General features: G+C 71.9%; 45 protein-coding genes. 28 read left to right on the top strand and 17 right to left on the bottom strand.

From position 1 onward, the window contains the following. Positions 1–132 precede the first annotated feature (132 nt). Both ACWDX9_RS21885 and ACWDX9_RS21890 read left to right on the top strand, forming a co-directional pair. Positions 133–822 carry an alpha-ketoglutarate-dependent dioxygenase AlkB gene (locus tag ACWDX9_RS21885; protein WP_449956754.1) on the top strand — a complete coding sequence of 230 codons (690 nt, stop codon included), beginning with the start codon at positions 133–135 and terminating at the stop codon, positions 820–822. A gap of 14 nt (positions 823–836) precedes the next feature. Beyond that, positions 837–2,225, top strand: a complete 1,389-nt coding sequence (locus ACWDX9_RS21890; RefSeq protein ID WP_449956757.1) for an AlkA N-terminal domain-containing protein — start codon at positions 837–839, stop codon at positions 2,223–2,225. A gap of 23 nt (positions 2,226–2,248) precedes the next feature. Here ACWDX9_RS21890 and ACWDX9_RS21895 read toward each other — a convergent pair whose 3' ends face one another. Continuing rightward, on the bottom strand, positions 2,249–3,244 hold the full coding sequence (locus tag ACWDX9_RS21895) for a helix-turn-helix transcriptional regulator (RefSeq protein ID WP_449956760.1): 996 nt from the start codon (positions 3,242–3,244) through the stop codon (positions 2,249–2,251). Between the two features lie 119 nt (positions 3,245–3,363). On the opposite strand from ACWDX9_RS21895, the gene ACWDX9_RS21900 reads away from it, so the two are divergent. The 6 genes from ACWDX9_RS21900 to ACWDX9_RS21925 all read left to right on the top strand — a co-directional run bounded on the left by ACWDX9_RS21900 (position 3,364) and on the right by ACWDX9_RS21925 (position 9,073). Further along, positions 3,364–4,476, top strand: coding sequence for a WD40/YVTN/BNR-like repeat-containing protein (locus ACWDX9_RS21900; protein WP_449956763.1), 1,113 nt, complete (start codon positions 3,364–3,366; stop codon positions 4,474–4,476). 215 nt (positions 4,477–4,691) lie between these two features. Beyond that, positions 4,692–6,338, top strand: a complete 1,647-nt coding sequence (locus ACWDX9_RS21905; RefSeq protein WP_449956766.1) for a sensor histidine kinase — start codon at positions 4,692–4,694, stop codon at positions 6,336–6,338. A gap of 96 nt (positions 6,339–6,434) precedes the next feature. After that, on the top strand, positions 6,435–6,869 hold the full coding sequence (locus ACWDX9_RS21910; protein WP_449956769.1) for a roadblock/LC7 domain-containing protein: 435 nt from the start codon (positions 6,435–6,437) through the stop codon (positions 6,867–6,869). Next, the gene (locus tag ACWDX9_RS21915) at positions 6,866–7,222 is read left to right on the top strand and encodes a DUF742 domain-containing protein (RefSeq protein ID WP_350723421.1); all 357 of its coding nucleotides are present in this window, start codon (positions 6,866–6,868) and stop codon (positions 7,220–7,222) included. Before ACWDX9_RS21910 ends, ACWDX9_RS21915 begins: the two co-directional genes overlap by 4 nt. Next, a complete protein-coding gene (locus tag ACWDX9_RS21920; RefSeq protein WP_449956772.1) occupies positions 7,203–7,811 on the top strand; it encodes a GTP-binding protein in 609 nt (202 codons plus the stop codon). Before ACWDX9_RS21915 ends, ACWDX9_RS21920 begins: the two co-directional genes overlap by 20 nt. Beyond that, positions 7,808–9,073 carry a cytochrome P450 gene (locus ACWDX9_RS21925; protein WP_449956775.1) on the top strand — a complete coding sequence of 422 codons (1,266 nt, stop codon included), beginning with the start codon at positions 7,808–7,810 and terminating at the stop codon, positions 9,071–9,073. Before ACWDX9_RS21920 ends, ACWDX9_RS21925 begins: the two co-directional genes overlap by 4 nt. On the opposite strand, the gene ACWDX9_RS21930 is transcribed toward ACWDX9_RS21925, so the two are convergent. Further along, on the bottom strand, positions 9,074–10,423 hold the full coding sequence (locus ACWDX9_RS21930) for an MFS transporter (RefSeq protein ID WP_449956778.1): 1,350 nt from the start codon (positions 10,421–10,423) through the stop codon (positions 9,074–9,076). It lies immediately after the preceding gene. 178 nt (positions 10,424–10,601) lie between these two features. On the opposite strand from ACWDX9_RS21930, the gene ACWDX9_RS21935 reads away from it, so the two are divergent. From ACWDX9_RS21935 to ACWDX9_RS21955, 5 genes are all read left to right on the top strand, one after another. After that, positions 10,602–11,279 carry a GntR family transcriptional regulator gene (locus ACWDX9_RS21935; protein ID WP_350723413.1) on the top strand — a complete coding sequence of 226 codons (678 nt, stop codon included), beginning with the start codon at positions 10,602–10,604 and terminating at the stop codon, positions 11,277–11,279. Between the two features lie 128 nt (positions 11,280–11,407). Next, a complete protein-coding gene (locus ACWDX9_RS21940; RefSeq protein WP_449956782.1) occupies positions 11,408–12,292 on the top strand; it encodes a dihydrodipicolinate synthase family protein in 885 nt (294 codons plus the stop codon). A gap of 19 nt (positions 12,293–12,311) precedes the next feature. Beyond that, the gene (locus ACWDX9_RS21945; RefSeq protein WP_449956785.1) at positions 12,312–13,385 is read left to right on the top strand and encodes an exo-alpha-sialidase; all 1,074 of its coding nucleotides are present in this window, start codon (positions 12,312–12,314) and stop codon (positions 13,383–13,385) included. Further along, a complete protein-coding gene (locus tag ACWDX9_RS21950) occupies positions 13,382–15,022 on the top strand; it encodes a hypothetical protein (protein WP_449956788.1) in 1,641 nt (546 codons plus the stop codon). Before ACWDX9_RS21945 ends, ACWDX9_RS21950 begins: the two co-directional genes overlap by 4 nt. A 158-nt stretch (positions 15,023–15,180) precedes the next feature. Further along, positions 15,181–16,086 carry a helix-turn-helix domain-containing protein gene (locus ACWDX9_RS21955; protein WP_449956791.1) on the top strand — a complete coding sequence of 302 codons (906 nt, stop codon included), beginning with the start codon at positions 15,181–15,183 and terminating at the stop codon, positions 16,084–16,086. A gap of 3 nt (positions 16,087–16,089) precedes the next feature. Here the strand turns inward: ACWDX9_RS21955 and ACWDX9_RS21960 are convergent, their stop codons facing one another. Beyond that, the gene (locus ACWDX9_RS21960) at positions 16,090–16,908 is read right to left on the bottom strand and encodes an SAM-dependent methyltransferase (protein ID WP_449956794.1); all 819 of its coding nucleotides are present in this window, start codon (positions 16,906–16,908) and stop codon (positions 16,090–16,092) included. Positions 16,909–17,025: 117 nt separating this feature from the next. Between ACWDX9_RS21960 and ACWDX9_RS21965 the strand changes: the two genes are divergently transcribed. Beyond that, the gene (locus ACWDX9_RS21965) at positions 17,026–17,817 is read left to right on the top strand and encodes a lytic polysaccharide monooxygenase auxiliary activity family 9 protein (RefSeq protein ID WP_449956797.1); all 792 of its coding nucleotides are present in this window, start codon (positions 17,026–17,028) and stop codon (positions 17,815–17,817) included. A gap of 7 nt (positions 17,818–17,824) precedes the next feature. On the opposite strand, the gene ACWDX9_RS21970 is transcribed toward ACWDX9_RS21965, so the two are convergent. From ACWDX9_RS21970 to ACWDX9_RS22000, 7 genes are all read right to left on the bottom strand, one after another. Then, positions 17,825–18,514, bottom strand: coding sequence for a TetR/AcrR family transcriptional regulator (locus tag ACWDX9_RS21970; RefSeq protein WP_449956799.1), 690 nt, complete (start codon positions 18,512–18,514; stop codon positions 17,825–17,827). A 116-nt stretch (positions 18,515–18,630) separates the two neighbouring features. After that, positions 18,631–19,854, bottom strand: coding sequence for a cytochrome P450 (locus tag ACWDX9_RS21975; protein ID WP_449956802.1), 1,224 nt, complete (start codon positions 19,852–19,854; stop codon positions 18,631–18,633). Between the two features lie 79 nt (positions 19,855–19,933). Beyond that, a complete protein-coding gene (locus tag ACWDX9_RS21980; RefSeq protein ID WP_449956805.1) occupies positions 19,934–21,007 on the bottom strand; it encodes a trypsin-like serine peptidase in 1,074 nt (357 codons plus the stop codon). A gap of 347 nt (positions 21,008–21,354) precedes the next feature. Continuing rightward, complete coding sequence (locus ACWDX9_RS21985; RefSeq protein ID WP_449956808.1) at positions 21,355–22,125, bottom strand: hypothetical protein; 771 nt, start codon at positions 22,123–22,125, stop codon at positions 21,355–21,357. Between the two features lie 93 nt (positions 22,126–22,218). After that, positions 22,219–23,352, bottom strand: coding sequence for a hypothetical protein (locus ACWDX9_RS21990; protein WP_355193912.1), 1,134 nt, complete (start codon positions 23,350–23,352; stop codon positions 22,219–22,221). Between the two features lie 211 nt (positions 23,353–23,563). Beyond that, entirely contained in the window at positions 23,564–23,950 is a 387-nt protein-coding gene (locus ACWDX9_RS21995) for a hypothetical protein (protein WP_449956811.1), read from the bottom strand. A 21-nt stretch (positions 23,951–23,971) separates the two neighbouring features. After that, positions 23,972–24,361 carry a hypothetical protein gene (locus tag ACWDX9_RS22000; protein ID WP_449956814.1) on the bottom strand — a complete coding sequence of 130 codons (390 nt, stop codon included), beginning with the start codon at positions 24,359–24,361 and terminating at the stop codon, positions 23,972–23,974. 556 nt (positions 24,362–24,917) lie between these two features. Between ACWDX9_RS22000 and ACWDX9_RS22005 the strand changes: the two genes are divergently transcribed. Continuing rightward, the gene (locus ACWDX9_RS22005; protein WP_350723388.1) at positions 24,918–25,556 is read left to right on the top strand and encodes an RNA polymerase sigma factor; all 639 of its coding nucleotides are present in this window, start codon (positions 24,918–24,920) and stop codon (positions 25,554–25,556) included. A gap of 79 nt (positions 25,557–25,635) precedes the next feature. Continuing rightward, complete coding sequence (locus tag ACWDX9_RS22010) at positions 25,636–25,875, top strand: anti-sigma factor family protein (protein WP_185069160.1); 240 nt, start codon at positions 25,636–25,638, stop codon at positions 25,873–25,875. Here the strand turns inward: ACWDX9_RS22010 and ACWDX9_RS22015 are convergent. Further along, positions 25,870–26,121 carry an anti-sigma factor family protein gene (locus ACWDX9_RS22015; RefSeq protein WP_449956817.1) on the bottom strand — a complete coding sequence of 84 codons (252 nt, stop codon included), beginning with the start codon at positions 26,119–26,121 and terminating at the stop codon, positions 25,870–25,872. The genes ACWDX9_RS22010 and ACWDX9_RS22015 overlap by 6 nt on opposite strands. 105 nt (positions 26,122–26,226) lie before the next feature. Here ACWDX9_RS22015 and egtA point away from each other — a divergent pair, with 105 nt between their 5' ends. Genes egtA through egtE form a run of 5 tightly spaced genes read left to right on the top strand, consistent with a single transcriptional unit; the run spans position 26,227 to position 31,709 of the window. Then, positions 26,227–27,489 (top strand): ergothioneine biosynthesis glutamate--cysteine ligase EgtA, encoded by a 1,263-nt coding sequence (gene egtA, locus ACWDX9_RS22020; RefSeq protein ID WP_449956820.1) that lies wholly within the window; start codon positions 26,227–26,229, stop codon positions 27,487–27,489. Continuing rightward, complete coding sequence (gene egtB / locus ACWDX9_RS22025; protein ID WP_449956822.1) at positions 27,486–28,778, top strand: ergothioneine biosynthesis protein EgtB; 1,293 nt, start codon at positions 27,486–27,488, stop codon at positions 28,776–28,778. Before egtA ends, egtB begins: the two co-directional genes overlap by 4 nt. Next, on the top strand, positions 28,779–29,498 hold the full coding sequence (egtC, locus tag ACWDX9_RS22030; protein ID WP_449956825.1) for an ergothioneine biosynthesis protein EgtC: 720 nt from the start codon (positions 28,779–28,781) through the stop codon (positions 29,496–29,498). 19 nt (positions 29,499–29,517) lie between these two features. Next, positions 29,518–30,498 carry an L-histidine N(alpha)-methyltransferase gene (gene egtD / locus ACWDX9_RS22035; protein ID WP_449956827.1) on the top strand — a complete coding sequence of 327 codons (981 nt, stop codon included), beginning with the start codon at positions 29,518–29,520 and terminating at the stop codon, positions 30,496–30,498. After that, positions 30,495–31,709: an ergothioneine biosynthesis PLP-dependent enzyme EgtE gene (gene egtE / locus ACWDX9_RS22040; protein WP_449956830.1), complete on the top strand. Its 1,215-nt coding sequence runs from the start codon at positions 30,495–30,497 to the stop codon at positions 31,707–31,709. Before egtD ends, egtE begins: the two co-directional genes overlap by 4 nt. Before the next feature lie 169 nt (positions 31,710–31,878). Here the strand turns inward: egtE and ACWDX9_RS22045 are convergent, their stop codons facing one another. The 4 genes from ACWDX9_RS22045 to ACWDX9_RS22060 all read right to left on the bottom strand — a co-directional run bounded on the left by ACWDX9_RS22045 (position 31,879) and on the right by ACWDX9_RS22060 (position 35,421). Continuing rightward, entirely contained in the window at positions 31,879–32,295 is a 417-nt protein-coding gene (locus tag ACWDX9_RS22045) for an ATP-binding protein (RefSeq protein WP_449956863.1), read from the bottom strand. A 100-nt stretch (positions 32,296–32,395) separates the two neighbouring features. After that, the gene (locus ACWDX9_RS22050; RefSeq protein WP_449956832.1) at positions 32,396–33,229 is read right to left on the bottom strand and encodes an SAM-dependent methyltransferase; all 834 of its coding nucleotides are present in this window, start codon (positions 33,227–33,229) and stop codon (positions 32,396–32,398) included. A 186-nt stretch (positions 33,230–33,415) separates the two neighbouring features. Then, positions 33,416–34,684 carry a cryptochrome/photolyase family protein gene (locus ACWDX9_RS22055; protein ID WP_449956835.1) on the bottom strand — a complete coding sequence of 423 codons (1,269 nt, stop codon included), beginning with the start codon at positions 34,682–34,684 and terminating at the stop codon, positions 33,416–33,418. 80 nt (positions 34,685–34,764) lie between these two features. Continuing rightward, on the bottom strand, positions 34,765–35,421 hold the full coding sequence (locus tag ACWDX9_RS22060; protein WP_449956838.1) for a hypothetical protein: 657 nt from the start codon (positions 35,419–35,421) through the stop codon (positions 34,765–34,767). A gap of 62 nt (positions 35,422–35,483) precedes the next feature. On the opposite strand from ACWDX9_RS22060, the gene ACWDX9_RS22065 reads away from it, so the two are divergent. Next, the gene (locus ACWDX9_RS22065) at positions 35,484–36,110 is read left to right on the top strand and encodes a TetR/AcrR family transcriptional regulator (RefSeq protein ID WP_449956841.1); all 627 of its coding nucleotides are present in this window, start codon (positions 35,484–35,486) and stop codon (positions 36,108–36,110) included. Here ACWDX9_RS22065 and ACWDX9_RS22070 read toward each other — a convergent pair. Beyond that, positions 36,031–36,726 (bottom strand): AfsR/SARP family transcriptional regulator, encoded by a 696-nt coding sequence (locus tag ACWDX9_RS22070; RefSeq protein WP_449956844.1) that lies wholly within the window; start codon positions 36,724–36,726, stop codon positions 36,031–36,033. The two genes, ACWDX9_RS22065 and ACWDX9_RS22070, sit on opposite strands and share 80 nt — an antisense overlap. Before the next feature lie 193 nt (positions 36,727–36,919). On the opposite strand from ACWDX9_RS22070, the gene ACWDX9_RS22075 reads away from it, so the two are divergent. The 6 genes from ACWDX9_RS22075 to ACWDX9_RS22100 all read left to right on the top strand — a co-directional run bounded on the left by ACWDX9_RS22075 (position 36,920) and on the right by ACWDX9_RS22100 (position 44,815). Next, positions 36,920–39,040, top strand: a complete 2,121-nt coding sequence (locus tag ACWDX9_RS22075) for a PQQ-dependent sugar dehydrogenase (RefSeq protein WP_449956847.1) — start codon at positions 36,920–36,922, stop codon at positions 39,038–39,040. Positions 39,041–39,051: 11 nt separating this feature from the next. After that, positions 39,052–39,948 (top strand): sugar phosphate isomerase/epimerase family protein, encoded by an 897-nt coding sequence (locus ACWDX9_RS22080; protein WP_364244965.1) that lies wholly within the window; start codon positions 39,052–39,054, stop codon positions 39,946–39,948. Between the two features lie 302 nt (positions 39,949–40,250). Next, positions 40,251–41,189: a hypothetical protein gene (locus ACWDX9_RS22085; protein ID WP_449956851.1), complete on the top strand. Its 939-nt coding sequence runs from the start codon at positions 40,251–40,253 to the stop codon at positions 41,187–41,189. Positions 41,190–41,228: 39 nt separating this feature from the next. Next, positions 41,229–41,489: a GlsB/YeaQ/YmgE family stress response membrane protein gene (locus ACWDX9_RS22090; protein WP_350723358.1), complete on the top strand. Its 261-nt coding sequence runs from the start codon at positions 41,229–41,231 to the stop codon at positions 41,487–41,489. A 138-nt stretch (positions 41,490–41,627) separates the two neighbouring features. Then, a complete protein-coding gene (locus ACWDX9_RS22095; protein ID WP_449956855.1) occupies positions 41,628–42,848 on the top strand; it encodes a glycosyltransferase in 1,221 nt (406 codons plus the stop codon). Between the two features lie 101 nt (positions 42,849–42,949). Beyond that, positions 42,950–44,815: a BTAD domain-containing putative transcriptional regulator gene (locus ACWDX9_RS22100; RefSeq protein WP_449956858.1), complete on the top strand. Its 1,866-nt coding sequence runs from the start codon at positions 42,950–42,952 to the stop codon at positions 44,813–44,815. An 8-nt stretch (positions 44,816–44,823) separates the two neighbouring features. Here the strand turns inward: ACWDX9_RS22100 and ACWDX9_RS22105 are convergent. Then, positions 44,824–47,137: ATP-binding protein (locus ACWDX9_RS22105; RefSeq protein WP_449956861.1), on the bottom strand; the 2,314-nt coding region annotated here is incomplete at its 5' end.

Genomic DNA, 47,137 nt, shown 5'->3' on the forward strand with positions numbered 1-47,137 from the left:
CAGGTCATCCAACCCTGCCACCCACGCGGCGACATCATGATCCATCACAAGAGCGGCACGTTACACACCAAAGATCACAAAGTGATGCTGGAGTACTAGGCCGGGCCGGGTCCCGCCAGTCGTTGTCCGGATGTGGCCGGACTTGCCCCCAGGCTCGCGCGCACCATGTTCCGGGTACGCGACATCGGGAGGTCCACCTTGCAACCGCCGCTCTTCCTGGAGACGGACCCGGCCGTGGAGGAGCCGGGGTTCGATCCCACGTTCGCCGGCGCGCGCCGCATCCGGCTCGACGCCACCTCATGGGTCGAGCACGTCCCCGGCTGGCTGCGCGGCAGCCGGCAACTGCTCGACTCGCTGCTGGAGAAGGCCGGCTGGGAGCAGCGCGACCGGTGGATGTTCGACAAGAAGTACGTCGAACCGCGGCTCACCGCCGAGTACACCGACCTGGCCGAGGTGCCCGAGCCCCTGCTCCTCGCGATCACCGCCGCGCTGCCGGAGCATTACGGGGTCCCGTACGACGGGCTCTGGGTGAACCTCTACCGCGACCACCGCGACAGCACCGGGTGGCACGGCGACTGGCAGACGTGCAGGCGCGACGAGTGCGTGGTCCCGGTGCTCAGCCTCGGGGCGACGCGGCGGTTCCTGCTCAAGCCGAGGACCGGCGGGCGCAGCGTCGCGCTGACGCCGGCCGGCGGGGATCTGGTGGTGATGGGCGGGCGGTGCCAGCGCGACTGGCGGCACTGCGTGCCCAAGCAGACCGCTCCGGCCGGGGTCCGGATCAGCGTCAACTTCTCCAGCCGTCTCCAGGCCAACCGCGCATGACGTACATCTAGGACATGACCACGTACTCCGCCGTCGTCACCACCGGCATCTACTGCCGGCCTGGTTGCGGAGCCAAGCCGTTGCTCCGCAACACGCGCACGTACGAGCACCCGGCCGCCGCCGAGGCCGCGGGGTTCCGGGCGTGCCTGCGCTGCCGGCCGTACCGGGTGGCGGCCTCGATCGAGGCCGGCGCGCCCGAGCTGGTCTGCCGGGCGTGGCAGCTGATCATCGACGGCGTGCTGGACGGCGGCACCGAGGCGGCGCTGGCGGCGCGCATCGGCATGTCGCCGCGGCACCTGCGCCGATTGTTCCTCAGGCACCTGGGCGCGACGCCCGACCAGCTCGCGCGTTCGCGGCGGGCGCACTTCGCCCGGAGGCTCCTGGACGACTCCGAGCTGACGGTGCTCGACGTGGCCTTCGCCTCGGGGTTCGGGAGCCTGCGGCAGTTCAACCGGACCATGCGGGAGGTGTTCCGCGCCGCGCCGTCCGACCTGCGCGAGCGGCGGCGGCGCGCCGACCGGCTGGTGGCCGACGGCGGGCTGGTGCTGCGGCTGCCGTTCGTGCCCGGCTACGACTGGGCCGCCGTACGGGACTTCCTCGCCGTACGGGCCGTGCCGGGGGTCGAGGAGGTGGACGGCGACACCTATCGGCGGACGATCACCGTGGACGGCGCGCCCGGGGTGCTGGAGGTGTCGCCGGGCGGCGGGGGACACCTGCTGCTGCGGGCCCACCTGCCGTACTGGGAGGGGTTGATCCACGTGGTGGGGCAGGTCACGCGGCTGCTCGGCGTGGAGGCCGACCACGGGGCGGGGGTGGCGGCGCTGTCGGCCGATCCGGTGCTCGGACCGCTGGTACGGGCCCGGCCGGGGCTCGCCGTGCCGGGGGCCTGGAGCGCCCTGGAGGTCGGGGTACGGGCCGTGCTCGGGCGCGGCAGGACGCCGGGGGAGACGGCGGACCGGCTCGGGGCGTTCGTGGCCACGCTGGGGACGAGGGTGCCCGGACTGCCCGGCGGCCTCACGCACACCTTCCCGGAGGCGACCGCGATCGCGGCGGAGGCGACCGTGACCGCCGCGGAAGCGTCCATGATCAGGGTGGAGGCGTCCGTGGTCGGGGCGGAGGCGTCCGTGGTCGGGGCGCTCGCCGCCGACGTGGCCGGTGAGCACGAGGCGCTCGGTCACGGTACGGGCCCGGACACGCTGGCGGCCCTGCCGTACGCGGATCGCGACCTACGGCACGACCTGGCCTTCCGGCTCGGGCACCCCGACGCGTTCCCCCTGGCCGACCCCTCTCTCCGGGCCGCGCTGGACGATCTCGGCCTCGACCCCGCCGCCTGCCTGGAACGGTGGCGCCCCTGGCGCTCGCTGGCGGCGGCCCACCTGATGGCCCACGGCGACGCCCTCTAGCGCTCCACCTGCCGGGATGCCCGCTAGTCCGCGCCCCACCAGCCGCGACGGGCGGCGAGCAGCCCGGCCTGGAAGCGGGTGCGCGCGCCGAGCCGGTCCATCAGCTCGCTGACCCGCCGGTGCACGGTCCGCAGGCTCACGCCGAGCTGGCGCGCGACCGCCTCGTCCTTGAGCCCGGCCGCGAGCAGCGTGAACAGCTCCGGGTCGGGCAGCTCGGCCGGGCCGAAGGGGAGCGTCGCGAGCGGCTTGGCGGGCAGCGGCAGCGCCGACCGCCACAGGACCTCGAACAGCGTGACCAGCGCGTCGAGCAGCGTCGAGGAGTGCACGATGACCGCGCTGTCGGCGTGCGAGGTCGCGGCCGTGCTCAGCGGCAGGATGGCGGTCTTCCGGTCGGCGATGGCCAGCTTCATGGGGACCTCGGGGCTGATCCTGGCCTGTTCGCCGGCGGCCACGGCCTCCTGGGCGAGGCGCAGCTTGCCGGGGATCTCCAGGGCCGCGGCGTCGTAGATGCCGCGCACCAGGAGGCCGTGCGCGAGGCGGTCCATCTCGGCGACGTTCTGCTGGCCGGGGTCCTGCGCGTACGGCGGCCGGTCCAGCACCAGGAGCTCCTCGGTCGCGGTCTGCTGCAGCTGCGTGAACCGCTGCACCACCGCCGCCTGGCCCTGCACGACCTCGACCAGCTCCTCGGGAGCCTGGTTCTCCGTACGCGGCGTCTCGGCGAGCAGCGCGAGGGCGGCCAGCCGCGCCTGGGCCAGCCCCTCCTCCCGGCGCGAGATCAGGGCGGCCACCGCGACGTCGGGCCGGGTCGGCAGGAACCGGACCGGACGGCCCGCCATGCGGCTGACCAGGCCCAGCGCCTCCAGCCGGGAGCAGGCGCGGCGCAGGGCCACCGTGGTGCGGCCGGTGTGCGCGGCCAGCTCGGGCAGCGTGGCGCGGGGCCGGCGCAGCAGGTCGCGGTAGATCCGCTCGTCCTCGGCGTCCACTCCGACGGCGGCGAGCGCGTTCTCGTCCGTGTCCATGATCGGCAAGTGTGTCAGATACCTGCCATGTCACAAATCCGCCCTTCGTCGGCCTAGCCCGGGCACTCCCGTGCCCGATAGGACGGATCCGTAAGTCCGGCCTGTTCGGGGAGGCAGTGTTGAAGAAGGCATTCACCATCGGAGTCGCGACCGCGCTTGTGGTCCTGTCGGCCGCCGGGCCCGCCGCCGCGGAGGACGAGCCCTTCGGCCGCTGGCGCCAGCCGGCCTGCGGGACCGTCAACGGCGACGGCTCGGTGACGTACACGCGCAACGACGGCAGGACGATCGCGCCGACCAGCCAGGTGCTGCGGCCGGTCGTCTACACCACCGGGCTCGTCGCCCTCGACCGTCCTGACGAACTGCTCGCCATGTCGAACAACGCGCTGCTGACCTCGCAGGACGCGGGCTGCACCTGGGCGACGGTCGGCAAGGTGAACGGCAGGAACACCGAGCTGGTCGCGGCCCGCGGCGGCCGGGCCTACGCCTGGGACCGCGACGGCAACCTCACCCTCGCCACGTCCGGCGCCGTCACCCAGCTCACCTCACCCGCCGGCGAGGTGGCCGGGCTCGGCGTCGACCGCTACCGCGGCGACCGCCTGCGGGTCTCCGACGGTCGCGGGCAGCTCCACGAGTCGCGGGACGGCGGGCGTACCTGGCGGACCGTCGGGGTGCCCGCCTGGGCGCAGGGCGATCTCGTGCTGGTCTACACGGCGGTGTTCGACCCGTACGACCTGAACCACGTGGTGGTGGGCGGCTCCGACACCGGCGCCCGCGTCACCTTCGACGGCGGCCGGACCTGGACCGCCTCCACCGGACTGAGCAAGACCGGCGGCAAGGTCAACGTGTTCAGCGCCGCGATCTCCCCGGCCGCCCCCAACGTCGTGTACGCGATGGGCCTCGACATCGGGGAGGCCGACGGGGGCGCGCCGTCCGGCGGGCGGCACATCTACCGCTCGTTCGACGGGGGCCGGCGCTTCGCCCCGGTCGTGGACCACGGCGACGGGGTCACCCTCGCCAACGGCCCGCTGCTCGCGCCCCACCCGACGGACCCGGGGGTGCTGTACTTCGACTTCGGCACGGGATGGGCGGCGACCGGCACCGACATCTACAAGTACGACGCCCGCCGGAACCGGGTCACCGTCAACCACAACGCCTACGACCGGGTCAGCTCCATCGCGTTCAACCCGTCGAACCCCGGAGTGATGTACCTGGGGGTCGCCGAGGAGGTCTAGCGACCCGCCCCACCCCTGCGGCCGGCTTTGCCAAGGGACCCCGGCCACGTGTGGTGAAGGGCTGGGGCACTGGTCTTGTCCCGGTTGCTGCTGAAGCGAATGGTTAAGGAGCGCTTGTCTGTTCTTGAGATACCCGTGGTGCTACGGTGTGTGCCGTTCCCGATCGCATGCGTGAAAAAGGGCACACCACCCCCCGCTCTGAGGACTCCCAGAACATGCAAGCAGACGTACCTCAACGGACGACACAGCGAAGGCTCTCCCCGAAGGAGCTGGCGGTCACCGCCTCCCTGGGCACGTTGATCGTCACCGCCGGTCTGTGGCTGTGGGCGATCCTGGCCGCCCCGGCCGGCGCCATGGGGTTGATGGCGGCCGTCGGCGGAGGCTCGGCCCTGCTGCTGGCCGGCGCCGCCGGCGCGGCCGTGCACTACGCCGCCACCGCCCGCCAGCTGCGCGAGCAGGCCAGGTGGGCGGAGGCGCGTTACCTGTGGCTGCGCCGCGAGAACGCGCGGGTGGCCGAGGAGGCGCTGCCCGCGCTCGGACGCCAGGTACGCGAGGGCGTGCCGCTCGCCGACGCGCTCGCCAGCGTGTCGCGGATCGTGGAGACCTCGGTGCAGCCGCTCGTCCAGGCGATCGGCAACGAGCTGGACCTGCTCCAGCGCGACCGCGCCGCCGCCCAGAAGGCACGCGCGGTGGCGGAGACCAACGCCCGCGCGGCCCGCCAGGCGATGGAGGACGAGATCTCGCGGCTGTCCGCCGAGACGATGCCGGAGCTCGTACGGCGGATCCGGACGGACCGGATGTCGGTCCGCGCGGCGCTGGCCGAAGTGGGCCAGCCCGCGTACGGCCCGCTGCGTGACCTGCTCGGCGAGACGGCGGAGCAGCTCGGCGAGAGCGAGCGCGGGGGCGCCGCGGTCATGGCCGCCTGCGCCGGCGCCGCGGCCCGGGTGCAGGCCCAGGCGACCAGCCTGCTCGCCCAGCTGCGCGGCCTGGAGGAGCAGTACGGCGAGCACGAGGAGATCCTCAGCGACCTGCTCGACCTCGACCACCGGGTCTCCCAGCTCAGCCGCCTGGCCGACAACATCGCCCTGCTGAGCGGCGGCCGGTCCGGGCGGCGGTGGACGCGGCCGATCGTCATGGAGAGCATCCTGCGCGGCGCCATGGGCCGCATCGGCGCCTACCGACGCATCCGGCTCCACTCCACCAGCACCGTCGCCGTGGCCGGGTACGCCGCGGAAGGCGTGATGCACACGCTGGCCGAGCTGATGGACAACGCCGCCACGTTCTCGGCGCACGGCACGGAGGTGCACGTGTACGCGGACGAGGAGGACGCCGGCGTGGTGATCACGATCGACGACAGCGGCCTCGGCATGCGGCCGCGCGAGCGGCACCACGCGACCAAGCTCGTGTCCGAGCCGCTCGACCTGCGCACGCTCTCCGGCACCAGGCTGGGCCTCGCGGTGGTGGGGCGCCTGGTCGACAAGTACGGCCTCACGGTGAGCTTCCGGCCGTCGGCCCGCGGCGGCACCGGGGTCGTGGTGCTGATCCCGCGCGTACTGATCACGCAGCCCAGGACGGCTGCCGCGCAGCTGCCGGCCGTGCCCGCGCAGGCCGCGCCGCCCACGGAGTCCGTTCCCGCGGAGGAGCATCCGACCGGCGACGAGCTGCTGCCCAGGCGGCAGCGCGGGCAGACGCTGGCCGAGGCGATGAAGGCGCGGCAGGCGCCGGCGGCCCGGCCGGTGGCGCGCGAGGGGCGCGACTCGGCGGCCAGGTTCGCCGCGTTCCGCCAGGCGGGCGGCCGCAACCGGACAACGTCTCCGCCGGCCGAATCCCCGGCCACTGCTCCAGCCGCGGACGATGCGTGAGCACGCGCCGTCGGTCACCGGAACTTATCGGATCACAGTAAGGAGGCAGGGGCGGCCCCTCCGGCGCCCGCGCCGGAGGCCCGCCCCGTCGTTTCGATGAGCACTATCGACGCTGCAGGCACCACCGATCGCGAGCTCGACTGGCTGCTTGAGAACCTCAAGGAGAAGACCCCCGGGGTCAGGTACGTTCTCGTCCTGACCAGGGACGGACTCAAGATGTGCGTCACCGCCGACCTGGAGCGGGACCGCGCCGACCAGCTCGCGGCCCTGGCCGCGGGCATCCAGAGCCTGTCGCTGAGCGCCTCCGCCGAGTTCGGCGACGGCATCGGCGCGGGGCAGGCGATGGTGGAGTTCGCCGGCGGGCTGCTGCTCATCGTGCCGGCCGGCGAGGGCGCCCATCTCGCCGTGGTGGCCGACGAGGACGGCGACGTGGGCCTGATCGCGCACAACATGAACGAGATGGTCGAGCAGATCGGCGTCTTCCTCTCCGCGGCGCCGCGGAGAGCGCAGCCAGGCGACGATCGTCCATGACACCGCGCCCGATCGACCGGGAGAACCCGGACCGGCTCTACACGGTCACCGGCGGCCGCACCCGCGCCGACGAGAACGCGTTCGACTCGGTCTCCCTGATCGTCAGCGAGTGCGAGCCGGCCCCCGGCATGCAGTCGGAGCACGTCAGGATCCTCCAGCTGACCCGGCAGCCGACGGCGGTGGTGGAGATCTCCGCCGAGCTGCGGCTGCCGGTGAGCGTGGTGAAGATCCTGCTGCGCGACCTGCTGGACACCGGCCGCATCACCGTCCGTCACCCGTCGGCCGCCCTCCAGTTCGGGCGGCCGGATCCCGAAACTCTGAGGCAGGTGCTCAGTGCCCTCCAAGACCTCTGACGACGTACGTACACCGCTCCGCGAAACCGCCCTGGACGCACTGAAGATCGTGGTCGTCGGCGGCTTCGGCGTGGGGAAGACGACCATGGTCGGCTCGGTGAGCGAGATCCGCCCGCTGAGCACCGAGGAGGTCATGACCCAGGCCGGCGTGGGCATCGACGACGCCAGCCGGGTGCGGGAGAAGACCACCACCACGGTGGCCTTCGACTTCGGCCGGATCACGGTGACGCCGGACAAGGTCCTGTACCTGTTCGGGGCGCCGGGGCAGGAGCGCTTCTGGTTCGTGTGGGATCAGCTCTTCGCGGGCAGCCTGGGCGCGGTCGTCCTGGTGGACACCAGGCGCGTGGAGGACTCGTGGTACTCCATCGACCGGCTGGAGCACCACCGGATGCCGTTCGTCGTGGCCGTCAACCGCTTCGCCGACGGGCCCTCGCTGGACGCCGTGCGCGACGCGCTCGCGCTGTCGCCCGACGTGCCGCTCATCGAGTGCGACGCGCGGAAGCGGTCCTCGTCCAAGCACGTGCTCATCACGCTCGTGGAGCACATCACCCGTATGAACGCCCTTTCGGCCCCGGAGAGCACGTCGTGACCAACCCACTGCTGGAGGGCTACACCGGCCACGCCGACGCCATGCGGATGTACGGGCCCGAGGTCTTCGCCGACCCGGCCACGGCGTACGAGGAGATGCGCCGCAAGCACGGCCCGATCGTGCCGATCCTGCTCGACGACGACGTACCGGCCTGGCTCGTGGCCGGATACCGCGAGCTGCACCACGTGACCAGCCAGCCGCAGCTCTTCGGCCGCGACCCCAGGCGCTGGAACCTGAAGGACCGGATCCCCGGGGACTGGCCGTCGCGGGCGTACCTGGAGTGGACGCCGTCCCTGATGTTCACCGAGGGCGCAGAGCGCAAGCGGCGCGGCGGCGCCATCGGCGACGCGCTGGACACCATAGACCGCACCGAGCTGACCGCGATCTGCGAGCAGGTCGCCGACCTCCTGATCGACGAGTTCGCCGGGTACGGCCGGGCCGACCTGATCGCCCAGTACGCCTACCGGACCCCGGCCCAGGTCATCGCCCGGCTCTACGGCCTGGCGGAGTCCGAGCTGCCGGAGCTGATCGAGGACCTGGGCTTCATGCTGGACGGCGGCGAGGAGTCCTTCGCCGGGTTCCTCCGCGTCCAGGACCGCATGGGCGGGCTGATGGCCGCCAAGCGCGACCGGCCGGGGCACGACCTCACGTCTTACCTGCTGGCGCACCCGGCCGGGCTGTCCGAGCTGGAGATCATCCAGGACCTGCTGGTGCTGATAGCGGCATCCCACGCCGCCACCGCCAACTGGATCGGCAACACGCTGCGGCTCATGCTGATCGACGACGACTTCTCGATGACGCTCCAGGGCGGTCGCAGCAGCGTCGGCGAGGCGCTGATCAGGGTGCTGTGGATGGACCCGCCCGTGCAGAACATGCCCTCGCGCTTCGCCGTACGCGACTGCGACCTGGGCGGGAAGCGCGTGCGCCGGGGTGACCTGCTGCTGCTCGGGTTCGCGGCGGCCAACGCCGATCCGCAGGTGCGGCCGGCCGCGCACGCCCATTCGGGCGCCAACCGGGCGCACATGTCGTTCAGCCACGGCGAGTACGGCTGCCCGTTCCCCGCGCCGGAGCTCGGGGAGATCATCGTCAAGACGGCCATCGAGGTGCTGCTGGACCGGCTGCCCGACGTCCACCTCCTCGGGGAGCCGGAGGAGCTGCGCTGGCGGGCGTCGGTGTGGATGCGCGGCCTGGAGGCCCTGCCCGTCGGGTTCAGCCCGACCGGCCCCGTCGGTCAGGGGCCGGTCGAGGACTGGAGGATGTGATCAGCGGACGGTCTCGCCCGTGGCGCTGAGGTCGCGGCGGAAGGACTCCGGCGCCTTCCACACCGCGAACATGGTGATCAGGGCGCCGAGCATGACGTACCCGGCGACCAGCGGCCAGCGGGCGCCGTCCGCGCCGGCCAGGGCGGTGGCGATGAACGGGGTCAGGCCGCCCGCGAAGATGGAGGCGATCTCGCGGCCGGCCGCGGCGCCGGTGTAGCGGCGTTCGGCGGGGAACAGCTCGGCGAAGAAGGCGGGCTGGATGGCGTTGATGGCGTTGTGCCCGAGGTTCAGCACCAGCACGTAACCGAGCACGATCAGCACCATCGACCCGCTGTGCAGCATCGCGAAGAACGGGAAGGCCATCACGAACACCACGACCGCGCCGAAGAAGTAGACCGGACGCCGCCCGATCCTGTCGGAGATCGCGGCGAACACGCCGTGGCTGACGAAGGAGAGCACGGCGGCGATGAGGATCGCGTTGTTCAGCTGGCTCTTCTCCAGGCCGAGCGCGCTGCTGCCGTAGGACAGCGCGAACACCGTGAGCAGGAAGTACGGCAGCGCCTCGGCGAAGCGCAGGCCGATGATCAGCAGCAGGTTGCGCCAGTCGTCCACGAAGATCGTACGGATCGGGCCGTGCCTGGGCCGCTCCGCCTCCACCGCGCCCGCCTCGCCTTCCTTGTCACCGGCCACGGCCTTGGTGAAGACGGGCGTCTCGTGCAGGCTGCGCCGCATCCAGAACGTCACGATGAGGACGACGGCCGACAGCAGGAACGGGATCCGCCATCCCCAGCTCAGCAACTGGTCGTCGGGGAGCGTGTAGATGTAGGCGAAGACCCCGGTGATGAGGATCTGCGCGGAGAAGCCGCCGGTGTTGGGCCAGGCGCTGAAGAAGCCGCGGCGGTTCGGCGGCGCCGACTCCAAGACGATGATCATGGAGCCGCCCCACTCGCCGCCGACCGCGAACCCCTGCATCAGCCGCAGCACCACCAGCAGGATCGGGGCCCACATCCCGATCGTCCCGTAGCTCGGCAGCAGGCCGATGAGGATGGTGCTGAGGCCCATCACGACGAGCGTGACCATCAGGGTGGACTTGCGGCCGTGCCGGTCGCCCCGGCTGCCGAAGAAGAGGCCGCCCAGGGGTCTGGCGAGGAAGCCGACGGCGAACGTGCCGAAGGCGGACAGCGTGGCCACGAAGCCGCTGGCGTCGGGGAAGAAGACTTTGGGGAAGACGACGGCGGCCGCCGTCCCGTAGACGAGGAAGTCGTAGTACTCCAGCGTGTTGCCGAGGAAGCTGGATGCCGTGACCTTCCAGGTGTAGCGAAGATCGGGCTTCGGAAGGGTCGCGACCATGGCGCCTCCCTTTCTGCTGGCGGCTTCGATGTTTCCGCAGTGGTTCAGTTGTCGCACACTATTGCCTGGAAGACGGTTAACCGTCAACGGTCATCCGTTAACGTTGACCGTATGGAGTTGTGCGGGATAGTCTCCGTTCGGCGAAGAACCTTCGGGCGGGAAGACGAGAGGAGAGCTGGTGACGATCACCAATCCGCTGCGTAATCCACCGCTCGGTGATCAGTTGCTCATCCAGCTCCGCTCGCTCATCGTGCGTGGCGAGCTGATCGTGGGGACGCACCTGGTCGAGGGCAGGATCGCGGAGCAGTTCGGGGTGAGTCGCGGGCCGGTCCGCGACGCGCTTCGCCAGCTGGAGATCGAAGGGCTGGTCGAGACGCGCAAGCGGGGGGTCTTCGTCCGCGGGTTGTCCGACAAAGATCTCCAGGAGCTTTACTCGCTGCGCGGCGCTCTGGAGAGCCTGGCCATCAAGGAGACCATCGCCCGCCTCGACGCCGCCGACTGGACCTCGATCGACGAGGCCGTCGAGCAGATGCGGGCCGCCGCGGACGACCGAGACGCCGCCAAGTTCGCCGCCGCGGACCTCGACTTCCACAGCGGCTTCTACGTGATCGGCGACAACCGCTGGCTCACCGCCACGTGGGCGCTGCACCGGCCGCTGTTCGCGGCGGTGCTGGAGATCACCAACACCGCCCGTGACCTGGTCCCCGTCGCGCAGGACCACGCCGATCTGCGGGACGTCGTCCGCTCGGGCGACGTCGGCGCCGCGCTCGTCGCGCTCGTGTCGCACCTCGACGGCTCCTGCGACCGGATCCGCGCGACGCTGATCGAGCGGGAGCGCGCCCAGCCCGCCCTCTAGCCCCCTCGTCCCACCGCCCGCGCCGGACCTTCCAGGGGTCCGGGGCCGTCCTTTGCCTGCCATCCCTCAACGAGCTGAGGCCCGCCGCGCCTCGACAACGAAAACCACTGACGAACCGAGGCCTTGCCATGCCAGAAAACACCCGGCGCCGCGCCGAGATCCTCTCCGCCGTCCCGACCTTCTTCGACGAGGCGGGCGAGCTCGACCACGCCACCACCAAGGCGCACTTCACGGATCTCGCGAGCCGCGTCGACGGTGTCTTCGTGTGCGGCACCACCGGCGAGTTCCCGGCGCTGGACCGGGCCGAGCGCCGGGCGGTGACCGAGACCGCGCTGGCCGTGTTCGGGCCCGACCGGGTCGTGGTGCACGTCGGCGCCGCGGCCACCCGGGAGGCGGTGGCGCTGACCCGCGACGCCGTCGCGATGGGGGCGCGCAGGCTGGCCACGCTGACCCCGTACTACCTGCCCGCCGACAACGGCGCCGTGCTGCGGCACTTCGCCGCGGTGACGGCGGCGGCCGGGCCGGCCGCCGTCTACGGCTACCTGTTCAGCGAGCGCTCCGGCGTGGTCGTCGAGCCCGCGGACTTCGCCGCGATGGCCGCCGAGACCGGGCTGGCCGGGGCCAAGCTGAGCGGTCTGGCCGCCGACCGGTTCGCCGAGTACCGCGCGGCGCTGCCCGCCTCGGCCGGGCTGTGGTCGGGCTCGGACACCAGGCTCGCCGAGGTCGTCCGCGGCGGCGGCAACGGGGTCGTCTCGGGCCTCTCGTCGGCCTTCCCGGACCCGTTCGCGCGGCTCGCCGACGCCGTGGCCGCCGGGGACGCCGAAGCGGAACGTTCCACACAGGCTCGGGTGGACGAGGTGCTGGCCGCGCTCGGCGGCACCGTGGAGGGCATCAAGCTGGCGCTGAGCCTCCTGGGCCGCGGTACGGGAGCCCTCCGCATGCCGGCCCCCGAGATCGGCCCGGAGCAGCGGCAGCGCATCGCGCGGCTGGCCGAGACCGCTCAGGCACGATGATCACGGCGCGGGTGACCAGATGAGCCAGGCCGACTGGATCCACCGCGAGTTCGTGACCGTCGACGACCCCCGCTGGACGCAGTGCCACGCGTCCACGCTCGGGGTGGTGGACGGCACTCCGGTCGTCGCGTGGTTCGCGGGCACCAGGGAGGGCACGCCCGACAACCGCATCCGCATCGCCCGCGGCGGTGAGGTGCGCACCCTGGAGACGGGCAGGGACGTCGCCCACTGGAATCGGGTGCTGGCGAGCGGCCCCGACGGCGCCCTGTGGCTGTTCTGCAAGGCCGGTGCGCGCATCTCCGAGTGGATCACGCTGGTCACCCGCTCGTACGACGGCGGCCTCACGTGGGAGCCGGTACGCGAGCTCGTCCCGGGAGACCGGTCCGGCGGCCGTGGCCCCGTCAAGAACCCGCCGCTGCTCGCTCCCGGGGGCGGCCCCTGGCTGGCGCCCGGCTCGACGGAGCGGTGGGGCGAGCCGCCCCGGTGGGACCCGTTCGTGGACGTCTCCGACGACGGCGGGCTGAGCTGGACGCGTGCCCCGATCCCCGTGGACCACGACGCGCTCACCGGCGCCGGGCACATCCAGCCCGCGCTGTGGTGGGGGACGAGCGGCCCGGTCGCGTTGATGCGCAGCACCGAGGGGCGGGCGTATCGCTCGACCTCCCCCGACGGCGGGCGCACCTGGACGCCCGCCGAGCCCACGGGCCTGCCGAACAACAACAGCGGCCTCACGGTGGTCGCGCTGCCGTCCGGGCGGGTGGCCTGCGTGCACAACCCGGCCGCCGAGTCGTGGGGCAGCCGTTGCCCGCTGGTCGTCTCGCTGTCGGACGACGACGGGCTGACCTGGCACGCCGGTCCGACCCTGGACGACGGCGTGCTCTCCATCGACCCGGCCGTGCCCCGGCTACTGCCGTCCGGCGCCGCCGCCCCCGGGTTCGCGCCCGGTGACGACGGCGTCGTGACCAGCGGCGTCGCCGAATACAGCTATCCCTTCGCCGTCGTCACCCCCGACGACCTCCTCGTCACCTACACCTGGCAGCGCAGGGGGATCGTCCTCGCCCGGCTGCCCCTCGCAGATCTGGAGCAGCCATGACCGGCCCGTACCGTATGCCCGTTCCCCGCGCGGAGCAGCCCGTCGCGCCGCGCACCGCGTACCTGATCGCCAGCGGAGACCTGCGCCTGTCGGCCAACGTCGCCGGCTGGGCCGCCCAGGAGAGCCTGGAGAAGGCCGTCTCGGCGGCGTTCGGCGACCTCGGCTGGACGGTGGTCCGCGCGCACGAGGTCGATCCCGCCAAGGGGCACGGCTTCATCGACAGCCAGCGGATGGGCCTGGAGGTCTTCAAGGCCATCCCCGCCGACGCGCCGCTGATCGTCGCCGAGGCCGTGTGGCAGTACAGCCACCACGTGCTGGCCGGGCTCCGCACCCACCGGGGCCCGATCCTCACCGTCGCCAACTTCGACGGCACCTGGCCCGGCCTGGTCGGCCTGCTCGGGCTCAACGCCGGCCTGACCAAGATGGGCCGCGCGTACTCGACGATCTGGTCCGTCGACTTCACCGACCGCTACTTCCTGGACGGCCTCGCGAGCTGGGTGCGGACCGGCCACATCGCGCACGACTCCTCGCACGTCCGCCCGCTGCCCCCGCTGCCGCCCGGCCCGGAGTCCGAGCTCGGCCTCGCGCTGGCCGAGGAGCTGCTGCGCGACAAGGCCATCATCGGCGTGTTCGACGAGGGCTGCATGGGCATGTACAACGCGATCATCGACGACGAGCTGCTCAACCCCCTCGGGATCCACAAGGAGCGGCTCTCGCAGAGCGCCCTGTACGCCGAGATGCTCAAGGTGCCGGACGCCGAGGCGGCGACCGTGCGCGCGTGGCTCGACGCCGCCGGGATGCGCTTCGCCACCGGCGCCGACGAGGCCACGGAGCTCACCGACCGGCAGCTGAACGAGCAGTTCAAGATGTACGTCGCCGCGCTGCGGATCGCCGACGACTTCGGCCTCGACGCCGTCGGGATCCAGTACCAGCAGGGCCTGAAGGACCTGACCCCGGCCTCCGACCTGGCGGAGGGCCTGCTCAACAACGTCGTACGCCCGCCGGTGACCAGCCGCGACGGCGCCCGCGTGCTCTACGACGGCGCTCCGCTGCCGCACTTCAACGAGGCGGACGAGGGCGTGGCCGTGGACGCGCTGGTGACCAACCGGGTGTGGACCGCCATGGGCCTCGACCCCGCGACCACGCTGCACGACGTGCGCTGGGGCGAGCAGTACGGCGACGACTTCGTCTGGGTCTACGAGATCTCCGGCTCCGTGCCGCCGTCCCACCTGACCGGCGGGTACGCGGGCGCGGTGAGCTGGCGGCAGAACCCGATGTACTTCCCCGCCGGCGGCGGCACGATCAAGGGCGTGAGCAAGCCGGGCGAGATCGTCTGGTCCCGGCTCTACATCGCCGACGCCCGGCTCCAGCTCGACCTCGGCCGCGCCTCCGTCGTGGAGCTGCCGGAGGAGGAGACCGAGCGGCGGTGGGCGGCCACCAACCCCGAGTGGCCGATCGCGCACGTCGTGCACCACGGGGTCGACCGCGACCAGTTCATGGCCCGCCACAAGGCCAACCACGTCCAGGTCGCCTACGCTCCCGACGCCGCCACGGCCGACAAGGCGCTGGTGGCGAAGGCGGCGTTCTTCCAGCGGCTCGGTGTGGAGGTGCACGTGTGCGGGGACGTCGCCGTCTGAGGCGTACCCGGTCATGAGGGCGGCCCCGCTCGCATCCGGACGAGCGGGGCCGCCGCACCACGCCTCCGGTGACACAAGGAAATATCCGCTCTGTCGCGACTCCCGTGGCAATATTGACGGCGGACCGGACTGTGGCGAGTTGCCGATTGAGGGTATGGATGTCGACTGCTCACGGCATGGGTGACCTGGCGGAAACGCTCGGTGGTGATGCCGCCCACTCCGGGCCGACCGCGCTGCGTATTCTCGTGGGTGCGCAATTGCGACGGCTGCGCGAGTCCGCCGGGATCTCCCGGGAGGACGCCGGCTACGCCATCCGCAGCTCACACTCCAAGATCAGCCGCATGGAGGGCGGGCGCACGAGCTTCAAGCCGCGTGACGTCACCGACCTGCTCATCATGTACGGCGTCGCCGACGAGGTCGAGCGCGCGGCCCTGCTCGCCCTGGCCAAGCAGGCCAACGAGCCCAGCTGGTGGCACGACTATCGCGACGTGATCCCCGACTGGTTCGAGGCGTACCTGGGGCTGGAGCAGGACGCCTCGCTGATCCGCGTCCACGAGATGCAGTTCGTGCCCGGCCTGCTGCAGACCGAGGACTACGCCCGCGCGATCTTCACCATGGGCAACAAGGGCGAGTCCGAGGAGCGGATCGAGCGCCGGGTCGAGGTACGGATGCGCCGCCGGCTCATCCTCGAGCCGCCCACGCCGCGCAAGCTCTGGGTGGTGCTGGACGAGGCGGTGCTCCGGCACCAGGTCGGCAGCCCCGCGATCATGCGCGGCCAGCTCGAACACCTCGGCCGGATGGCCGCGCGGCCGCACATCACCGTGCAGGTGGTCCCGTTCAGCTGCGGCTGGGCCATGGGCGGCGTCGGCCCCGTCACCATCCTGCGCTTCCCGCAGTTCGAGCTGCACGACGTCGTCTACCTCGAGCAGCTGACCAACGCCCAGTACCTCACCAAGAGGGCGGACGTCCTGCCGTACCAGAGGCTGATGGACGAGCTCGGCGTGCACGCCTCGCCCCCGACCGCCACCCCGGCGCTCCTGCGCGAGATCATCGCCGAGCTCTGACCGTCACGGCTTGCGCGCGACCCCGCAGAACGCGTCGACCTCCGGCGGCAGCCCGAACACGTCGGACTCCACCTGCCAGCGGGAGACGGACACGATGCCCGGATCCACCAGCTCCAGCCCGTCGAAGAACCGCGCGATCTCCTCGGGGGTCCGCAGCCGGTACTCGTAGACCTCGCCCTTGTCGCGCAGCCGTTCGGCCTCCGCGGCGGCGTCGGGCTTGACGATGTTCGTGCCGTCCTCGAACACCAGGTAGCTGCCCGAGGGCAGCGCGCCGAGCAGGTGCTCGACCAGCCGGTACGCCTCGTCGTCGTCGAAGACCGTGCCCATCACGCCGAGGAGCATGAGCGCGGTCGGGCGGCTCAGGTCGAGTGTCTTGGAGGCGAACTCCAGGATGGTGCCGGGGTCGCGGACGTCGGCCTCGATGTAGTCGCAGGCGCCGCGGGGGTCGCTGGTGAGCAGGGCTTGCGCGTGCACCAGGACGAGAGGGTCGTTGTCCACGTACACCACCCGGCTGGTGGGATCCACCCGTTGTGCCACCTCGTGGGTGTGATCAACGGTCGGCAAGCCCGTACCGATGTCCAAGAACTGCCTGATACCTACCGTTCCGGCGAGATATCGAACGGCGCGTCCCAAGAAAACACGGGAATGGCGGGCGATGTCCTCCATGCCCGGATAGATGTCCCGGAGTTTCTCGGCCAGTTGGCGGTCGGCCGGATAGTTGTCCTTTCCACCCAGCCAAAAGTTCCAGACCCTGGCCTGATGCGGCTTGCTGGTGTCGATCCTGGAGAGGAGTGCGGGATCCAGGGGTGAATGATCTGTCACGAGAGCTTCACCTCATATGTCGCATCTGCGTTTTTTGCCTTTTCTACCAGGTCTTCATGAACCTGTGGGGGCGGGTGGCCGTACCTCGTTGCAGGACTATGCGAGGAGGACGGCCACGTGCGGCACCGGATCACGAGCGTAGGCGTCGGAGCGCTGCTGTCGCTGGGCCTGGTCACCGCCCCTGCCGGCGCGCACGGAGCATTGGAGAGCCCGCTCAGCCGGGCGGCGGCCTGCGGCGCCGACAGCCCGCTGAAGACGCGGCCGGCCGCCTGTCGCGCCGCCGTGGCGGCCGGGGGGAAGACGGCGACCGCGGAATGGGACAACCTGCGGGTGGCGAACGTCGCCGGCAGGGACCGCGAGACGATCCCGGACGGCAAGCTGTGCAGCGGCGGCATCCCGGAGTTCAAGGGGCTCGACCTCGCGCGCGCCGACTGGCCCGCGACCACGCTCAAGCCGGGGGTGCGCTTCACCTTCCGCTACCGCGGCACGATCCCGCACCAGGGCACGTTCCGGCTGTACGTCACGAAGAGGGGTTACGACCCGACCAAGCCGCTGAAGTGGGCCGACCTGGAACGCAAGCCCTTCCTCCAGGTCACCGACCCGAAGCTGACGGACGGCTCGTACGCGATCAGGGGCCGCCTGCCCACGGGCAGGACCGGTCGCCACCTGATCTACACGATCTGGCAGAACTCCGACACGCCGGACACCTATTACTCCTGCTCTGACGTCGTCTTCCGCAACACCGCCCCTGGTCCCGCCGCCGGCGCGGGCGCCCAGCCCGGGCCGGCGACCGCGTACCGGCTCACCGGGTACACCGGGATGCCGTGGCTGGTCACCGCCGCGGCGCTGTTCGCGATCGGCGCCGGGGCGATGGTCATCCTCCTGGCCCGGCCGCGCCGCCACCGCTGACCACCTCCTAGCCCGGCGTGGGGTCGGTCTCCTGGTCGAGGAGGGCGGAGCTGAGGCCGCAGACCGCGGTGACCAGGGTTTCGCCCAGCTCGCGCCACGACCGTTCGGCGGTGGCCGGATCGACCCGTCCGGTGGCCAGATCGCCCTCGAGCTCGGCGCACATGTGCACGATGAGCAGGCGGGTCATGGACGCGTGCCGCTCGAACAACTCGGGGTCGCGTTCCTGCCCGCGCGGGGGTCGCAGCTGCTCCAGGCGCTGGAACGAGGGCGTGCTCACGTTCGCCTCGGTCGTGAAGTCGCGCAGGGACGGCTCCACGACGGCCTGGGCGAGGAAGCGCCCGTACCAGGACGGGGTGCCCAGCTCGATGTGGTGCTCGATGCTCGGGGCGATGACGCAGGCGATCCGATCACGGCGCGTCACCTCGCCCGAGGACTCCAGCTCGGCCACCATCGGGGCCCGGAGCCGGTCGATCTCGGCCGCGTGGCGCGCGAGGATCGCCTGGATCAGCTCGTCGCGGGTGCTGAAGTGGTATTGGACGGCGGACTTGTTGCGCTGGCCCGCCGCCTCGCGGATCATCCTGATCGAGACGTTGGCGAACCCGTGCTCCGCGTAGAGCCGCTCCGCGGTGTGCATGAGCTTGTCGCGGGCGCGTAGCGAGCGGGGTGACGGCGTGGCGACCGCCGTGCTGACTTTCATGATCGATCCTTGAACTCGTCCTGCTGTGCCGTCCCCCGATCGATTATCGCCCTCGCCACGAGCACGGATGACGCCGGCGGCCCGCCGAGCGGTCCACCGGCGCCGTGCTCAGGAGGTCACCAGGTGACCCATACGTCCTGGAGCCCTCCCGACAGCCCTCCGGTGCGAAGGCGCAGGTCGTCCGGGGCGTCCCGCAACCGCAGGCCGGGCAGCCTGCGCGTCAGGGTGCCCAGCACGACCTGGAGCTCTAGCCTGGCCAGCGGCTGGCCGAGGCAGTAGTGCGGTCCCGCGCCGAAGGTGAGGTGCTGGTTGCTGTTCTGCCGCCGCGGGTCGAACCGCTCGGGGTCCGGGAACTTGGCCGGGTCGCGGTTGGCGGCGGGGACGTTGGGGATCAGCGTGCTGCCCGCGGGCACCGTGACCTCGCTGAGCTCGACGTCCTCGGTGAGGAACCGGGGCACCCCGCCGATGACCGACAGCGTGCTGTCCAGACGCAGCACCTCCTCGACGGTGCCCGGGATCAGGTCGGGGTCGTCGATCACGGCCTCGTAGCGCTCCCGGTCGGCGAGCAGCATCGCCACCATGATCGCGATCATGTTCGAGGTCGTCTCGTGGCCGGCCAGCAGCAGGCCGCGCACGGTGGAGATGAGCTCGTCCTGGCTGAGCCGGCCGTCCTCGGCGTCGGTGATCTGGGTCAGCTCGCTGAGCAGGTCGTCGCCCGGGTTCTCCCGGTTGCGGTCGACCAGGTCGGACACGTACGAGGTGAACTCCTGGTACGCCTGGTCGACCTCCTCCTGGGTGTTGCGCGTCAGCGTGAGCATGGTCCTGGACCAGTGCGCGAACTTGTCCTGGTCCTCGCTCGGCGCGCCGACCAGCGCGCAGATGACCCGCACCGGGAGCGGCAGGCCCAGCCCGGCCGACAGGTTGCCGGGTGAGCCCTTGGCCAGCATCGCGTCCAGCAGGTCGTCGGTCATCGACTGGACCTTGAGCCGCCACACCTCCATCTTCCGCGCCGTGAACCAGCGGCTGAGCAGGCGTCGCCACCGCATGTGGCCCTGCCCCTCCCTGATGTCCATGGTGCCTTCGTTGCGCCGGTTGAACAGCCCGCCGTCCTTGGTGGTGGACAGCCGGGCGGCGCCCTCCCTGGCGAGGTTGCGGCTGAAGCGCGGGTCCGCCATGACGGCGCGGGCATCGTCGTACCTGGTCACCAGGGTGGCCACGTCCCCGCTCGGCAGCCGTACGTGCGACACCGGGCACTTGTCCCGCAGCTCCGCCAGCTGTGGCGGCGGCTCCAGGGCGGTGGGGCGGTCGAACGGGAAATCGGGGATCGCGTCAGCGGTCATGTGGTCCTCCAGCTCGGAAGCCTGACCCTTCCGAATATAAGTCGGCCGCCTTATTAAGGCAATCGCCTTGAAAGTCGGCTCAGGCCGCGTTGGCGCGCTGGGCGGACTGGTAGACGGCCATTGCCTCGTTCCCGAAGAAGGGCCCGAACATGAACTGGGGGGCGAAGTCGTACTTGAAGCTGTTGACCGAGTTCAGCCAGCCCAGCCCGGTGGACTCGTTGAACCCCTGGAACCACGGTCCGCCGCTCGACCCGCCGGTCATGTTGCAGCGCAGGCCCTGGTCCCTGGTCTGGACGGTGTCGTTGAACGTGCGCCCGCTGCAGTAGATCAGCCGGGAGCCGTCGAAGGGCGCGGCCGCCGGATAGCCGAAGGAGAACATCTGCCGTCCCCTGGGCTGGTTGAACGCGATCCCCTGCCCGCCGACCACGTCGGTCAGCGTCTGCCCCTGCAGCGGCGCGACCACGGCGGCGGCGACGTCGAAGTTGATGTCCTCGTTGGCGTTCCACTGCTGCGTGGTGAGCAAGCTGGTGGCGACCCAGGTGCCGAACGGGCGCCGCCCGTTGTCGAACCCGGGCACGAACACCCAGTTGCGGTGCGCGGCCCCGTTCATCTTCACGCAGTGCCCGGCGGTCATCACGACGCTCTCATTGGCGCTGGTCACTGCCGAGCCCGAACAGGAGGCGTTGCCGCCCTCCGCGGTGGTGAAGAAGACGCGCCCGGTGGTGCGGACGATGGCGCCGCCGTCGGTCCACCGCAGGCCGGGGCTGTTGGGCACCACGGCCTGCAGTCGCTGGTTGACGGCCTGGGTGCCGGCGACCGACCAGGCCGCGCCCCGGGTGGCGGCGCCGCTGCCGGTCGACCAGGAAGAGCGCTGGACCGAGCCGTTCCGGCTGGCCCACGGGGAGCCCTCGGTCGGCCCGCTCGACTGGCCGCGGCGCGGCGGCGGGTCCCCCAGCGGCTGTGCCGCCAGCATGCGCTGTGGTGTCCAGTACTGCAGGACGCTCCTGCGTTCCGACCAGGAGTCCGCGCCGGACCAGCCGACGGGCCTGGGACCGAGGCCGCTCGGTGCGCTCGCCTGGGCGGCGCCCGCCGGGACCAGCGCGCCCGCGAGAGCGAGCGCGACGGCGGAGAGCAGGACGACTCTGCGATGCATTCGTACCTCCCGAAACCGGAATCTGCCGCATGGAGGTACGTACAGCGCTAAGTATCTTCCTCAAGGCATGCACATATTGATATAGCGCCATTGACGGACGAACTGCTGCCGATACCGGGAGTAACCGCCACCGCCGCCGCCATTTGCGGTGATGAGCTGCGCTGTTCACGCAGAGGCGTCAGACTGTTACCTGCGGCCATCGCCCTTCGGCGGTCCAGGTCATAGACGCCGGGAGGACCAAGCGATGGCCGCACCCAGGTCTCGCGCCGTCGCGACGGCGCGAGCGCACTGTGGTTGACGGCCTCCTCGGCGACCTGGCCGCCGTCGCCGAGGAGGTTCACCCGGAACTAGCGGCCCGTCTCGGTGGACCAGAGCGGGCGCTTGCCGTCGTAGATGACGACGTTGCCGTCGTCCTGCATCTCCAGCCGCGCGCCGGGGTTCTTGCCGGTCTTGGAGTCCCACAGCGGCGTCGTGCCCTTGTAGACGACCAGGTTGCCGTCCTTCTGCATCTCCAGCCGCGCGCCCGGGTTCCCGCCCGTCTTCGAGTCCCACAGGGCCTTGCCGGCCTTGTAGAGCACGAGGTTGCCGTCCTCCTGCATGGCGAACTGGTAGTCGCCGTTGCGGGAGCGTACGTACTGGTTGGGCTTGAGCCCGTAGCCGGGCTTGAGCACGCTGATCGTGGCGTGGCGGGTCCACAGCGGGGTCTTGCCGGCGTAGATGACCAGGTTCCCGTCGTCCTGGACGGCCAGGCGGGCGCCGGGGGTGTCGGTGTTCGAGGCCCACAGCGGGGTCTTGCCGCGGTAGACGACCAGGTTTCCGTCCTCCTGCATGGCGGCGAACGCGCCCGGGCTGTCGCCGGTCTGGCTGCTCCACAGCGGCGTGCTGCCCCGGTACAGGACCAGGTTGCCGTCGGTCTGCTGCTGCAGGACGTAGTCGCCGCCGGACGACCGTACGGAGTCACCCGCCTTGAGCAGCTGGCCCGGGCTCAACCACGTCGTACGCTCGACGCCCGCCGTGACGCTGTGGGCCGTGGCCGCCGACGCGGAGGGCGCGACCGAGCCCACGACCACCGCGCTCGCCAGCGCCAGGGCCCCGACGTATGCCGATATCTTTCGCATGTTGCTCCCCAGTGAGGTGATCAAGGAGAGCGACACTAATCAACGGCCGCCATGGGGCCGGCTCATTTCGAAAGGCCTGAAACTGTCGGCTCGCTACAGCAGATCCTCGTGGCGGACGGCCGCCTCCTGCCTGACCTCCGCCAGGAACGCCTCGACCGGACCCCGCCGCAGCGGGTCGGTGCTCTCGTCGACGAGGGTGCCCAGCGGGTGCACGCGGTGCACGTCCAGCAGCCAGCAGCCGTGGATGGCCTCCAGCAGGTTCTCCAGCAGGTCGAGGGCCGGGCGGGCCGGGTCGAGCGGGGTGATCGGCAGGTAGACGGCGTCGAAGTCGAGCCCGAGCTCGGGGTGGTCGGCGTGGGCCCGCTCGGCGAGCTCCTCGGCCGCGGTGATGCGGTATCTGGCCTCCGTGACGCCGCTGAGGTGACCCTCGGCGATGTGCAGCGCGTGGCGGATCATCGGCATGACGGCCTGCCGCGGGGACATGCCGGCGCCTATCGAGGTCACGATCTCGGTGAGGCTCTCCTGGACGAGCGGCCTGATGCCGTCGACCCGCGCCACGACCTGCGCCGGGTGCAGGCGGGCGCGGCGGGCGGTGGTGGAGGCCGCCGCGTAGAGCCAGTGCGCGGCGGCGATGGCGGCCGCGGCCGGATCCACGTGGGTGAACAGCTCCTCGGGGCCGAAGGGGTGCCGGTGCAGCAGGCCGTCGGCCTGGGCGACCTGGAGGGGGGAGGCGTCCTCGCGGCTGAGGACGACGGCCTGCTGGGCGCGGTCGGACAGGTCGCCGAGCTCGGCCTGCTCGATGGCGGCCAGCTCGTCGGTGACCTCGGTGATGATGCGGACCGTGAGCTGCGAGATGTCGAAGGCGCGCAGGGAACGGCCGACGCGATGGGCGCTGTCCTCGACCCGGGTGGTCGCCGTGGGGAACGGGCTGCCGATGGAAGGGCCCGGGCTGGTCAGCGCGGGGACGATGGCGGCGAAGGCGTCGCGTTCGCACTGCCGGTACCAGCCCAGGCTGTTGGGCCCGTGCCGCTCCGCGGTGCTGGCCGGATGGGTGTAGCAGCGCCAGCAGGCCTGCGACAGGTCGGTCAGGGACGTGGCCAGCCGCAGGGCGTCCCAGGGGGAGCGGGCCCTGGGCAGCTCGGCGACGGTGGTGGCGCTGTCGCCGATGCCGGTGCTCCATTGGGCGATGAGCATGTTGCGGCTGTGATCTATGGCGTACCGGGTCACGCGACCTCCTCGGCTGAAGGGGGCGGGGTGAGCGTGATGGCATGCCCAGGATGCTGTATTCGCTGGTGCCCCGGAGGGGATTCGCTCCGACTGCAGGTCGCTGATCTGCGCTTTTGCCGGGAAATGCGGCGTAACTCCTCTGTCGGAAGCCGAAGGCCGCCAGGCGGCAGGGCCGCGCGCATCGCGTTCGCCGCGCGCGGCCCTGGCGGCGTCAGGAGACGGACAGGTAGAACGCCGAGTCGCCCCGCACCCTGAAGCCGACCTGGCTGTAGACGGCGATGGTGTCCAGGCGGGTCTCGCCGCACGCCGACGACGGATTGAGCTCGACGGACAGCGAGCGCGGAGCGGAGTACTCGCCGATGGGCGTGACGTGGATCGCCGTCGCGCCGGTGAAGTCCACGCTCTCGTCGACGGACACGCAGTAGACGCCCCTGTACGGGTGCCAGACGTCGTTGACGTGGCTGCCGTCGATCAGGGAACCGTCCATGTCCACCTCGGCCGACGCCTGGGCGTACGGCGTGTCCGCGTGGGCGGCGACCGGCGTCAGGACGGCGGCGGCGGCGAGCACTCCTGCGGCAATGCGCCTGATGTTCTTCATTGGTTGTCCCTTCGGGCCAGATCAGGAGATGGAGAGGTCGAAACCGGAGTCGGCGAGCCGCGCCGTGTGGGGGTTGAAGACGTTGACCGTGACGGTGTTGTCCCGGTGGCAGGTCGCCGAGGGGTTCCTGAAGGCGATGTGCGGCAGTCGCAGCGCGTGGCGCGCGGTGATCTGGATGACCGCCTCGGTCACGTCGACGTCTTGGGCGACCTGCACGCAGTACTTGCCGGTGGCCGCCCGCCAGGTCGCGACGATGTTCTTGCCCAGGTTGAGCCTGCCGTCCGCGTCGACGACCGCCCCGGCCCGCGCGTACGGGGCCTTGAGTTCGTCGGCGAACACGGCAGGGCCGGTTGCCAGGACGAGACCGGTGGCGGTCAGAGCGAGCCCGCCCGCCAGGATACGACGGAGCATGAAGTCCCCCTCGGTTACAGACAGATGTATGCCACGACAGAAAGTAATTAGGGGAGGGGGATTGCGACGCGAGCCACCCCGGAAGGCGACGCTCAAGCTTTTTTGATCAACCGCAAGTGAACCCGTGGCTCATCGCAGGCGTCATGCCTCCTCCGGCGGCTGCGTTCGCGGCCGCCGGAGGAGTGCGGTTCAGGCCGGCATCAGGGTGCCCAGGCCCCTTGGACGGCGAAACGGACACTGGGGTCGAGGGTGATATCGAACATGATGCCGACTATCGCCCCGAGGATGGATCTCCACCAGGATGTGGCGCCGGGGATGTCCGGAACTTTGGGAGTCTGGTCCTAAGGGAGCGGGATCGCGGGCCCGTAACGTCGTGAACTGCGCCTTTGGGAAGGCTCTGACCTGTTTATCCGAAAAATACACATCTTGTGGCCTTCCGCCGAGACGGAAGAACGTCGGTGGGAAGGATTAGCGTGGGGCGGTATGTCCCGGGCGAGGGCCGGCGATCGGTCCCGATGCCATGGATGTCTCAGCGTTCGAGCGGAGGGAAGCGATCGTGGGGTCTCTCGCGGGCGGTGAGCTGCCCCCGGATGACGTCGTCGTCACGGCCCTGCGCGCCGGGGACGAGGCGATGTTCGCGGCGCTGCTCGACACCTGGTCCGGGGGCATGTTGCGGGTGGCCAGGTCCTACGTGTCCACCGACCACTCCGCGGAGGAGGTCGTCCAGGACACGTGGCTGGCGGTGATCGGCGGGATCGACGCGTTCGAGAGCCGCTCGTCGGTCAAGACGTGGGTCTACCGCATCCTGATCAACACCGCGAAGAAGCGCGGCGCCCGCGAGAGCCGGACGCTGCCGTGGAGCTCCTTCGAGCACGACGGCGTCTCGGTGGCGGACCAGGGCTTCGACGCGGTGCTGCCGGGTGGCTGGAAGGAGCTCCCCGCGACCTGGCCGACGCCGGAGAGCGAGGCGCTCGCCTCGGAGGTGCGCGGGCTGATCGCCGAGGGGCTGGCGAGGCTGCCTCCCCGGCAGCGGATCGTGATCACCTTGCGTGACGTGGAAGGGTGCACGTCCGAGGAGGTGTGCGAGATCCTGGAGATCTCCGAGGCCAACCAGCGGGTGCTGCTGCATCGCGCCCGCACGGCCGTGCGCGGCTGGCTCGCGGACTATTTCGAGTCCGTGAAGCAGCCGGAGTAGCCGGTGGGCTTCTCCTGGGCGGCGAAGCGGCGACAATAAGTGAAACGGTTCATATCCAGAGGCAAGGGCGGTCGACGTCGTGAAGCGGTTCACCTGCGACGAGCTGGCGGGACTCATCACCGCCTACCTTGAGGACGCCCTCGACCGGCCCGCCCGCGACGGCGTCCGGGCGCATCTGGCCTGCTGCGAGGGGTGCGAGCGCTACGTCGAGCAGTTCCGGGCGACCATCGACGCCCTCGGCGACCCGCCTCCGGAGAAGCTGCCCGCCGACATGCGCGACCGGCTCATGTCCGCCTTCCGCGAGCGGCGCCGGTTATGAGCCGGGGCTCGTACGGAAGCTCGCCCGCAGCGCGGCGAGCACCGGCGCCGGCATGACGTCGTCACGCAGGCAGCCGAGCGCCGCGATCGTCGCCAGGATCTGCGCCCGCCACTCCGAACACGCTGGGCAGGCGTCCAGATGGTCCGTGACCAGCCGCCGTCGCCCCGCCGGGAGCGCCGCCTCCAGATAGTCCGTGAGCAGCTCCAGCACGTCGTCGCACCCGAGGTCGTCCGCTGCCCGCTCCATGTGACCTAGTCCCGGTCACGTCCCATCCGTTACACGAAAATCCGCCTGTAACGTTCGCGCGCCTCGCGGGTCTGTAGACCTGTGCGCCACGCGAAGGGGACGACGATGATCGGGCTGACGTCCGAGAGCACGCCGCTGCGGGACGCCTCCGAGGTGGCGGATTTCGCGCGCCGCTGCTTCCAGCCGGCCGCGCAGGATCCGGACGCCGAGGAGCGGGTGGGCGTCGAGCTGGAGTTCCTGGTCTTCGACCGTGCGGCTGCGGCCGCGCAGGTCCCGATGGCCGAGGTCGAGCGGGCCGTCCCGGCGCTGCCGGGCGGCAGCCGGGTGACGTTCGAGCCGGGCGGGCAGCTCGAGCTCTCCGGTCCCGCGGCCCCGCTGCGGGACGCGCTCGACGGCCTGGCCGCCGACGTCTCCGCCGTGCGCGCCGCCCTGCGCCCGGCGGGGCTGGTGCTGGCCGGGGTGGGCCTCGACCCGGTGCGCCCGGCCCGCCGCCAGCTCCGCCTGCCCAGGTACGACGCCATGGCCGAGTTCCTCGGCGAGCCGTACGGGGCCCTGATGATGTGCTCGACCGCCTCCGTCCAGGTCAACCTGGACCTGGGGGAGCGGCCGCAGGCCCGCTGGGAGCGGGCGCACGCGCTCGGCCCCGTGCTGATGGCGGCCTTCGCCAACTCGCCGCTCAGCGGCGGCCGGCCGTGCGGCTGGATGTCGGGCCGCCAGGCCGTCTGGGACCGCCTCGACCGCACCCGGACCGCGCCCGTGCCCGATTCCGGCGACCCCGCCGCCGATTGGGCGGACTACCTGCTGGACGCCCGGCTCATGCTGGTGCGCGAGGACGGGGAGCGATGTCGCCCGGTCCGCGACGGCTCGACGTTCCGCGACTGGCTGAACGGCGCGGGCGAGCGCCGCCCCACCGCCGACGACCTGGCTTATCACGCCACGACGGTCTTCCCCCCGGTACGGCCCAGGGGCTGGCTGGAGATCCGTTACCTCGACGCCCAGCACCCGGCGGCCTGGCCGGTGTGCGTGGCCGTGACCCACGCCCTCGTCGCCGACGACCGGGCCGCCGACGCCGCGCTGGCCGCCGTGGAGCCGTACCTGGGGCCCGGCCGGATGCCGAGCCGGGAGTTGTGGCGGGACGCGGCTCGGTGCGGGCTGACCGAGCCGCGCCTGAGCCGGGCCGCCGAGGCGTGCTTCCGCGCCGCGCTGGAGGCGCTGCCCCGCCTCGGCGCGGACCCCGGCCTGGTCGGCGAGGTGGCCGCGTTCGCCGACCGGCACGTGACAACGGGCCGCTCACCGGCGGCCGACCTGATGGATCCGGTGCCGGGACGGCGCGTCCCGGCCTGGCTGAACGGGGAAGGACGGCAATGACCGACTCCAAGGAACGCATCGCGGCCGAGCTCCTCGCCGTGCGCGACCGGTCGCTCGCCTACACCGAGGCGGACGACGACCTGCTGGTGCGTCAGCACTCCCCGCTGATGTCGCCGCTGGTGTGGGACCTCGCGCACGTCGGCAACTACGAGGAGCTGTGGGTGCTGCGCGCGGCCGGCGGCATCGAGCCGATCCGTCCCGAGATCGACGACATCTACGACGCGTTCAAACATCCGCGCAAGGACCGCCCCACGCTGCCCCTCCTGAGCCCGGCCGAGGCCCGCCGCTACATCGAGGGCGTACGCGGGCGCGTGCTCGACGTCCTCGACGCGGTCGACCTGGAGGGGGCCGACCCGCTGCACCGCGACGGCTTCGTGTTCGGCCTGGTGATCCAGCACGAGCACCAGCACGACGAGACCATGCTCGCCACCCTGCAGCTGTCCGGGCAGCCCGGCCTGGTACGCGAGGGCGACCTGCCGCAGGGCCGGAGCGGCGGCCCCGAGGAGGTGTACGTGCCCGCGGGCTCCTTCATGATGGGCACCGCCACCCTCCCCTGGGCCTACGACAACGAACGCCCCGCCCACCAGGTGGACCTGCCCGCGTACTGGATCGACCGGCTCCCCGTCGGCAACCGCGCGTACGCGGCGTTCATCGAGGGGGGCGGCTACGACGACCCGCGCTGGTGGTCCGCCGAAGGCTGGCAGTGGCGGCAGCGCAGCGGGGTGGTCGCGCCCCTGTTCTGGGTCAAGGAAGGCGACGCCTGGTGGCGCAGGCGCTTCGGCCGCACCGAGCCGATCCCGATGGACGAGCCCGTCCAGCACGTGAGCTGGTACGAAGCCGACGCCTACGCCCGCTGGGCTGGCAAGCGGCTGCCCACCGAGGCCGAGTGGGAGAAGGCCTGCGGCTGGGACCCGGAGGCCCGCCGCGCCCGCCGCTACCCGTGGGGCGAGGAGGCCCCCGACCCGGCCAGGGCGAACCTCGGCCACCGCGCCGCCCACCCCGCGCCGCTGGGCGCCTACCCGGCCGGGGCCAGCGCGTACGGGGTCGAGCAGATGGTCGGAGACGTGTGGGAGTGGACCGGCTCCTGGTTCCAGCCCTACCCGGGCTTCCGCGCGTTCCCCTACAAGGAGTACAGCGAGGTGTTCTTCGGCCAGGAATACCGGGTGCTGCGCGGCGGCTCCTGGGCGGCGGACCCGGCGGCGGTCCGCACCACGTTCAGGAACTGGGACTACCCGATCAGGCGGCAGATCTTCACCGGGTTCCGCTGCGCGCGTTCGGAGCTGGTCTAGGTGTGCAGGCACGCGGCCTGGCTGGGCGAGCCCCGCCCGCTCACCTGGCTCATCCACGAACCCGAGCACGGCCTGTTCAAGCAGTCGTACGCGCCCCGGCACCAGCGCAACGGCATGATCAACGCCGACGGTTACGGCATGGGCTGGTACGACTCCACGCGCCCCGAGCCCGTGCGCTACCGCCGTACCGTGCCCATCTGGTCCGACGCCAACCTGCCCGCGCTCGCCCAGATCGCCCGCTCCACCTGCCTGCTCGCGGCCGTGCGCTCGGCCACCGCGGGCATGCCGATCGAGGAGAGCGCCACCGCGCCGTTCACCGACAAGGGGTGGCTGCTCAGCCACAACGGGCGCGTCGGCAAGGACGCGCTGCGCGACCTCGCCGACGACCTGGCCGGTCGCGCGGAGAGCGCGTGCGACGCCGCCTGGGTGGCGACCGCCGTGTTCCTGCGCGGGCGCGCCGGGCTGGGGCTGGGCGAGGCGCTGGCCGAAGTCGTCGTCCACGCCGGGAAGAAGGATCCCGGCGCCCGCCTCAACCTGCTCGCCTGCGACGGCGCCTCGATCGCCGCGACCGCCTGGGGCGACACGCTCTTCCACCATCGAAGCCACGACGGCGTGCGCGTGGCCAGCGAGCCGCTCGACGACCTGCCGGGCTGGCAGCCCGTTCCCGAGCGCAGCCTGCTGACCGTCACCCCCGACCGCGTTGCCGTGCAGCCGTTGTGATCTCACCATAGGAGGCCTCATGGCCGTCAGCCAGTCGTCCGTGCATGTGATCAACCATCTCGACCGTGACTACCTGCGGCAGGCCCTCGAACGTGACGTCAGGATGGGTCTGACATCCTCGCCGAAGTGGTTGCCGCCCAAGTGGTTCTACGACACCGCGGGCAGCGAGCTGTTCTCCCGCATCACCCGGCTGCCCGAGTACTACCCGACCCGGCGCGAGCTGGCGATCCTGCGGTCCCGGGCAGCGGACCTGGTCGCCGCCTCCCGCGCGGACACGCTGGTCGAGCTGGGGTCGGGCACCAGCGAGAAGACGGAGCTGCTGCTGGAGGCGCTTTCCGCGGCGGGCACGCTGCGCGCGTACACGCCGGTGGACGTGGACGCCGTCACGCTCGAAGCCGCGTCCCGCCGGGTCGCCGGGCGCTTCCCCGGGCTCGACGTGCGGGCGGTGTGCGCCGACTTCGAGCACCACCTGGGACTGCTGCCGCGTACCGGGCGGCGGATGGTGGCCTTCCTCGGCGGCACGATAGGCAACCTCGAACCCGCCGCCCGCCGGGTGTTCCTGAAGGAGGTGCGGGCCACGCTCCGGCGGGGGGACACGTTCCTGCTCGGGGCCGATCTGGTGAAGGACACCGAGCGGCTGGTGGCCGCCTACGACGACGCGTCCGGAGTGACGGCCGCCTTCAACCGCAACGTGCTCCACGTGATCAACCGGGAACTGCGGGCCGACTTCGAGCCGGAGGCGTTCGAGCACGTGGCGCTCTACGACGAGCGGCACGAATGGATCGAGATGCGGCTGCGGGCCGTCCGGGACCTGCGGGTGCGGGTCGCGGAGCTCGGGCTGGAGGTGGACTTCGCCGCGGGGGAGGAGATGCGTACCGAGATCAGCGCCAAGTTCCGGCCGGAGGGGCTGCGGGCCGAGCTGGCCGGGGCGGGCTTCCTCGTCCGCCGCGGTTACACCGACCCGGACGGTGACTTCACCCTGATCCTGGCGGAGGCATGATCCCCGGAACGGGGCAGGTGGCGCCGCCCGCCGGGGCCGGGTGGGCGGCGCAGGCCGGTGAGCTGTGGCGGGCGGCGCGCAGCGTCGTGCCGCCCGGGCATCTCGACGCGGCCGGTTGCAACGTGCCCAGCGACCGGGTGCTCGACGCGGTCGTGGCGCACCTGCGGCTGGAACGGGAACGCGGCGGCTACGCGGCCGTCCCCGACCTCACCCCGGCCAGATCGGCCCTGGCCGGGTTGGTCGGGGGCGGTCCTGCGGACGTGGCGTTCCTGGAGAGCGGGACGGCGGCGATGGCGGCCCTCCTGGGCGGGTGGCGGCTCCCGCCGGGCAGCCGCGTCGGCCACGCGCGCACCGAGTACGGCGGCACGCTGATGCTGCTGCACCGCCTGGCCGCCCAGCGCGGCTGGCAGCCGGTCGAGCTGCCGGTGGACGGCGACGCCCGCCTCGACCTCGAAGGGCTGCGGGCCCTGCTGGCTGCCGGGCTCGACCTGGTGATCGTCTCCCACGTGGCCTCCCATCGCGGCGTCGTGCAGCCCGCCGAGGAGATCGGGGCGCTGTGCCGTGGGGCGGGGGTGCCGTTCGTGCTCGACGTCTGCCAGTCACTCGGGCATGTCGAGGTACGCGGGGCGGGTGCGAGCGCGTACGTGGGGACCTCGCGCAAGTGGCTGGCCGGGCCGCGCGGCGTCGGCTTCCTGATCGTCCCCGGGCTCACGCCGGCCATGGACGCCGCGGTCCCCACCCTGGGTGGCCACCTGTGGACTTCTGACGGCCCGCTGCCCGGGGTGGCGTCCCAGTGCGACGGCCCGGTGCCGTTGCCCGGGGTGGTGCGGTTCGAGAGCTCGGAGGCGGCGGTCGCGGCGCGGGCCGGGCTCGGGGCGGCCGTGCTGGAGTATCACGAGCTCGGGCCGTTCGCGGTCCAGGCGCACCTGGCCGACCTCGGCCGTACGGCGCGCGGCGTGCTCGACGGGGCCGGCGGGTGGCGCGTGGTCGAGCCGCTCGACGAGCCGTCCGCCCTGGTCACGCTCCGGCCGCCGCCGGGAGACAGCGCGCAGAGCGCCGCCGTCCGGGCCGCCGAGGCGTCGCTGCTGGTCAACGTCGTACCGACCGCCCGCGCGCCGCTGGACCTGCGCGAACCCGTGCTCCGCGTCTCCCCGCCGCCCGGCACGCCCGTGGAGACCCTGCACGCCCTGGCCCGCGTCCTCGCCCGCTGACGCCACGACCCGCTGACGCCACGCCCGCTGACACCGCGCCCACCGCGCCCGCTGACACCGCGCCCACCGCACCCGCTGAAAGCGCGCCCGCCGCGCCGGGCTGAGGGCGGCCCGTCACGCAGGGTTGAGGCCGGCCCGTCACGCCGGTCAGATGGCGGCTCGCCCCCGATCAGATGGTGCTCAGGACCGAGAACCAGACGACCTTGCCGCCGTCCGCCGCGGTCACTCCCCAGTCGTCGGCGATCGCCGAGACGATCTGCAACCCTCGTCCCGAGAGCGCGTCCGCGTCGGGCGAGCACGGGCGGGGCTCGCCGTCGCCCGGATCGAAGACCTCCCCGTACAACCGGTCCGTACGATCCTCCAGGCGTAACGCGTACGCCGATCCGCCGTACCGGACGGCGTTGGTCACCAGTTCGCTGACGATGAGCACGCAGTCGTCGATCAGCCTTTCCAGGCCCCAGCCGGTCAGTTCGGTCCGGACCAGGGAGCGCGCCTCGCAGACACCGGCCGGCACCGACGGCAGCAGGTACGCGACCGCGCGAGTCGGAGCGGCGGACAAGGAGCTGGGGCGGGGGGACATACGCATCACGTCTCTCAGATTGGGAGCGCTCCCAACTCCACGATAAGCTCTCGCCCTCACTTATGCGAATGCGATTTCGTTACGATTCCGGGCTCGGAGAGACGCGTCAGGGGATGTGGGCGACGGCGCCGTAGTTGCCCGACGCGCTCGGCTCGTCGGCGCAGGCGAGGTCACGCCCGCCGGGGTGCCACTCCGGCACCCACACCAGCCCGGGCTCCATCAGGTCGAGGCCGTCGAGCAGGGCCGCGACCTCCTCCCGCGAGCGGATCGCGAGGCGGGGCAGCGTCATGGCGACCATGTCGCGGATGGCGGGCAGCAGCTCCGGCGGGACGGCGTCGAACGTGGTGTGCAGCAGGCCGAGGAAGCTGCCCTTGGGCGCCGCGTGCTGGAGCCGCTTGACGACGTAGTGGGCGTACTCGTCGTCGTCGAGGCTGTGCGACGACAGCAGGAGCACGGCCAGGGGTCGCTCCCAGTCGATGAACGTCTGGACCACGTGGTCCTGGAGCATCTCGTCGATCTCCCGCACGTCGCCGTCCACCACGCGGACCAGGTCCGTGAAGGGCTCGATGGTGGCCTGGGCGGTGGCCACCACCATCGGGTTGTTCTCGACGTACACGACGCGTACGGCGGACCCGGGCGAGGCGCGGCGGGCTATGTCGTGTAACCGGTTCCCGGCCGAGAGGCCGCTGGGGACGCCACTGCCCACGATCATGAACTGGTCCACGCCTTCGGCCGCCAGGTGGGTCACCACCCGGGACAGGAATTGTAGAACGGCGCGGGCCGCGGTCGTGAGGGCAGGTGTAACTTGATCAAAATGGCGCACCACGTCTTTGTCCGCCAGGAAGTTGTCCTTCCCACCTGCGGCAGCGTCGAATATCCGAGTGATTCTGGCTTGCGTCGTGTCGAGCCTGGCCAGGTTTCGGACAGCACGTCGGTGCATGAGCGTTGTCCCCTTTCCCCTCGCCGCTGACCTTTTTGCGGTAAGCGATCTTTGGACTTCACTCGATGACTCTGACCATATGTTCCAACAATTCCAGTCAATGACAATACGATAGACCGGTTATTTCGGGAAATGTTTGTGACCAGATTCTCCGTGACACGTCCGGTGTAATAGATCGTCCGCGAGTCATCCCTGGTCAGCGGCACTGTCAAGCCGCGCGGGGTACCCGGCGGGCGGCGCGGAAAGTCGCCAGGGCTCGTGGACGTACGGGGTTGCCACGGCGGCGAGTTCGGGCACATAGCGCTGCACATAGTGGCCCTCGGGGTCGTGGCGCTTGGCCTGACGTAGGGGATTGAAGGTGCGATTGGGACGGGTGTCGTTCCCTGTGCCCGCGACCCATTGCCAGTTGCCCGAATTGTCGGCCACATCGCCGTCGAGCAAGTGCTCGAAGAAGTGCCGTACGCCGTCGCGCCAGTCGAGGCCGAGATGTCTGACCAGATATGCGGCCGTGATCAAGCGGGCCCGATTGTGCATCCAGCCCTCGGCGAGCAGCTGCCGCATCCCGGCGTCCACGATGGGCAGCCCGGTCATCCCGGCCTGCCACGCCTGCAGCGCGTCCTGGTCGTGCCGCCAGCGCCGTTCGGGGTGGCGGTAGTTCTCGCGGGCGATGCGCGGGAACGCGTACGTCACCTGGTGGTGGAAGTCCCGCCAGCAGAGCTGGCGGACGAAGGCCTCGCTGCGCTCGGCGCGGCAGGCCAGCTCCAGCGGCGACAGGCAGCCGAAGCGGAGGTAGGGGCTGAGCCGCGAGGTGCGGTCGCCCGCCAGGTCGTCGTGCCCGTCGGCGTAGCCGTCCAGCCCCTGGCGCAGCCAGCGGTCGGCGCGCTCGCGGGCCGCCGGCTCGCCGCCGGGCATCGGTCCGGGCGCCTGGGGCCGGGGCAGCCGCCCGGCGGCCAGGGCCGAGGGCGTCCGCACCGTGCGCGGCGGCGGCAGGACCGGGCGGCGGGGGTGGCGGGTCCACGCGCGCCAGTAGGGGGTGAAGACCCGGTAGTGGTCGCCGCCGCCCGAGGGCCGCAGCGCGTCCGGAGGCACGACGGTGACGCCGGGGAAACGCAGGTACTCGATCCGCTCCCGGGCGAAGCGCTCCTCGCGCCGCCTGGCGAGCGAGCTGACGTCCGCGCCGGCGCAGATCGTCGTGGCGTCCACCTCGGCGGCCAGCTTCATCGTCTCGTGGACGACGTCGCCCTGCCGTACGACCAGGTCGCCGTCGCGGACGCGGAGCGCGGCCCGCAGCTCGGCCAGGCACTCCAGGAGGAAACCGTGCCGGTTCCCCTCCGGTACGGCCGGGTCCAGCACGAACAGCGGCACCACCCGCTCGGCCCGCTCGCAGGCGGCGACGAGGGCGGGGTGGTCGTGGACGCGCAGGTCCCTGTTGAACAGCACGATCGCCGTGGCCATGGGGACAGTGTGAGCCGGACGCCGTTCGCCGGGCTCGCGGGAGCGCCGGGGGGACCCTGCCAGGAGCTCCAGGTGGGCTGCTACGCCGCGCGCAGGCGGATCAGGCGGATGCCATACATCACCAGCCAGACCACCCAGATCAGCCAGCCCGCGAGGCCGATGAGCCCGAGCTGGCCCTCCGCCTTCACGACCGGGAAGGCCAGGCAGGCCGAGGTGAACTGGAGCACCGCCGCCGCGAACCCCAGCATGCCCTCCCAGGGGCGCAGCAGCTTCGCGCGCAGGCCCGCCACGGACAGCCCGACGAGCGCGATGGCCAGGAACGTGCCGTTGAGCGTGAACACCGCGTCGTGCCACGCCCACAGGCCCGGCGTCGCGGCGGGGTCGGCCGGGGCCGTTCTGGCCAGTGCGAGGCGGGCCGCCATGATCCCGGCGAAGGTGACGTTCTGCAGGATGAGGCCGGCGAAGCCGACCAGGGACCACGCCTCGCCCCGCTCCCGTTCGGACGTCCACAGCGCGGAGACCGCGCCCGCGCCGAACACGGTGGCCAGCACCCAGGCGACAGGGCCGAACGCGGATCCGAGGCCGACGACGTGGCCGTTCGCGCCGAAGAACGCGTTGACCTCGTCGAGCCCGGCGCCCGTGAGCGGCAGGCCGGCCGGGGCCATGATCAGGTTGGCGGTCACGATCGAGGTGGCGAAGCCGATGGCGGCGATGCCGCCGATCCGGGAGAAGCGCATCCGCTGGGTCCTTTCGCTAGTTATATTCAATATAAGTACCGTAAAGCCTTAGGGTGCAAGTCATGGAGGCAGAGGTGGGGCCGCGCCGTTACGACTCGCTGCGCCGTACGACGCAGGCGCTGGAGACGCGGGCCGAGATCGCCCGAGCCGCGCGCCGGCTCTTCGTCGAGCGCGGCTGGGCGGCGACGACCGTTCGTGACGTGGCCCGCGAGGCGGGGGTCTCCGTGCCGACGGTCTACTCGGTGTACGGCAACAAGACCGGCCTGACCCGGGCCCTGGCCGACGCCGCGGACCTGTCGGCCGACCCGTCCCAGCAGCTCGCGGAGCTGGAGGCCCCCGGGACGGATCCCGCGCGGCAACTGGCCGCGATGGCCGGCTTCGACCGTCGCCTGTACGAGCGCGCCGGTGACGTCATCACCCTGCTGCGCGAGGCCGGCCGCGTCGAGCCCGAGCTGGCGACGGTCTACCGCGACGGCCGCAGGCGGGCCGACGAGACCCGCACGGCGGTGTTCTCCTCCTGGCCCGCCGGCGCGCTCCGCCCGGGCCTGGACGTGCCGGCGGCCGTGGACGTCTATGCGGGCATGTGCAGCATCGACGTCTACGCCACGCTCACCGCCGAGCGCGGCTGGTCACCCGAGCGGGTCGAGCGCTGGTGGAGCGAGGCGCTGGCCCGCGAGCTGCTGAGCTGACCGAAAGCGGCTGTCTCGTGATCGGCCTGCCAGCCGGCCAGGCGGCGCCTGTCATCCACCGGTGGCCACGTGAAGGGGCTCGCGGGTGGCGGCGGCGCGGTCGCGCCACCAGCGCAGGCCCGCGGCGTCGGCCTGCTGTTCGAGGGCGGTGAGGTGGGCGCTCGCGCAGCGGGTTCGCGACCGCCTCGGTCTCCAGGTCCGTGATCACCGCCTGGGCCCGGCCCAGCTCCAGCAGCACGTTCGCGCGCCGTTCGAGCGCGACCAGCCGCAGCTCGCGCAGCCGGCTCACCTCGGTGACGGCCCACGGCTCCTCGGCGAACTCCCCGTACGGCGTGCCGCGCCACAGCCCGAGCGCCTCGTCCAGGCAGGCCAGCGCCTCCACCGGTGGCCGCAGCTCCGCCCGGCGCAGGTTCGACACGTACGAGTGCAGCGTCGGCAGAGCGCTGGGCGGCGGCGCTCCGGCGTACAGGTCGTCGATCAGGGCGTCGGAGGAGACCACCGTTCCCCGCGCGACCAGCAGCCGCGCCAGCACCGCCCGCGGGCGTGCCCCACCCAGCGCGACGGCCCGCCCGTCGCCGGCACGGACCTCCAAGGGCCCCAGAACTCGGAATTCCACCGGCCAAGTGTGATCAAGCCGACTTGGAGAACACCGCAGCTCAGCTTGGAACCGATGGGGGCCACTTAGTCCGATCAGAAGGCGAAAGATGCTCGATCATCCGCGATTACCCCCTCCTCTATCGGCGTAACTCGGGTTACATTCACGGTGATTTGCCCTCTCTTATCCCCCGAGTAGACCGAAGGGAGAGGCAATGCGAGTGAGAACCGTGATCGCGGCCGTGTCTGCGGCGGCGATCCTCCTGCCCGCCGCCGCCCACGCCTCCGGGAGCGCCGGGAGCGCCGGGAGCGCCGCGAGCGCCCCGGCCCCGCCTCCCGACAGTGACTTCCAGAAGGTGACGCTCAACGACAATCCCGGCGAGCCGATGGACCTGGCGGTGTTACCGGATTCGAGGGTGCTGCACACCACCCGGGGCGGCGAGGTCTGGTTGAACGACCCGAAGACCGGCCTGAACACGCTGGCCGCCCGGCTCGACGTCTACCGGCACGACGAGGAGGGGCTGCAGAGCATCGCCCTCGGCCCCGGCTTCGGCACCGGCTCCAAGAAGGACGACTGGGTCTACCTCTACTACTCACCACCGCTCGACACCCCGATCGACGACCCCGCGACGCCGGACGTCAACGAGGGCGACGCCCCGGTCACCGGCACGCCCGCGGACTTCGCGCCCTTCAAGGGGCTGATCCGGCTGTCCCGGTTCCGCTTCACCGGCTCCACCATCGACCTGCGTACCGAGCAGCGCGTCCTCGACGTGCCCGTGGACCGCGGCATCTGCTGCCACGTCGGCGGGGACATCGTCTTCGACGCCGCCGGCAACCTCTACCTGTCGACCGGCGACGACACGAACCCGTTCTCCTCCGGCGGCTACACCCCGCTCGACGAGCGGGCGGACCGGAACCCGGCGTTCGACGCCCAGCGCAGCGCCGGCAACACCAACGACCTGCGCGGCAAGATCCTGCGCGTCAAGGTCCGCCCGGACGGCTCCTACTCGATCCCGCGCGGCAACCTCTTCCCGCCGGGGACCGCGGGCACCCGGCCGGAGATCTACGCGATGGGCCTGCGCAACCCGTTCCGCATCGAGGTCAACCGGACCAACGGTGACCTCTACGTCGCCGACTACTCGCCCGACGCGGGGGAGGCCGATCCCCAGCGGGGTCCGGCGGGGAACGGCAAGTGGACGAAGATCCGCAAGGCGGGCAACTACGGCTGGCCGTACTGCGCGACGGCGCGGCTCCCGTACGTCGACTACGACTTCGCGACCGGCGCGTCCGGCAACGCGTTCGCCTGCGCCGCACCCGTCAACGAGTCGCCGCACAACACCGGCCTGCGCCGGCTGCCGCCGGTGGTCCAGCCGGACGTGTGGTACTCGTACGGGCCGTCGCAGGAGTTCCCGCAGCTGGGCACGGGCGGCATCGGCCCGATGGCCGGGCCCGCGTACGCCTACGACCCGCGCGCCGCGCAGGGCCGGACCAGCGTGGCCTGGCCCAGGTACTACGACGGCGTCCCGCTCTTCTACGAGTGGACCCGCGACTACGTCAAGGCGTTCCACCGTGACGGGCGGATCGAGGACGTGCTGCCGTCGCTCGTGTTCGACAACCCGATGGACATGGAGTTCGGCCCCGACGGCGCGCTCTACGTGCTGGAGTACGGCGACGGCTACTTCCAGGAGAACCCGGACGCCCAGCTCTCACGCTTCGACTACATCGGCAACACCGGCAACCACACCCCCGTCCCGGCCGCCGCCGCGTCGGTGACCGCCGGCCACGCGCCGCTCACCGTCAACTTCACCAGCGCCGGTACGACCGACGCCGACGGGGACCGGATCCGCTACGCCTGGGACTTCGACGCCGACGGCCGGGTCGACTCCCGCAGCCCGCAGGCGACGTACACGTACCGGCAGAACGGCCTCTACAACGCCACGCTGCGCGTCAGCGACGAGGCCGGCAGGTCGGCGGCGACGTCGGTGCGGATCGTGGTCGGCAACGCCGCGCCGGTCGTCGAGCTGGTCCGGCCCGCCGACGGGCAGACGTTCAGGTTCGGCGACGCCGTCGAGTTCGAGGTGCGGGTCACCGACGACCAGCCGGTGAACTGCGCCAACGTGACCGTGGACTACATCCTCGGCCATGACGAGCACGGCCACCCGCAGACCACGGCCCGCGGCTGCACGGGCTCCATCCAGACCACCGTGCCGAGCGGGCACGATCCGGAGAACGACCACCTCACCGGCGTCTTCGTCGCGACCTACACCGACCCCGGCGGCGCGGACCTGCCCTCGCTGACCGGCAGCGACGAGGTCATCCTCCAGCCCACACGTTAGGAGAACCCCCCATGTGCTACGGATACGGCCCCAGCAGGCGCTCCCTGCTCGCCGCGGGCCTCGGACTCGGGGCGGCCGCCGTCGCCGCCGCCTCCCCGGCCGCCGCCGCGGCCACCGCGCACCACCCCGGCAGGAACCGCATCCCCCGGGACCAGATCAGCATCCAGCTCTGGACGGTACGCGACGACCTCGCCAAGAACTACGACGCCACCCTCGCCTACCTGGCCGAGACCGGCTACCCGAAGATCGAGGTCGCGCTCGGCTACTTCGGCCGCACGGCCAAGCAGCTCCGTACGTTCCTCGACGGGCTCGGCATCCGGGCCAGCTCCAGCCACGACGGCCTCACCGCCGACCAGGCCGCCCTGGACACGAAGATCGACAACGCGCTGACCCTCGGCCAGTCCTTCATGGTCGTCCCCTACCTGAACTCCACCAGCCTGGACGAGTGGAAGGCGTGGGCCGAGCGCATGAACGTCGAGGCGCAGGCCGCCCGCGCGGCCGGCCTGCGCTACGGCTACCACAACCACGCCCACGAGTTCACGACCGACCTCGGAGGCGGGAAGACCCCCTGGGACGTGCTCACCTCCGAGCTCGACCCCCGCCTGGTCCACCTGGAGATCGACATCTACTGGGCGGTCACCGGCGGCGTCGGACGCGGCGCCGCCGACCCGGTGCGCTTCGCTCTCGACGTCATCCGCAGGGCGCCGCAGCGCGTGCTGCAGTTCCACGTCAAGGACCGGCACCTGGACGGCGACATGGCCGACCTCGGCACCGGGACCATCGACTTCCGGCGGATCTTCGACAAGCACCAGGTGAAGGAGTACATCGTCGAGAACGACACTCCCGACGTGACTCCCCGGCAGACCGCGGAGGTCGGCTACCGCTACCTGCGCAAGCTCCGATACTGACCACACTCGGACCCGCCGGGCCCGCCCCCGGGGCCGGGCTCGGCGTTTATTTCAGCGCGAAACCATTCAGTTCCTGCTCTCCGAGGCGCCTGAGCGGACCATGCGCATGAGCGAGCCGGCGCACTGGACCAACTCCAAGCCCAGCCGCATCTCCCACGCGGTCAGCAAGCTCGAGGAGAAGGGATGGGTGCGCCTCCTCGATCACCTCATCGAGCCGCAGTAGGCGGCCCGGGCCCGTCCCCGCCGCCGCGTATACGCGCCGTCAACGTTCCGCATGCGGGCGGGTCCTACGGTCGTGGGCCATGTCGAGTCATCGGATATCGCCGGAGCACCGGTACCCTCCCGAAGCTCCGGAGAGCGCCGTCGCCACGGAGCCGGAGCCGGAGCCGGAGCAGGCGCAGGAGGACGGCGGCGGCGTCATGGCGCTGCTCGAACGCATCGGATCCGTCGTCGTGCCGATCACGGTGGCGCTCTACGCGGTCCTCTACATCGGCGTCGAGCAGATGTACGCCGTCTTCGGCGTCAACCCGCAGCAGGTGGGCGTCGACCAGTCGGTCCTGCTCGGCCGGCTGACGAGCACCCTGGTCCTGCTCCTGCTGGTCGCCCTCCCGCTGCTCGGCGTCATCGCCGGCCTGGCATGGCTGATCGACAAGCTGACCGGCGGCGCGGCGAACAGGCTCTACCAGGGGATCAGGAAGCGGCCCTGGATCGCCGCCACGGCGGCGGCGCTGTGGTGCGGGGCGACGTACTGGGGCATCTTCCGCATCTTCGGCACGCTGGACCTGTTCGTCATGGTCGTCGTCGCGGTGGGGCTGGGCGTGCTGGCCTTCCTGATCCCGTTCCGGCTCATGCGCCGCAAACCCGTCGGGCGCGCCGGTACGAAGGTGATCGTCGGCGGTCTGACCGGCGTCGGCCTGGGGTTCCTGCTCATCCTGAGCCTCGTCGAAGGCGCGATCGACGTCCAGGAGACCGGCCAGGCCAGCGAGCTGCTGGGCGCGGTCGGCTTCCAGGACCAGTGGACGGTGGTCAAGAGCGCCGAGGACGACAAGCCGCTCTACGACGGCCGCTGGATGATGCTGCTCGGCGAGAGCGACGGCACGTACGTCATGTACGACTGCGACAAGCTCGAGACCTTCCGCAGGCCCATGGAGACCACCAACCTCAGCCGGATCCAGCTCGATCCCGAGCGCAGAGAGGGCTTCACCTGCGGCGACCTAGCCCAGCAGGACAGCGGCAACTAACTCCGGCCCATCGGAAAACACTCACACAAGGAGAATGGAATGCTCACCATCCTGCTCGGCGCCGTGATCGGCGGGGCCGTCGTGGGCGGCCTCGGCCGGCTGCTCCTGCCCGGACGCCAGGACATCGGCTGGTTCGCCACCATCGCCGCGGGCATCGTCGCCGCCGGGGTCGGCACCGGGATCGCCTACCTGTTCGGCTTCAGCGAGAAGACCTGGCTGGTGATCGTCGTGCAACTCGTCCTCGCCGTCGCCTGCGTGGCGGCCGCCACGAGCATGCTGGGCAAGAAAAGCAGGTCCTGAGGCCACGGACGCGGCCGTCGCCGGAGCATCGGGCTCCGGTGGCGGCCGTTCGCATGTGTTGAATCTGGTCACTAGTTATGCACAAGGGCGAACGTACGATCTCCGCTTGTTTCTCACGTTCTGACAGCGGAGATGTCCATGCCCGAGATCATTATCGCCGCCACGCCCGCCAACGGGCACGTGGCTCCCCTCCTCACCGTCGCCGCCGATCTGGTGCGGCGCGGTCACGAGGTCACCTTCCTCAGCGGCACGAGGTTCAAGGAGCGTGCGGAGGCCGCCGGCGCGTACTTCACGGCGCTCCCCGAGGAGGCCGACTACGACGACCGGCGGATGGACCTGGAGTTCCCCGAACGCGGCCAGCTTCCTCCCGGTCCGGTCCAGCTCGGGTTCGACGTCAAGCACATCTTCGGCGACCCGGTTCCGGCCCAGTACGAGGCGCTGCGGCGGCTGCTGGCCGACATCCCGGCCACCGCGGTGATCACCGACAACCTGTTCCTCGGGGCCCTGCCGCTCTCCCTGGCCTCCGGGCCGGACACGCGTCCGATCACCGTCAGCGTGGGCGTCTCGCCGCCGCCCCCGGCGACCGGCTGGGGCCCCGAGATCCACGTGGACGCGCAGCAGCATCTGGAGAAGCTGTTCGAGTCGGTCGGGGCGAGCCTTCCCGAGTTCGTGCTCACCAGCCTGATCGCCGTCCCCGACCACTACCTGCAGCTGACCGTCCCCGGGTTCGAGTTCCCCCATGACGACCTCCCGAGCTCCTTCCGCTTCGTCGGCCCCCTGCCGTCGGCGCCCGCCGGGGCCTTCGAGCGGCCGTCGTGGTGGAGGGAACTGTCGGACGGCCGCCCGGTCGTGGTGACGACACAGGGGACGTTCGCGAACGTGGACCTGGAGGAGCTGGTCGTCCCCACACTGCGCGTCCTGGCCGACTCGGACGTCCTCGTGGTCGCCGCCACCGCGCGGCCGGGCGGCGTCGAGGACGTGCGGAGCCTCATGGGGACGGTTCCCGGCAACGCCCGGGTGGCCGACTTCATCCCCTTCGACCTGCTGCTGCCCCATGCCGACCTCCTGGTCACCAACGGTGGCTACGGCGGGGTGCACACCGCCCTGCGGCACGGTGTCCCGCTCGTCGTCGCGGGCGTCACCGAGGACAAGCCGTTGATCGCCGCCCGGGTCGAGTGGAGCGGTACGGGCGTCAACCTGGCCACCGCGCGACCCGACGACGCCGCGCTCCGCTCGGCCGTGAACACCGTCCTGTCGACGCCGTCCTACCGCGCCCGCGCACGGGAGCTGCGCGAGGAGATCGCCGGCTTCGACGCCCTGGAGTCGATCGCCGAACTGGTGGCGGCTCGTCGAGGGTGAGCCGCGGTCACACTTCGGTCAGTCCTTGGTCACAAGGGGCGGCCTACGATTTCCCGCGGTCTGACCAGGGGTCTTACCGATGGGGGGAGGAACGATCGATCATGAGGACGGGGTTGCGGTTCGCCCTGCTGGGGCCGGTCAGGGGGTGGCGCGGTGACGCGGAGCTCGACCTCGGCGCACCCCAGCAGCGGGCGTTGCTCGCCTTCCTGCTGTTACGCGAGGGCGAGGCGGCGTCGATCGACGAGATCGTGGACGCGCTGTGGGGGGAGCGGCCGCCGGAGAGCGCGCGGGCCGTCGTGCGTACCTATGTGTGCCGGCTGCGCCGTGTCGTGTCATCCGGCGAGGACGACGATCGGGTGATCAGGTCGTCCGGTTGCGGTTACGTCATCTCCACCGGCGCGGCGTCCGTGGACTGGCACACCTTTCTCGGGCAGGTGCGGGAGGCGCAGGCCGTACGGGCTCGGGGGAATGCGGCCGAGGCGGCCGGCCTGCTGCGCGGCGCCCTGCGGCTGTGGCAGGGCCCGCCTCTGGGCGGGGCCCGCGGCGACTACGTCGACCAGGAGCGGACCCGCCTGGTCCAGCGCCGGGTCGCCGCGCTGGAGGAGCGGCTGTCGCTCGACCTGGAGCTCGGCCGGCACGCCGAGGCGAGCGAGGAGCTGGCCGAGGCCGTCGCCGCCGAGCCCATGCGCGAGCGGCTGCGCGAGCTGCAGATGGTCGCCCTCTACCGGTCGGGCCGGCAGGCGGAGGCGCTGGGCGCCTATGACGAGGTACGGCGGTTGCTCGCGGCGGAGCTCGGCATCGACCCCGGCACCGGCCTGCGCGAGCTGCACCAGCGCATCCTGCGCGCGGACCCCGGACTCGACCCGCCGGTGCCGGGCCCGGGACCGGCCGTCGCGCCCGAGCGGCCGCCCGCCCAGTTGCCCGCCGCGCCACCCGGCTTCGTGGGCAGGGAGGCGGAGCTGGCCGCCGTCCACGACACGCTCGGTCCCGGCGGGTGGACGCCGGTGGTGGCGATCACCGGGCTCGGCGGGGTGGGGAAGACCGCGCTGGCCGTCCAGGCGGCGCACGCGATGCGGGACCGGTTCCCGGACGGCCAGCTCTACGCGGATCTCGGAACGTCCGCCGGTCGCCCGGCGGACCCCGCCGAGGTCCTGGGCTTCTTCCTGCGCTCCTTCGGCGTGCCGGGGGATCGGCTGCCCGACCGGCTGGAGGAGCGGGCGGCGCTGTGGCGAACCGTGCTGGCCGACCGGCGGGTGCTGATCCTGCTGGACGACGCCGGTGACGCGGACCAGGTACGCCACCTGCTGCCGGCGGCGCCCGGCTGTGCCGCGATCGTCACCACCTGGCGGCACCTGATCGACCTGCCCGGCGCCCGCTGGATCGGGCTCGACGCCCTGCCCCCGGCGGACGCGCTGGAGCTGCTGGCCCGGCTGGCCGGTCACGGGCGGGTCCTCGGGCACCGGCAGGACGCGGTCGAGCTGGTCGATCTGTGCTCGCACCAGCCGCTGGCCGTACGCGTGGCCGCGGACCTGCTGCAGGCCAGGCCGCACTGGACGGTGCGGCAGGTCCGCATGCGCCTGGAGGACGACCTGTACCGGCCCGCGGGCGCGAACGACGGCTGCGCGCTGATCGAGGCGCCCTTGCTGCTGGCCCAGAGCCGGCTCGATCCGCAGCAGGCCACGGCCTTCCGGCTCGCCGCGCTGCCCGACTACGGCGAGCTGACGGCGGAGTCGGTCGGGGCGTTGCTCGGCCTGCCGCGACCGCGGGCCCACCGGCTGCTGGAGTCGCTGGTCGACGCGCACCTGCTGCTGGCCGGGCCGGGCGGGACCTACCGGTACCACGGCCTGGTCAAGGCGTTCGCGAGGCGGCAGGCGTGGGTGTGCGAAGGCGTCGAACAGTGCGACGCCGCGCTGAGCCGGCTGCTGAGGCACCACTCACGGCGACCGGCGGCCCTGCCCATGGGCTGAGGCACCACTCACGGCGACCGGCGGCCCTGCCCCTGGGGTGATCCGCCGTCGAGTTTGGCGGTGAGGGCCGCCCTGGCCTCGGTCCGGGAGTCGTAGAGGCGTTCCAGGGCGGCCCGCCAGCTCGACCTGGCCGCGCCGGGATCACCGGCGGCATGCCAGGCGTCGCCGAGCCGCTCCAGCACCAGAGCGTCGTGGTCGCGACCGTGCCAGCTCTGGCCGTCGCCCAGCGCCAGGGACCTGCGGTAGTTGTCGATCGCCGCACGGTGCTCTCCCAGGAGGTGATGCGCCCAGCCGATGGTGTAGAGGACGAAGCTCTGGCCGACCACGTTGGTCTGCAGCTTCAGTGACCGCCGGCTGTACGCCAGGCCCGCGCGCGGCTCGCCCAGCCGGATCAGCACCCAGCCCACCGCGTTCAGAGCGCCGGCCTCCTCGAACGGGCTCGCTCCCTCCTGGCGGGACAGCACGAGGCAGCGCCGCGCGTGGCGCAGCGCCTCCTGGTAACGGCCCTGCCGGTCGTGCAGGCGGGTCAGTTCGAGATGGACGACGGACTGGCCCTTCACGTCCCCCAGCTCGGTGAACAGGCTCAAAGCGCGCCGGTAGGCGTCGTGCGCCTCGCCGGGCAGCCCGGCACGCGTGCACGCCGACGCGAGCGCGTGCAGGGCGTGGGCGTGCATGCGCGGGTCACCGAGCCGCTCCGTGGCCCGCACCGCGGTCCGCGCCAGCGCCAGCACCCGCTCCGCGGGGCGCATCAGGATCAGGTACGTATGCGCCGACCAGGCCAGATGCGCGACATGGTGATCGAGCCCGAGCCGGGCGGCGTGCTCGACGGCGGCGAGGACGGCATCCTCCTCGGCGCCGAACCAGGCCAGCGCCTGGACCGTGTCGTCGATCGGGTCCGGGGCGACGCCGTCCCGCGGCTCGGGGAAGGGAATCGTGTTCTGGCCCGGTTTGATCAGCTCCGAGCAGCGGTGCGCCGTACGGAGGTAGTGGTCCAGCAGCCGGTGCAGGGCGGCCGTGACATCGTGATCCGCCTCCTCCTCGGCGGCCGTCTCGGCGGCGTACGCGCGGATCAGGTCGTGGAACGTGAAGCGGCCCGGCACGTGCTCGGTGAGCAGGTGGGCGGCGGTGAGCTCCAGCAGCGGCGGGCGCACGCCGGAAAGGCTCAGGCCGGCCAGTCCGGCCGCGGCCGACGCGCTGATGTCGGGCCCCGGCGCGGTGCCGAGCAGCCGGAACAGCCGGGCCGCCGCCGGGGTGAGCGCGCGGTAGGACCAGGAGAACACCGCCTGCGGGGCCGCCGTCGCGTCGAAGCCGGTGAAGCCGTCCAGGTTGCCGCGCGCCTGGCGCAGCTCGGCCGCGATGGACGCCAGCGTGAAGGACGGGTGGGTCAGCGCGTGGGCGGCGACGGCGACCAGCGCGAGCGGCAGCCCGCCGCACAGGGACAGGATCCGGGCGGTCGCGTCCGGCTCCCCCTCCACCCGCGCCGCGCCCAGCCGGGCACGCAGCAGGTCGGCGGCCTCGCGGGCCGGCAGCGGTTCCAGGACCAGCGGGTGGGCGTTGTCGAGCCCGTCGAGCCGGTTGCGGCTGGTCACGATGACGAGGCAGCCGGGGGACGCGGGCAGCAGCGGGCGTACCTGGCGGGCGTCCCGGGCGTTGTCGAGCAGCAGGAGCATCCGCCGTCCGGCGACGCGGTCGCGGAACAGCGCGGTCCGCGCCTCCACGTCGATCGGGATCTCCTCCGCGGCCACGCCGAGGCCGGCCAGCAGCGCGTCCAGTGCCTCACCGGCGCTCATCGCCTGGTCGCTGGGGTGGAAGCCGCGCAGGTTCAGGAACAGCTGCCCGTCGGCGTAGTGGTGGGCGACCTGATGCGCCCAGTGCACGGCCAGGGTGGTCTTGCCGATGCCGCCCATGCCGCAGATGACCCTGACCTGCGCGGCGTCCGGCCCGGCGTGGTCCTCCTCCAGGGACGGCAGCTGCGCCAGCTCCGCGTGACGCCCCTCGAAGACCGGCGGATCGGCGGGCAGCTGAGCGGGCCTGGCCACGCTCGCCCAGGCTCCGGGCTGGATGGGCCTGATCGTGCTCGGCCGCGCTGTGGGCCCGGCGGGCCCGGTCATGGTCGCGTGCGCCCCGTGGGGGCCCGGACGGCGCAGCACGTCCTCTCCCGCAGCCGTCAGCTCCGGCCCCGGGTCGATGCCCAGATCCTCGGCCAGCCGGGCGCGGACCTGGAGATAATGGTCGCTGGCCGCGCTCCGGCGGCCGGTCGCGGCCAGCAGCTGAACCAGCCGGGCCTGCAGCAGCTCGTCCAGCGGCTCCCGCTCGGCCGCC

Source organism: Nonomuraea sp. NPDC003201, from assembly GCF_053590415.1.

What these genes read in the sequence shown, in the direction of transcription:
- ACWDX9_RS21890 (WP_449956757.1), top strand. Translation starts at nt 837, where the DNA reads ATGACCACGTACTCCGCCGTCGTCACCACCGGCATCTACTGCCGGCCT.
- ACWDX9_RS21895 (WP_449956760.1), bottom strand. Translation starts at nt 3,244, where the DNA reads ATGGACACGGACGAGAACGCGCTCGCCGCCGTCGGAGTGGACGCCGAG.
- ACWDX9_RS21905 (WP_449956766.1), top strand. Translation starts at nt 4,692, where the DNA reads ATGCAAGCAGACGTACCTCAACGGACGACACAGCGAAGGCTCTCCCCG.
- ACWDX9_RS21910 (WP_449956769.1), top strand. Translation starts at nt 6,435, where the DNA reads ATGAGCACTATCGACGCTGCAGGCACCACCGATCGCGAGCTCGACTGG.
- ACWDX9_RS21915 (WP_350723421.1), top strand. Translation starts at nt 6,866, where the DNA reads ATGACACCGCGCCCGATCGACCGGGAGAACCCGGACCGGCTCTACACG.
- ACWDX9_RS21930 (WP_449956778.1), bottom strand. Translation starts at nt 10,423, where the DNA reads ATGGTCGCGACCCTTCCGAAGCCCGATCTTCGCTACACCTGGAAGGTC.
- ACWDX9_RS21940 (WP_449956782.1), top strand. Translation starts at nt 11,408, where the DNA reads ATGCCAGAAAACACCCGGCGCCGCGCCGAGATCCTCTCCGCCGTCCCG.
- ACWDX9_RS21945 (WP_449956785.1), top strand. Translation starts at nt 12,312, where the DNA reads ATGAGCCAGGCCGACTGGATCCACCGCGAGTTCGTGACCGTCGACGAC.
- ACWDX9_RS21950 (WP_449956788.1), top strand. Translation starts at nt 13,382, where the DNA reads ATGACCGGCCCGTACCGTATGCCCGTTCCCCGCGCGGAGCAGCCCGTC.
- ACWDX9_RS21955 (WP_449956791.1), top strand. Translation starts at nt 15,181, where the DNA reads ATGTCGACTGCTCACGGCATGGGTGACCTGGCGGAAACGCTCGGTGGT.
- ACWDX9_RS21970 (WP_449956799.1), bottom strand. Translation starts at nt 18,514, where the DNA reads ATGAAAGTCAGCACGGCGGTCGCCACGCCGTCACCCCGCTCGCTACGC.
- ACWDX9_RS21975 (WP_449956802.1), bottom strand. Translation starts at nt 19,854, where the DNA reads ATGACCGCTGACGCGATCCCCGATTTCCCGTTCGACCGCCCCACCGCC.
- ACWDX9_RS21980 (WP_449956805.1), bottom strand. Translation starts at nt 21,007, where the DNA reads ATGCATCGCAGAGTCGTCCTGCTCTCCGCCGTCGCGCTCGCTCTCGCG.
- ACWDX9_RS21985 (WP_449956808.1), bottom strand. Translation starts at nt 22,125, where the DNA reads ATGCGAAAGATATCGGCATACGTCGGGGCCCTGGCGCTGGCGAGCGCG.
- ACWDX9_RS21995 (WP_449956811.1), bottom strand. Translation starts at nt 23,950, where the DNA reads ATGAAGAACATCAGGCGCATTGCCGCAGGAGTGCTCGCCGCCGCCGCC.
- ACWDX9_RS22000 (WP_449956814.1), bottom strand. Translation starts at nt 24,361, where the DNA reads ATGCTCCGTCGTATCCTGGCGGGCGGGCTCGCTCTGACCGCCACCGGT.
- ACWDX9_RS22015 (WP_449956817.1), bottom strand. Translation starts at nt 26,121, where the DNA reads ATGGAGCGGGCAGCGGACGACCTCGGGTGCGACGACGTGCTGGAGCTG.
- egtA (WP_449956820.1), top strand. Translation starts at nt 26,227, where the DNA reads ATGATCGGGCTGACGTCCGAGAGCACGCCGCTGCGGGACGCCTCCGAG.
- egtB (WP_449956822.1), top strand. Translation starts at nt 27,486, where the DNA reads ATGACCGACTCCAAGGAACGCATCGCGGCCGAGCTCCTCGCCGTGCGC.
- egtD (WP_449956827.1), top strand. Translation starts at nt 29,518, where the DNA reads ATGGCCGTCAGCCAGTCGTCCGTGCATGTGATCAACCATCTCGACCGT.
- egtE (WP_449956830.1), top strand. Translation starts at nt 30,495, where the DNA reads ATGATCCCCGGAACGGGGCAGGTGGCGCCGCCCGCCGGGGCCGGGTGG.
- ACWDX9_RS22045 (WP_449956863.1), bottom strand. Translation starts at nt 32,295, where the DNA reads ATGCGTATGTCCCCCCGCCCCAGCTCCTTGTCCGCCGCTCCGACTCGC.
- ACWDX9_RS22050 (WP_449956832.1), bottom strand. Translation starts at nt 33,229, where the DNA reads ATGCACCGACGTGCTGTCCGAAACCTGGCCAGGCTCGACACGACGCAA.
- ACWDX9_RS22055 (WP_449956835.1), bottom strand. Translation starts at nt 34,684, where the DNA reads ATGGCCACGGCGATCGTGCTGTTCAACAGGGACCTGCGCGTCCACGAC.
- ACWDX9_RS22060 (WP_449956838.1), bottom strand. Translation starts at nt 35,421, where the DNA reads ATGCGCTTCTCCCGGATCGGCGGCATCGCCGCCATCGGCTTCGCCACC.
- ACWDX9_RS22065 (WP_449956841.1), top strand. Translation starts at nt 35,484, where the DNA reads ATGGAGGCAGAGGTGGGGCCGCGCCGTTACGACTCGCTGCGCCGTACG.
- ACWDX9_RS22075 (WP_449956847.1), top strand. Translation starts at nt 36,920, where the DNA reads ATGCGAGTGAGAACCGTGATCGCGGCCGTGTCTGCGGCGGCGATCCTC.
- ACWDX9_RS22080 (WP_364244965.1), top strand. Translation starts at nt 39,052, where the DNA reads ATGTGCTACGGATACGGCCCCAGCAGGCGCTCCCTGCTCGCCGCGGGC.
- ACWDX9_RS22085 (WP_449956851.1), top strand. Translation starts at nt 40,251, where the DNA reads ATGTCGAGTCATCGGATATCGCCGGAGCACCGGTACCCTCCCGAAGCT.
- ACWDX9_RS22090 (WP_350723358.1), top strand. Translation starts at nt 41,229, where the DNA reads ATGCTCACCATCCTGCTCGGCGCCGTGATCGGCGGGGCCGTCGTGGGC.
- ACWDX9_RS22095 (WP_449956855.1), top strand. Translation starts at nt 41,628, where the DNA reads ATGCCCGAGATCATTATCGCCGCCACGCCCGCCAACGGGCACGTGGCT.
- ACWDX9_RS22100 (WP_449956858.1), top strand. Translation starts at nt 42,950, where the DNA reads ATGAGGACGGGGTTGCGGTTCGCCCTGCTGGGGCCGGTCAGGGGGTGG.